Here is a 56,338-nt window from a genome sequence, read left to right on the forward strand (position 1 = left end):
GTACTTCAGCGTCAGGGGCCCAATGCTGCCGGCACCGTACAGCTCGGTGGTGTTGGCGCCCTTGGCACCCGGGTAGATGTAGGTCAGCGCGCCCACGTCCCAGTTCACGCCGCCGGCGGCGAACTTGTAGCCGCCGTACAGGTCGCTCTCGATGCTGTTGCCCGACAGCCAGTTGACGCTGGAGTTCCAGTTGCCCACGTACCAGCCGCTCTCGCCGAAGGCGTAGTCGAAGCCGCCCTGGATCGCCGGCTTGAAGGCACGCGTGCGGCCCGTGTCCTGGTCCTGCCCGCGGAACTTGTAGTTGCTCGTGAGTGCCACATTGGCCGTCAGCTGTGCGCTGGCGAACATCGGCAGGGTGGCAAGGGCGAGACACAGGGTGCTGCGAAGGGTGCGTTTTTGCATGGGGATTCCGTTGGGGCCATCGGCCGTTGTCGTTCATGTCTGCCGAATCGGCAGCCGGACGACACTGTCGAGCAACGGGCATCAAGAGGGTGCAAAGCTTTGGCCGCCTCGCGCAAAGACGGCATAAAAAGCGGTCCTCTTTGACGGTGAACGCGCGAGTGGCGCATCGGACGGTGACAAGTGGTTGGGCCGCTCGGGCGATGCAGCAGAAGGACACGTCAAGAAGGGGCAACCGGTCGCACGCATTGGCCTCGTGTCGCGTTGTAGCCGTTGCGCAGTTCCAAACAGCGTTCATAGGGGTAAGCGCCGCCGCGTTTGATGGCGACAAGACGCTCTGCTATGTCTTCTGCGGACCGCGTCCCGTAGTAGTAGTCGAAGATCTCGCCGTCCACGACGATCGCCGTCTGCGCCGAGCCGCGATTAAGGCCGCTCGCGGCGTCCAGCTTGGATTTGTACGGTTTCACGTGGTCGGGCAGAAAGGTCTCGGCCGGCACCGTGGACATCACGGTTTTATAGACGTGGGTGAAGTCGACGTTGCGAAAGGCTTCCATGTTCTTCAGCTTGGGCAGCTCGACTCCGCGCCAGGCGACGCAGGGCGGACAGTCGTTCCCTCCAAAATAGATCATTTCCACTCGGGTGGGCGCAACGCGCGCCGACGATCCGGCAGGCGCCGAGACCGCCGAAGTCATCTGATTTTTCGGCTCCGTCTGCGCGGGATTGTTCGGGGGTACCGCCATTCCGGTCGCCGCAAGCGGCGCAGCGCCCGTCTTTGCCGGGCTCAAGGAATCAGGGGTCTTTCTGGTCAATTCGAAAGGTCGCTTGTTCAACATTCCGATGAGGCCATCGACGCCGTTTCGACGCAGATGCATGACCGTGTCAGGGCAGCCTGCAAGTGCCTTGGATCGTTGAATCTCGAAGGACAGGCTGTCGGGGCCGTCGTCTCGCAAAGCGATCGGAGCGGCCATCCCGACGCAAGGGTTGGTGCGCGACTCTGCGTCCATCTTCCATTCGCCAGTCTGACCCCGCACGACGACCGTCCCGGTGCGCGGCGCGCCATTGACGCCGAAGAACGTGCCGTCCCAGGTGCCCTCGTACCGCCCTGTCTGGGCCCAGACAGGAAGTGAAACGGCAGTGACCACAAGAACCAAGCATCCGCGACGGTACAGATGGTGTCGGTGGTGCGCGGTAGCGGGACGTTCAACACGGACTGTTTCGGACCCCTCTGGGATGTGCATCGCGGCATCTCCTTGCAGAACCGAATGGCGACTGTCCGGGCCTCTGCCCGCAGCAGTGGTTGATGTGAAGAATGTGCAAACTCAGCCTACCCCCGTACGGCGCGATGTCAATCTGCCGAACGGCTTGGCAGCCACTTGGGGTGTTTGTGTCGTCGCCGGCCCCACCAAGCGCTCCTGCGGGACAATCCCCCCATGAAAATCGAAAAAGACACCGTCGTCACCCTCCGCTACAAGGTCACCGACCTGCAGGGCAAGCTCATCGAGGAAGCCAAGGAGCCCATGGGCTACCTGCATGGCGGCTATGACAACACGCTGCCCAAGATCGAAGAGGCGCTGGACGGCCAGGAAGCCGGCTACGGCGTCACGCTGCAGCTCAAGCCCGAAGACGCCTTCGGCGTGCGCGACCCGGCACTGGAGCGCACCATCGACAAGAGCGACTTCCCGCCGGGCGTGAAGGTCGGCGGCCAGCTCGAAGGCCGCAACGACAACGGCGAGCCGCAGATCTACTACGTGAAGAAGATCAAGGGCAGCCAGGTGCTGCTCGACGGCAACCACCCGCTGGCCGGCCAGGAGTTGCGCTTCGTGTTGAAGGTGCTCGAGGTGCGTGCTGCCGCGCCGGAAGAGCTGGAACACCGCCATGTGCACGGCGCAGGCGGCCACCATCATTGATCCACGAACCGACGGCCCACCCATGAACTCCCCCTTGAGCGCCCGCGAACAAGACCAGAAGAAGATGGCGCTGTGCGAGCCGTGCAGCGGCATCCAGCGCAACTGGCGCCGAGCCCCCGGCCACGCCGAGCTGGTGCAGGGCAACAACCGCAAGGAAGAGCGCGAGGACGGTCGTTCGGTGACCGTCACCAGCTACCGCTGCGACCGCTGCGGCACCCGCTGGGAATACGAGAACGACAAGGCCAACCTGCATGCGGGATGGTCGGTGACGGGGCGGTAACCTTTTGGACGACGCGCTTCGCATCCGCAGCTACCAGCCGGGCGACGGACCCGCGCTGCGCCGCGTCTTCGAGTCCTCCGTCCACACCCTCGCGGCGCGCGACTATCGCCCCGAGCAGCTCGCCGCCTGGGCGCCGCGCGAGCACGACGCCGCACGGTGGGCCGAGCGCATGCAGCGCATCCGGCCCTTCGTCGCCGAATCGGGCGGCGCGGTCGCCGGCTTTGCCGACGTGCAGCCGTCCGGCCACATCGACATGTTCTTCGTCTCGGGCGATCACGCGGGCCGCGGCGTCGCCACGGCCCTGATGGCGCATCTGCATGCGGCGGCGCAGGCGCAGGGCATCGCCGCGCTGCATGCCAACGTGAGCCTGCGCGCAGAGCGCTTCTTCGTCGCCTCGGGCTTCGCGATCGAGTTGCGGCAGGAGGTCGAGCGCGCCGGCGTCATCCTGCGCAATGCACGCATGCGCAAGGTGCTGACGGCCGCCGCCTGAGCCCACCGGCACCGCTGCGCCCACCGCAGCGAACTGAGGGGAAAAGCCCCCTCTGTTCCCCCCATGGGAGACGGCCCCCTCGGCCTAGCATCCGACTTCCTTCATCCCGCCACGCGGTACGCCGACCTTTGGGCGCATCCGTCTGTACATGCCATGTCCGGAACTGTCGTTTTCAAGGGCGTGACGTTCTCTCCCGACGTTGCGCCGCTCGTCCCGCGCATGGCGCTGGTGAATGACCATCGCGAGTCGCTGCAGCGGCTGGAAGACACCTGGGACCAGCTCGGCCTGCTGGCGCAGATGACCGGCAGCGGCACGTCCATCGCCGCCACGGGCGCCAAGTTCCACGCTCTGACCGGCGTGCTGCTCGACGCCCTGGCCCAACGCCTGCGCCAGGACGCCCTTCGCTCGGCGCGCGCCAAGGCACAGACCCTGGTCGACCTGCTGGTGCGCAACCTGTTCGAGCGCACTGCCGACGTGGGCTTTCTCGCACTGGACAGTGCCCTCGTCAGCGCCGCCGCGGCGACCGAGATCGACGCGGCGCAGGCCGGCGCCCTGCAGAACCATCTGAATTCGTACCAGGCGAAATACAGCGTGTACGACGACATCCTGCTGCTCGCGACCGACGGCAGCGCCCGCGTGCGCCTGCGGCAGGACACCGCCACGCAGGCAGACGCCGGGCTGGCGCAGACTGCGCTGCGCAGCGACGCACCCTACCTCGAGCGCTTCGGCCCGTCGCCGCTGCTCGGCGGACAGGACGGCCTGTTCTTCTGCGCCCCGGTGCGCACCCCCGGCGGTCACGCCGCGGCGGTGCTGTGCCTGAGCTTCGCGCTGCAGAACGAAATGGCGTCGATCTTCGCGGCGCTGACCGCGGGCGACGAGGCCTCGGTGCTGCTGCTGCTCGACGCGCAGCGCACCGTGGTCGCCAGTTCCGACGTGCACCAGGTCGAGCTCGGCGTGGTGCTTCCGACGGCACGCCCGGGCGGCGCCACCCTGCGCTTCGCCGGGCGCGAGTACCTCACGGTGCAGGCGACCTCGAACGGCTACCAGGGCTACGTCGGCCTGGGCTGGGTCGGCTGCGTGCTGGTGCCGCTCGATGTCGCGTTCGACGGCAGCACAGCACCGACGTCGACGCCGAAGAAGGACATCGGCGCCCGGCTTTCCGCCGGCAACAACCTGTTCGGCGAAGCGCTGCGCACGATCCCGATCCAGGCCAAGGGCATCCAGCAGGGCCTCGAACGGCTGGTGTGGAACGGCCAGCTGCGCCTGCGCAAGGCGGACGGCGGCGATGTGTCCGGTACCGGTTTCGCGAACGTGCTGCTCGAGCGCGTCACCGCCACGGGGCGCCGCATCAGCCAGGTCTTCGAAGAGGCGATCGCGCAGCTGCAGCAGTCGGCCGAAGCCTCGGTGGTCGACCAGGTGCGGGCCGCCGCGGCGCTGGGCAGCGACATCCTGGACCGCAGCTTCTACGAGCGCGCGAACGACTGCCGCTGGTGGGCCCTCGACGAGACCCTGCGTGCCGCCGCGCGCGACCGCACGCCCGCCGCGTGCGCCCAGGCCTCGAAGGTGCTCGCGCACATCAACGGCCTGTACACGGTGTACGCACAGCTCCTGCTGCTCGACGAGCACGGCAAGGTGCTCGCCAGCTCGTGCACGCCGCAAGAGGGCACCGTGGCAACGCCCTGGATGTCGGCGGCCGCCCTGCTGCGCGACGAAAGCGCCTACGTGCGCGCGGCCTTCGGCCCGTCGCCCTTCTACGACGGCCGCGGCACCAGCATCTTCGCGGCGCATGCCCACACCGGCACGGGCCGGGGCGGCACCGTGGCAACCGTCTTCGACAGTGCGGTGCAGATGCAAGCCATGCTCCACGACGTGTTGCCGCGCGACGCGGCGGGCGCCCCGCTGCCCGGCGCCCTGGCGCTCTTTCTCACCCGCAACGGCACGGTGGTGGCCAGCACCGACGCGCGCTGGCAGGCCGGCGACGAAGCGCCGCTGCGCCAGCGCTGCGAATCGCTGGCCCGGGGCGCGTCGAACGGCGCACTCGTCGAGCTCGGCGGCGTGCTCCATGCGGCCGGCATCGCCATGACGGGTGGCTACCGCGAGTACGACAGCACCGGCAGCTGCGGCCCCGACGACATGGCCTGCCTGGTGCTGTCGGCCCTGGGCGAGGTGACCGCTGGCGACACCGACGCCTTGCCCGCGCGCTTCGCGCCGGCGCTGGACGCGCACGCGCCCCCGAAGGACGAACGCACCGGCTTTGCGAGCGTGCGGCTCGGGCCCCAGTGGCTCGGCCTCGCGACGGCCCAGGTGGTCGAAGCCATCGAGGCGCCCGCCTCGGCCTCTGGCGAAGGGCGCGGCGGCATCGTCATCCACGACGACCGGGCGCTGGCGGTGATCGACCTGCATCGCCTCGGCCGCGACGCCGGTGGCGCGTCCGACCGCCGGAACGCCCTGCTCGTCGTCTGCGAAGACGCGAACCAGCGCCGGGTCGCACTGCGTGTGGACGAACTCGGCCCGGTCTTCGACGTGCCGCGCTCGGCCCTGCGGCCGCTGCCGCCGGGCCTGGAGGCGCGTGACCCGCTGGCGACCGCGCTGGTGGACGGCGGCGACGGGCCGATGCTGACGGTCATCGACATCGATGCGCTGCACGCCATCGGACGAGCCGCGGCGCGGACGTAGCGGCGCAGGCACGCGGCTTGCACAATCGCCCGCATGACCCGCCCCACCGCCATCCCCACCGTCCAGATCGACAACGACCGCGTCACCGTCACCGAATGGCGCTTTCCGCCCGGCGCCGAAACCGGCTACCACCGCCACGGCATGGACTACATCGTGGTGCCGATGACCACCGGCACGCTGCTGCTGGAAACGCCGAACGGCGAGGTGCGCAGCCCCCTGACCGCCGGTGTCTCGTACACGCGGCTCACGGGCGTCGAGCACAACGTGATCAACGCCAACGACCACGAGTTCGTCTTCGTCGAAATAGAGCTCAAGTAAGGCCTCAGGCCACCTTCACTTCGACCCGTCGCGGCTGCGCGTGCTGCGCCTTCGGGATGCGCAGGCGCAGCACGCCCTGCGCGAACTCGGCCGAGACCTGCTCGGTGTCGAGCTCCTTGCTCAGCGTGAAGACGCGGCGAAAGCGCGCCAGCCCGACCTCGGTGTGGCTCGACTGCAGACCCTCGGGCGACGGCAGCGCCGACTCGGCCTCGATGGTCAGCGTGTCGGCCTCGACGTTCAGCTGCAGCTTGTCGCGCGATACGCCCGGCAGGTCGGCGTAGAGCGTGATGCCGCCGCTGTCTTCGATCACGTCGACCGGTGGCGTCAGCGCGGCGTCGCTGTAGCGCGAACGCGGTTGCGCTTGCTGTGCGGCCGGCGTGTTCGACGCGCCGCGGGTGGTGGCAGGTGTCTGATGGATGTTCACGATGCGCTCCTTTCTTGCGGTGTCGACGATGGAAATCACTGGACGGCGATGCGCCGCGGCTGGGCCGATGCGCGCCGCTGGATGCTGATGTGCAGCACGCCGTCGCGGTACCTGGCGTCGACCGCGTCCGGGTCGGCGTCGTCGGGCAGCGTGAGCACGCGGCGGAAGCTGCCTTCGAAGCGCTCGTTGATGTGCACGGCGGCCTTGTCTTCGGGCTTGGGCAGGTCGGCTTGGCGCTCGCCGGCGATGGTGAGCAGGCCGCGTTCGAGGTTCACCTCCAGCTTGCCCGGATCGACGCCGGGCGCGAAGGCGAAGACCTCGATGGACTGCGGCGTGCCGCCGACGTTGATGGCCGGGAAGCCGTTGCGGCCGATGCCGCGGATGGTGGGCGACAGATCGAAGGCCTGCTGCATGTCGCGCTGCAGGCGATCGAGTTCGGCGAACATGTCGCGCGGAAAAAACGATCGAACCATGGCGATAACCTCCATTCATGCGTTGAAACGAAGGAGGCGCCGGAGGCGTGTCCAGCGCGTCCGAGGGCGTACATAGGGCACGCCCGGACGACTTCAAGAGCGGAGATTTCGCTTTTTTTCGGGCGACCGGCGACCGGTATCGACATCACCCCATTGCTTGACCCGTCCCCTGGGGACGCCCCTATAAAGAGGGAATTCATTCCGTAACGAGGTCGACCGATGGACTCAAGTACGCGACATCTGCATCCTTCCGCAGCCGCACGGCAACTCGGCGTGTCGGTCAAGGCGCTGCGCGTGTACGAGCAGAAGGGCCTGGTCGTGCCGGCCAGGTCGCCTGCCGGATGGCGGATGTACGGCACCGAGGACCTGCAGCGCGCGGCGCAGGTCGTGGCACTCCGCGCGCTCGGCCTCACCCTCGCACAGGTCGCGCGTGCGCTGAAGGGCCATGCGCCGAGCCGCGAACCGGTGCTGGCCCAGCACCAGGCCGCGCTCGAGGCACGCATGCGCGAGATCGCCGGACTGGTGGGTCAGGTGCAGACCCTGCGGAATTCCTGCTCGAACGCCGAAGGTCTCGCGCAGAGCCGTCCGCGCTCTGCGCATGGCGTCGCGTTCGAACTCCCATGGCCCTGGAAGGGCGAAGTCTTTGAATTGCAAGACATCCGGGCCATCAACTACATCGTCGGCCCGCTGTTCAGCGGCAAGACCCGGTTGGCGCAGCGCCTGGCCGAGCGCCTGCCGAACGCCGTCTTCATCGGACTGGACCGCGCGGCAGCCGGCGCGGCCGCAGCCAAGGCACGGCTGCAAGCCGATGCAGCGTTGAGCATCCGGGTCGCCACGCGCCTGGCCTCGCTCGTCGAACGTGGCGCGAACGCCTCGGACGCCTTGCTGGCCCTCGTCGTCGAACTGGACACGGAGGGCCCCGATGCGCTCGTGGTCGACATGATCGAGCAGGGGCTCGACCAGGCCACGCAGGAAGCCCTCGCTGTGCACCTGCGACGACAAGGCTCTGCCACACGGCCGTTGTTTTGCCTCACTCGCTCCTCTTCCCTGCTGGATCTGCGAGCGGTCGGACCCGACGAGACGGTGATCTTCTGTCCCCCGAACCACAGCCCGCCCTTTCTCGTCGCGCCGCATGCGGGCGCGCCGGGCTATGAAGCGGTGGCGATGTGCCTGGGCACGCCGTCGGCGCGCGCGCGAACCGAAGGCGTGGTGGTCTGCTGGCCCCAGGCGGCTTGAACCCGCACGCGTGGGCGACGCGGTTCAGGCGCCGAAGGCAACCGGCATCGGCGGCGTTCCACGCGCCTCGATCGCTTCGCCGGCGGCCAGCAACAGGTCTTCACGGAAGCGCCCCGCCACCAGCTGCACGCCGACCGGGCTGGTGCCGACCATGCCGGTGGAGACGACCAGCGACGGCAGCCCGGTGAGCGGCAGGCCGATCATCGGGGCCTGCGCGGCCCACACGCGTGCGTAGGCATCGGCACCCTGCAGGTCGAGGTCAGAGGCGAAGGGCAGCTCGGCGCTCGCCGGCATCAGCAGCACCGGGTAGCGCGTGGTGAATTCCTGCCACGCACGCGCCAGGGTGGCGCGGCGGATCAGCGCCTTCGACAGGTCCACCGCGCCCGCCGCACCGACGAGGCCGACCTGGCCCGCGAGCGCCGCGATGGCACCGGCATCGCCCTCCTGCTGCGCTGCGGCCACCATCGCGTCGTAGCCGTCGCCCATCCACAGCACGATCTGCGTGGTGCAGGCGTCCTGCAGCGGCGGCACGTCGTCGAGTTCTTCCACCTGCCAGCCGGCGTCGCGCAGGCGCTCGGCCGCATCGACCAGCGCGGCGGCCACCGCCGGCGACGTGTCGAGCCCGTCGGGCCGCACGCACAGGCCGACGACGCGCGGCACATCGGGGCCTTCGAGCGGTGCCGGCACCCACCACGGGTCGCGGTCGTCGGCGCCGGCCATGGCGGCCAGGCCCAGGCGGATGTCGCCGATGGTGCGCGCGATCGGCCCCGACACGGCGGTGATCTGCCCGCCGATGTTGCGTTCCGGCCCCGACGCATTGAAGGCGGCCACGCGGCCCAGCGACGGGCGCAGGCCGTGCACCCCGCAGGCGTAGGCCGGGTAGCGGATCGAGCCGGCGATGTCGGTGCCGTGCGCCAGGTGGCCGATGCCGGCCGCGATGGCGGAGGCCGCGCCACCGGACGAGCCACCCGGCGTGAGCGACGCATCGCGCGGATTGACCGTGCGGCCGTGCAGCCGGTTGTCGGTGAACCAGCGGTAGCTGAAGGCCGGCGTGTTGGTGCGGCCGACGATCACCGCGCCCGCCTTCAGGAAGTTGTCGACCACCGGGCTGTTGGTGGCGGCGATCCGGTCCTTCTGCAGCGTCACGCCGTTGGTGGTCGCGAAGCCAGCCTGGTCGATGTTCACCTTGACGGTGATCGGCACGCCGGCGAGCGGGCCGCAGTCTTCGCCGCGGGCCAGTGCGGCGTCGATGGCGTCGGCGCGCTGCAACACCTCGTCGGGGCGCCAGTCGACCACCGCGTTGAGCCGCGGGTTGACGGCGTCGAGCCGCGCCAAAGCGGCCTGCGCGGCTTCGACGGCAGAGAACTGGCGTTGCGCGATGTGCTGCGCAACGTCGGATGCAGAGAGGCGCCAGATGTCGGTCATGGTCGGGGTGTTTACAGCGTGGCTAGGACGCTGTCCAGTTGGCGCTTGCGCGAGGGGTTAGGTGGCACGCCCGCGGCGCTGTGCTGGAAGCATCAGCGCACGTATAGACCACCTGCTGCATGACGTACTGGAACTCGCGCCTGAAGAGCGCTCAGCCGTCGCCGCTGCTCTTGTGGACAGCCTCGAAGGAACGCACGCCAACGCTGTTTGCGGAGCTTGAAGACGCGTACCGCTCTGGCGAGGTGGGTGCCAGTTCACGGGCTGACTCTCGCGCTCGCATGAGCGCCCTGTGAGCAGATTCACAGTAGCAATTCTTCCTGATGCCGAACGTTTGACATGAGAGGCGGCGCAGGGCGTAGCCCTTGTGACGTCCTCTCGATGAAAGGGTTAGAGATCACACTCCCAAGGCATGGTCTCATCGGTACCGCTTGCTCCGCAGTAGGGCCAAGGTTGAACTCCTCGATCCCCATTGAAAGCGGAGCCTAGTCTTTGATTGAAGACGTCCCAACTAGTCTGTTCTTTCGGTTTGGCAAAGAGTCTTCCAAATAATCCCGGCGATGCTTCCTGTGGCACTTGTTCGTTGAACATTCTTAGAATTTTCTCAAGCAAAGACTTCCACTCTTCTCCACTTCCAACCATGCTGCCGATATCGCTGGTGTCAAGTTGGACATAGTCAAAGTCGGCTCCTTCCAAAACAGCTTTGAACTGCGAGACCCAAAGAGATTTGAGATTCTTAAAGTTTGACAGCAGCCATGGCTCTCGGGATGTGAGCATGACAACTGCCTCGTCTCTTGCTTTTACGAGATAGGGATTGACGTCCTCTCCACCATCAACAGGGATAGCCACGATGTCTTTTGGATCAAAAAGTGCCAGCCAAAGCAGAGGCACGTGATATTTCGATAGGAGGTATGGCGAGTCGTCGCTCAGTTCTCCACGCTTCGGAGGTGCCTTTTTATCTGCGAAATAGAGCTCAGAATAGTTGCCCATTTTTATCCCTGATGTTCGAGCAAACTGGCCCGCGGAGGCAAGCGCGGTAAGCCTTTGGGCCGATTCATGCCTACTCCGCTTTCATTAAAAACCGATCGTTGTATGGAAACTGATCGGCGTCGTCTTTAGTGGTGACGACAAAGCAGCGATTTACGACCAACTCGATTCTCTCCTCAGGGCTTAGCCCCTCTTCATTTCTCACTTCACCTCGGACCTTGGAGAGATCGGTCTTGCCATCCACATTGAAGTGAAACGTGTCGCCCAAGTGGTAGTCACGCCGAAAGAATGTTCGCCATGAAGAGTTGCTTCCCCAGCCGTGGGCGAGATCTTGGTGCGGTCGAGTCTTTCTGCGATAGGCCCAATAGAGAGTGGATACGTCCGCAACCCCGGGAGCCAAGACGTTGGAGCCTGCGGACACGGTTACACCCGCTCGCACAAAGAGAAGAGGGCCGAGCATTAGGCAAGGCCAGTGGTAACTTGACAGTTGAACCGATTGATGGGCATCGGTAGAGCGAGACAACCCGACAATCTCGTGATGAAAAGGCGAATACTCGCCGGGGTTTAGTACATCTAGGCCTACGCATTGTGAGAAGTGTATGAACTCGTCTTCCGAGATCACCGGGCCGGGCCAATCGCTTCCGTCGGCACGGCCGATCTGGAATCGAAGCGTAAGAAGCTCCAACGCTCGACCTGCGGCATAGAGCTGCCAGAGCTCTTCTTCAGACGCTGTAGGAATAGGCTTCCCGGTTCGTTCTCGAATGGACCTAAGCCATTCAACTTCGGCAAGATGCTTCTCCAGCCAGGGGCTCAACACGTCGGTGAAAGTTGCTTGACCGCTGTATTCGAGCAGTTCGTCATGAAGAGATCGAAACGACATTTTGGTGCACTCTCGCCTAAACGGCCTAACGTAATGTATCCGGCAAAATCCGAGAAATAACTTGGGCTGTGCGGGAGACTCTGGACACTGATTCTCTTGGAGAAGTAGCTCGCAATCTGGGTTTTCGACCGCATCACGGTGAGAATACCTACGTATAAAAATCCATGAGTCCCCTGCATGCTTACGGGTGTAAAACTATAGTCGTTACGCCGTCGAAACAGCACCCCCAAAGGTCAGGCTTTTGCCCCAAGGTACCCAAGGCCGAGGGCGGTGGGTGACTCGTGTAGCGAAGTAGAGGAGGAGCCGCAGGCGGGGGACATGAGCGGAAGGAGTCACCCGCCGCCCTCGGTCCGCCCACAGACCTACAGAGCACTCCGGCCACTCAGACCAAAGACAGCACTGCGTCCAGCGTATCGACCAGCAGGTCGGCGTTGGCTTCGGAGAAGACCAGCGGCGGGCGAATCTTCAGGATGTTGCCCTGCTCGCCCGTCGCGCTGAAGAGCACGCCGCGCTCGCGCATCGCATTGACGATGCGCGCCGTCTCGGCGTTGGCGGGGGTGCGCGCCTGGCGGTCGGTCACCATCTCGACGCCGACGAAGAAGCCGGCACCGCGCACGTCGCCGATCAGCGCATGGCGGTCCGCGAGCTGCGTGAGCCGCTCGCGCAGGTACGCGCCGACGCGCTGCGCATTCGCGACCAGGCCTTCGCGCTCGACCACGTCGAGCACTGCCATGCCGGCGGCCATCGACACCGGGTTGCCGCCGAAGGTGTTGAAGTAGCGGCACTCGCGGCCGAAGGCGGCCAGCACCTCGGGCCGGATCGCGATGCCGGCGAGCGGGTGGCCGGCCCCGAGCGGCTTGCCCATGGTGACGATGTCGGGCACCACGCCGTGGCGCTGGAAGCCCCACATCGCATCGCCCGTGCGGCCGAGCCCGGCCTGCACCTCGTCGGCGATGAAGACGCCGCCGGCCTCGCGCACCGCCTCGACCGCTTCCTGCAGGAAGCCGGGCGGGTCGGTGAAGATGCCGTCGCTGGAGAAGGAGGTATCGACCAGCAGCGCGGCGGGGCGCATGCCGTGCGCCTCCAGGTCGGCGATGGCTTCGCGCACGCCGGCGGCGAAGGCGCGCCCCATGTCCGACGGCGCGATGCGGTAGCTGTCGGGTGCGGGCACCGTGCGCACGGTCTTGCCGAGCTGCACGAACTTGCCGAGCGACGGCGAGGCTTCCGCGATCGATGCGGTCACGCCGTGGTACGCGAAGCGCGTGACGATCAGGCCTTCGGCCTTGGTGTGGGCGCGGGCGATGCGCATCGCCAGGTCGTTCGCCTCGCTGCCGGTGCAGGTGAACATCGCATGCGCGAGTTCGTCGGGCATCGTGGCGAGCAACCGCTCGGCGTAGTCGAGCACGCCTTCGTGCAGGTAGCGCGTGTGCGTGTTGAGAATGCCCGCCTGCCGCGCGATGGCCTCGACCACGTGCGGGTGGCAGTGGCCGATCGACGCCACGTTGTTGTACGCGTCGAGGTAGCGCTTGCCGTCGGCGTCGTGCAGCCACACGCCGTCGCCACGCACCGGGTGCAGCGGCGTCTCGTAGAACAGGCGGTAGGCCGGGCCGAGCACGCGCGCGCGGCGTTCCATCAAGGCCTGTGTGTCGGCGGGGATCGAGGACATGGGATGCTTTCGTTCAGAGTCCGCAGGCGCGGCGGAAGGCTGCGGTGGCCGCGGCGTGGCCGACGCGCTCGCAGGCCTGCAGCCGCGCCCACGACAGCGGGTTGTTGCGCAGCAGGTAGGCCGCGTTCTCCGGGTAGCGCGCGGCACGCCAGCCGCTGATGGCGACCACCATCACCAACCGTGCCGTGATCAGCGCGAACAGCAGGTCGAGCTCGGTCGCCGACAGCGGCCGCACCGCGTGGTACGCGGCGACGAAGGGCACGATGTTCGCGAGCGGATCGTCGTCGGTGCCGATCTGGTAGGCCGCGGCCACGGCCAGGTCGTCGATGCAGGGCGCGCGCACCATGTCGCCGAAGTCGAGGATGGCGGCGATGCGGTCGGTGTCGTGCGGGTCGACCAGCACGTTGTAGATGTTGAAGTCGTTGTGGATGGGCTGCGCGGGCAGCGTACGCAGCACCGGCTGGGCCGTGTGCTCGAAGCGGTCGAGCGCCGCGGTGGCGAGCGCGCGGCGATCGACATCGGCGATGTGCGCGAGCAAGCCGCGCACGCTCTGGGCGCGCTGCAGGTCCCACGGCAATGGCAGGTCGCCGGCCGGGTGGTCGAAGCCGGCCAGCGCCACGTCGAGCCGCGCCAGCATGCGCGCCAGGTTCTGCTGCTGCAGCGGCGTGCGCGGGGCCTCGGGCAGCGGCAGGCCGGGCAGGTAGGTGAAGACGCGGGCCACGCGCAGCAACCCGTCACCCGGGTCGACCACGATGGACGGCACGCCATCGATCGTCGGCACGATGCGCTGCACCGGCAGCGCGGCGTCGGCCTTCGCGAGATGCAGCAGGGCTTGCGTCTGGAAGTCGGCGACCAGCGCGGTCTCGGCCGGGTGCGAGATCTTCAGCACGAAGCACGCACCGTCGGATGCGCGCTCCAGCCGGTAGTTGCGGTCGCGCTCGCCAGTCAGCGGCTTCATCTCACCAGCGATGCCCCAGCGCTCCTGCGCGAGTTCGCGCACCCAGGCGTCATCGAGCTCGGGTGAGCCTTCGCTCAGCACCTGCGCATCGTCGAAATCCGTCATGTCGGTCATGCAGCGCTCGCGAAGCCGCGCAGCGCACTCGCAATGTTCGGACCCAGGTCGTCCGACAGGTAACCGCCCTCCTGCACCAGCACGGTCGGCAGGCCCAGGCGTGCGATCTCGGCCAGCAGCACGGTAAAGCCGGGCGTGGTGATCTTCATGCCCTTGTACGGGTCCTTCTCGTGCGCATCGAGCCCGAGGGCCACCACCACCGCGCCGGGCGCGAAGGCGCGGATGCTGTCGCAGGCGTCGCGCAGCGCGGGCAGGTAGCCGTCGATGTCGGTGCCCAGCGCCAGCGGCTTGTTGATGTTGTAGCCCAGGCCTTCGCCTTCGCCGCGCTCGTGCGCATGGCCGGTGAAGAAGGGCGTGAAGTTGCGCGGGTCGCCGTGCAGCGAAATCGTCAGCACGTCGCTGCGCCGGTAGAAGATGCCCTGCGTGCCGTTGCCGTGGTGCACGTCGATGTCGAGGATCGCCACGCGGTCGTGGACACGGCGCATGTACTGCGCGGCGATCGCCACGTTGTTGAGGTAGCAGAAGCCATTGGCGCGGTCGACGTAGGCATGGTGGCCCGGCGGTCGGCACAGCGCGTAGGCGGCACGCTCGCCGTCGAGCACCAGCTGCGCCGCATGCGTCGCCATGTGGGCCGACGCAATGGCCGCGGCCCACGTGTGCGCGCCGATCGAACACGCGTTGTCGCCCATGTGGAAGCCGGCCTGGCCGACCACGCTCTCGGGGTAGGTGCAGGGCTGGCCGGGGAAGGGATGGATGTTGGGCATGACCTCGTCCGACGGGTCGTCCAGCAGTTGCCAGCGTGCATGGGCCGTCTCGAGGAAGCGCAGGTACTCGGGCGTGTGGATGGCGGCACGCGGCGCGGCGCCGAAGTCGGCGCCCGCCACGATCTCGTGGCCCTCGTTCTTCACCGCTTCGAGCAGGCGGAACGCGCGCTCGGGCTGCTCGTTACTGCGCTTCAACTTGCCGCGCACCATGAAGAGTTGCGGATCGTGGTCCTTGTGGGTGTCGGTGTAGACGACTTTCATGCCGATGTCCTTGAGCGGTTCAAGCGGGGGAAGGCGCGGCGCCGTGCTGCTTCACGAACAGCGCGCGCACGTTCTGCCATGCGTCCTCCAGGTGCACCCGCATGGCGGCCTTGGCGGCTTCGGCGTCGCGCTTCATCAGCGCGTCGACGATGGGGTAATGCAGGGAGGCCACGGTGGCCGGGTCGTGGTAGACCGCGTCGATGAGCGCGATGATCATGCGCAGCTCGGTCTGCGTGTTCTGGTAGATGCGGCGCAGATGCGCGTTGCCCGAGAGCTCGCAGATCAGCGTGTGCAGTTCCAGATCGCTCGTGATGCGTTCGTCCTGCGCCTGCGTGGCGGCCTCGCGCACCATGGTGTCGACCAGCGCCTTGACGCGCGCCAGACCGGCGTCGTCGGCCTTGCGGCAGGCGAGTTCGATCGATGTGAGCTCGATGCTCAGGCGCACCTCGTACAGGTCGTCGATCTCCTGCACGCTGATGGTTCGCACCGCGAAGCCGTGGCGCGGCCGCGAGACCAGCACGCCCTGCCGCTCCAGCCGGCGCGCCGCCTCGCGCACCGGTGCGCGGCTGATGCCCATGCGGCGCGCGATGTCGGCCTCGACGATACGGCTGCCCGGTGGCAGGTGGCCTTCGACGATGGCGCGCGTGAGCTCGGCTTCGACCAGCCCGACCAGGTCGGTCGATTCGACGGACTCGAAAAAGGTGGCGTCGGAAGGCGTTGAAATTGCCATGGGTGTTGTGTCTCGTTGGAGCCGATGGCTCCGTTCTTATTCGATGGCGACCCGCGACGGCGTCGATCGCGCACGCGCGATGTACATGCCGGCGCACATGATGAGCGCGATGCCGGCGATCGCCAACGTGTCGGGCGGCCGGTGGAAGAAGAAGGAGCTGATCAGCACCGCCAGCAGCAGCTGGAAGTAGTTGAGCGGCGCCAGCGTCGAGGCCTCGACGCGCGAGAACGCGGCCAGCAGCAGCCATTGCGCCGCGCCGCTGCAGGCGCCACCGGCCAACAGCAGCAACGCGTCGCCGACGGGCACGTGCTGCGTGGGCCAGAAGAAGGGGGCGGGAATGGCCGTGACGACCAGGCAGACGATGGCCGTGTACGCGTACTGCACCGGGCTCGCCACCTGGCCCGCGAGGCGCCGCGTGAGCAGCTGAAAGATCGCGTAGCAGACGGCCGATACCGCCATCAGCACCGTGCCCAGCAGCGGTAGATTGCCGCCCGGCCGCACGATGAGCAGCATGCCGCCGAAGCCGACGAGCACCGCAATCCAGCGGCTGCGCCGCACCGTCTCGCCCAGCAGCCAGGGCGACAGCGCGACCATCAGCAGCGGCGCGGTGAAGTAGATGGCGGTGGCCTCGGCCAGCGGCATCCACAGCAGGGCCGTCATGAAGCAGGTGGCCACCGTCGCCAGCATCACGCCGCGCAGCAACAGCAGCGGCTTCTGCGGCGCGCGCCAGATGCGCAGGTCGCCGTGGTGCAGCAGCATCGCGAAGGCGATGCCGATGACCGCGAAGTAGCGCATCACGTTGACGAAGGGCGCCGAGTAGAACTGCAGCATGTACTTGCAGAAGGCGTCGTACGACGCGAAGGCCACCAGCGCGCAGAAGAAGATCGCGACGCCGGCGCTTCGGGAGCCGGGCGGGCGCAGCGAGGCAACGGCAGCGCTCATTTCGAGGCGTTCATCGGGTGGACAGGAAGCCCTGCACGAACTGATCGAGCGCAGGCCCGATGGCCTCGACCATGTAGCCGCCTTCCTGCACTACCACGGTCGGCAACTGCAGCGCGCCGATGCGCTCGCCGAGCGCGCGGTAGGCGTCGAGGTCGAGCTTCAGCACGCTGATGGGGTCGTCCTTGTAGGTGTCGAAGCCCAGCGGCAGCACCAGCGCGCCCGGTGCAAAGTCGCGCACCGCCGCCACGCCGCGGTCGACCGCGTCGAGGAACGCGTCGTTGCCCGTGCCGTGCGCCAGCGGCAGGTTGAGGTTGAAGCCCTCGCCCGCGCCGACACCGCGTTCGTGGTCATAGCCCGTGTAGAAGGGGTAGTAGCCGCTCGGGTCGGCGTGCGTCGACACGGTGAGCACGTCGCCGCGCGCGTAGAAGATGTTCTGCGTGCCGTCGCCGTGGTGCGCGTCGACGTCGAGCACCGCCACCTTGCCGTGCTGCGCGCGCAGGCGCTGCGCTGCGATGGCGCTGTTGTTGATGTAGCAGAAGCCGCCCGCGCGGTCACGGTGCGCATGGTGGCCCGAAGGGCGGCACAGCGCATAGGCCACCTCGTCGCCGGCCAGCACCGCATCGGCGGCAGCCACGGCGGTGTGTGCCGAGCGCAGGATCGAGCGCCAGGTGTGCGGCCCGAGCGGGCACGACAGGTCGCTGATGTAGTAGCCGGTGCGGGCGATGAGTGAGGGCGACGGGCATGGGGCGCGGTCCACGCCCGGCACGCCGTTGTAGTACGGCGAGAGGTTGGGCAGCACCTCGATGCCCGGCTCCAGGCCGAAGACCTTCAGCTCGCGCCACTGCGCATAGGCGGTCTCGAGGTAGTCGAGGTAGTCGGTGCTGTGCACGGCCTCGAGCGGCGCGCGGCCGACATCCGGCGGCGATGCCAGCGCGATGCCGCGGCCGGCCAGCGCGTCGCGCAGCGCATGCGCGCGGCTGGGCAGGTCGGTGGGCTTGCAGATGCGGCCGACGCGCATGTACTGCTGCGGGTCGTGCAGCAGCTGGTCGTCCGTGAAGAAGGCCTTCATGCGAAGGTCTCTTCGAAGATCGCCATGGCGCGGTCGAAGCGCGCGAACAGTTCGTCCATCTCGGCGGCGGTGGTGATGAGCGCCGGGCAGAAGGCGATCGAATCGCCCATGGCACGCACGATCAGGCCCTGCGCCAGCGCCAGCTCGGCCAGCCGTGCGCCGGCCTTCTTCGCGGGGTCGAAGGACACGCGCTGGGCCGGGTCGGCGTACAGCTCGATGGCGGCGATCAGGCCCACGCCGCGCACCTCGCCGACGTACTTGCGGCCTTCGTAGCTGTGCAGCGCCTTCTGGAACTGCGGCACCAGCGACTTGACGTGGGCGAGGATGTTCTCGTCCTCGTAGACCTTCAGCGTCTCGAGCGCGATGGCGCAGGCGACCGGATGGCCCGAGTAGGTGAAGCCGTGGCCGAAGGTGCCGATCTTGCCGCTGTTGGCGGCCACGGCGGCATGCACCTTCTCGTTGACCATCACGGCCGAGATCGGCACATAGCCCGACGACAGCGCCTTGGCGCTCGTGAGGATGTCGGGCTTGAGGCCGAAGGTGGTGGAGCCGAACATCTCGCCGGTGCGGCCGAAGCCGCAGATGACTTCGTCGGCGATCAGCAGCACGTCGTACTTTGCGAGCACCGCCTGCACCTTCTCGAAGTAGGTGGCCGGCGGCACCAGCACGCCGCCCGCGCCCATCACCGGTTCGGCGATGAAAGCGCCCACGGTGTCGGGCCCTTCTTCGAGGATGCGCTTCTCGAGGTTGTCGGCCAGGCGGGTCGCGAAGGCCTCCTCGGTTTCACCGGGCTCGGCATAGCGGAAGTGGTGCGGGCAGTCGACGTGCAGGACGCGGTCGATCGGCAGGTCGAAGTCGCGGTGGTTGTTGATCAGCCCGCTCAGGCTGGCGGCCACGACCGTGACGCCGTGGTACGCGTTCTTGCGCGCGATGATCTTCTTCTTGGCCGGTTGGCCGATGGCGTTGTGGTAGTACCAGACCAGCTTCACGGCCGAGTCGTTGGCCTCGGAGCCACTGTTGGCGAAGAACACCTTCGACATCGGCACAGGCGCGAGCGCAATGAGCTTGTCGGCCAGCGCGATGGCCGCCGGGTTCGAGCGGCCGTTGAAGGTGTGGTAGTACGGCAGGCCGTGCAATGCGTCGCTGCCGGCCTTGGCCAGGCGCGCGTTGCTGAAGCCCAGCGACGCGCACCACAGGCCCGACATCGCCTCGAGGTAGCGGCGGCCCTGGTCGTCTTCCACGAAGATGCCGTCGCCGCGCGTGATGACCAGCGGGCCGACCTGCGGGTGCGTCGCGAGGTTGGTGAAGGGGTGCAGATGCGCGGCGACGTCGTGCGCGGCGTTCTCGGCGTGGGTGGCTGCTTGTGCGGTGGCGTTCATGGAAGTCTCCGGATGCGATCGGCCGGGCGGCGGCTCAGTAGCCGCGTTCGAGGTCGATCTGGTTGAGCGGGCGTTCGCCCTGGCGAATAGCGGCCAGGTTGGCGAGCGTCTGCTGGGCGATGACGAGGCGGTCGGTGCGCGTCGCGATGTGCGGCGTGACGAGGATGTTCGGGTGGCCCCAGAACGGGTGGTCCTTGGGCAGCGGCTCGACCGAGAAGGCGTCGAGCGTGGCGGCCGACAGCTGCCCGCTCGCGAGCGCCGGCAGCAGGTCGGCTTCGACCAGGTGGTCGCCGCGCCCGACGTTGATCAGGTGCGCACCCCGTGGCAGCTTGGCGAACAGCGCGGCATTGAGGAAGCCCTGCGTCTGCGGCGTCAGCGGCAGCAGGCACACCAGCGTGTCGCAGCCCGACAGAAAGTCGTCGAGCTGGTCGGCGCCGTGGAAGCCGGTCACGCCATCGGGCAGATCGCTCTTCGCGCTGCGGCTCCAGCCGCGCACCTGGTAGCCGATGGTCGACAGTGCATCCGCGCAGGCCAGGCCCAGCGTGCCGAGGCCGGCGATGCCCACGCGGTGGCGGCGCGGCGAGACCACCGGCTGCTCTTCCCATTTCGCGGCGTCGGAGCTGGCGACGTACGCCTTCATGCCGCGGTGGTGCTGCACCACGGCCCAGCTCACATAGGCCTTCATGCCGGCAGCCATCGTGTCGTCGACGATGCGGCACAGCGGCAGCTGGCGCGGCAGGTCGGGGTCAGCCAGGATGTGGTCGACGCCGGCCGCCAGCGACTGCACCAGCTGCAGGTTCGGAAACTGCGCGAGCCGGCCGTGCTTGGGGAACCAGCAGACGGCGACGTCGATGTCGTCGAGCGGGCCGAGGTCGTCGCCCATGCGCACGTCGATGCCCGGCTGCGCTTGCTCGAACGCATCGGCCAGGTACTGCATGTGTATCGCCGAACTCAGCAGCGCGACGACGGGAGGCTTGTTCATCTTCATGGCTTCGGGGGTCAGGCCGCGAGGGCCGGGGCTTCGTCGGGCGACGACAGCCGTGGCACGGCGTCGATCAGCTTGCGCGTGTACTCGTGCTGCGGGTCGCCCAGCACCTTGGCCGTCTCGCCGTATTCGACCACCACGCCGCGCTGCATGACGGCAATGTGGTCGCACATCTGGCCGGCCACGCGCAGGTCGTGCGTAATGAAGACCATGGCGAGCTGGAACTCTTCGCGCACCTGCGCGAAGAGTTCGAGCACCTGCGCCTGCACCGACACGTCGAGCGCAGACACCGGCTCGTCGGCCACCAGCAGCGACGGCTGCATCGCCAGCGCGCGGGCGATGCCGATGCGCTGACGCTGCCCGCCCGAGAACTCGTGCGGGTAGCGGTCGGCCGCGTCGGCGCCGAGGCCGACGAGCTTGAGCAGCGCCATGGTGCGCGCCATCGCCTCGGACTTGCTCACGCCCTGCGCGATCGGCCCGCCCGCGATGGCCGCGCCGACGCGGTGGCGCGGGTTGAGCGAGGCGTACGGGTCCTGGAAGACCATCTGGATCTTGCCTTCGGCCGCGGCGCGAAAATTGCCGCCCTGCGCCAGGTTGCGCCCGTTGAAGAGGATGCGGCCGCTGTCGAAGGGCGCGAGCCCGACCAGGCAGCGGCCCACGCTCGATTTGCCCGAGCCCGATTCGCCCACCACGCCCAGCGTCTCGCCGCGTCGCAGGTTGAAGCTGATGTCCTTGGCGGCCTGCACTGCGCGTCCGCGCTTGAAGAGGCCATTGCCGGAGCGGTAGGTCTTGCACAGGTCCTGCACCTGCAGCACGTAGGTCGCGTCGCTGGTCGACGGCGGCCGGGTCGCGGTGCCGGTGGGAATCGCATCGATCAGCTTGCGCGTGTACGGATGCTGCGGCGCCTGCAGCACGTCGCGCGCCGGACCGGCCTCGACCACCTGGCCGGTCTGCATCACCACCACGTGATCGGCGATCTCGGAGACCACGCCGAAGTCGTGCGTGATGAAGAGCACGGCAGTGCCGCGGCGCTGCTGCAGCTCGCGCACCAGCTTCAGGATCTGCGCCTGCGTGGTCACGTCGAGCGCGGTGGTGGGCTCGTCGCAGATCAGCAGCACCGGCTCGAGGATGAGCGCGCAGGCGATCATCACGCGCTGGCGCTGGCCGCCCGACAGGCGGAAGGGGTAGGCGTCGATCAGCAGCTCGGGCTCGGGCAGGCCGACGTCGGCCAGCGCGGCCAGGATGCGCTTTCGCTTCTCGGCGGCCGACACGCTGACGTGCGCGTCGAACACCTCGCCGATCTGCTCGCCGATGCGCATCACCGGGTTCAGTGCCGTCATCGGCTCCTGGAACACCATGCCGATGCGGCGGCCGCGCAGTTCGCGCATCTGCGGCTCGGTCAGCGTGAGCAGGTCGATGCCTTCGAAGAGGATCTTGCCGCCGACCGGCCGCACATGCGGTTGCGGCAGCAGGCCCATCACCGAATTGGCGATCATCGACTTGCCCGATCCGGATTCGCCGACAACGCACAGCGTCTGGCCGGGCAGCACCGACAGCGACGCGCCTTCGACGGCGAGCGAACGGTCGGCGCCGGCGGGCAGGCAGATGCTCAGGTCGACGACCTCGAGCACCGGCTGCACCGGCTTGATAGCGCTGACGCTCATTTGGTTCTCCCATCGAGGCGCTGGTTGAGCCCGTCGTTGAGGCCTTCGCCCACGAGATTGAGCGCCAGCACCGTCAGCACGATGGCCAGGCCCGGGAACAGCGCCATCCACCAGGCCTGGCGCAGCACGGTGCGCGCCGAGCCGACCATGTAGCCCCAGCTCATCTGGTTCGGGTCGCCCAGGCCGAGGAAGCTCAGGCTCGACTCCAGCAGGATCGCGGTGGCGATCATCAGCGAGGCCATCACGATGATGGGCGACATGGCGTTGGGCAGGATCTGCGTGAGGATGATGCGCGGCGTCGACTGGCCGGCCAGCAGCGCGGCCTGCACGAAGTCGCGCTGGCGCAGCGTGAGGAACTCGCTGCGCACCAGGCGCGCCACCGGCGGCCACGACACGATCGCGATGGCCGCGACGATGGAGCCCACCGACGGCTGGAAGATGGCCACCAGCACGATGGCCAGCGCGAAGCTCGGCACCGCCTGGAAGATCTCGGTGAAACGCATCAGCGCCGCGTCGATCCAGCCGCCGAAGTAGCCGGCAATGGCGCCGAGCGTGACGCCGATGAGCAGCGCGACCACGGTCGACACCAGCCCGATCAGCAGCGAGATGCGCGCGCCGTAGATGACGCCCGAGAGGATGTCGCGGCCGAGCGTGTCGGTGCCCAGCGCGAAGCCGGGCTCGGTCCACGGCCGCAGGAAGGGCTGCTGCACCATGCCCCACGGATCGTTGGTGGCGATCCACGGGCCGAAGACAGCGACCACGGCGACGAGCAGCAGCACGACCATGCCTGCGACGGCGCCCTTGTTGCGCATGTAGCGCCGCACGAAAGGACTCTTGAGTGTCATAGCTCGATCCGCGGGTCGACCAGCGTGTAGACGAGGTCGGTGATGAGGTTGAACAGAACGGCCATGGCGGCGGTCACCAGGAAGGTGCCCAGCAGCAGGCTGTAGTCGCGCTGCAGCAGCGCGTCGAACATCAGCCGGCCCAGGCCCGGCCAGGCGAACACGGTCTCGGTCAGCACCGCGCCGCCGATCAGGCCACCGGCCTGGATGCCCGCCAGCGTGACGACCGGCAGCAGCGCGTTGCGCAGCACGTGGGCGCGCAGGATGCGGCCCGGCTTCACGCCCTTGGCGCGCGCCGTTTTTACGAAGTCCATCTGCGCGACCTCCAGCATGGCTGCGCGGGTCATGCGCGCATACACCGCCATGTAGAACAGCGCCAGCGTCAGCACCGGCAGCACCAGATGCTGCGCGATGTCCCAGGCCAGGGCGAGCCCGGTCGCGCCCGAGCCGACGGTGCTGAAGCCGAAGCCCGGCAGCCAGTCGAGCTGCACCGTGAAGACCAGCACGGCCATGAGTGCCAGCCAGTAGAGCGGCGTGGCGTAGAAGACGAGCGCCACCAGGCTGATGGCGCTGTCGACCCAGGTGCCCGCCTTTCGTGCCGACAGCGCCCCCAGCGTGATGCCGAAGATCAGCGACAGTACGAAGGCGCTGCCGGTGAGCAGCAGCGTCGCGGGCAGCCGGTCCAGGATGAGCTTGAGCACCGGCTGCTGCTGCCGGTACGAATAGCCCAGGTCCAGCTGCACCACCTTGCCCAGGTACGTGGCCAGCTGCGTGGTGATCGGCTTGTCCAGGCCGAACTGCGCACGCAGCTGCGCCACGAACTGCGCGTCGGACGCCCCCGCCTCGCCGGCCATCACCGACACCGGGTCGCCCGGCGCGGCGCGCACCAGCATGAAGTTGACCGTGGCGATGAGCAGGATGGCGATCAGACCCTGCAGCACGCGGGTCAACATGAACTGCGTGCGCTTCATGTCAGGCGATGCTCGCGCCGCCGAGGCTGTCGTTCAGGCCGATGCCCGAGGTCACGAGGTTCGTGAGCTTGGTGCGGTACAGCGTCGGGAAATTGATCTCGTAGAGCCAGGCGACCGGCACTTCGTCCAGCAGGATCTTCTGCGCCTGCAGGTAGATGGCCTTGCGCTTTTCCGGATCGGCTTCCTTGGCGCCGGCCTCGAACAGCTCGTCGACCTTCGGGTTGGAATAGCCCTCGACGTTGTTGAAGGGCGAGCCCTTGGCGATGTTGGCGGTCGTGTAGTTGCGCGCCACGCCCAGGGCCGGGTCGCCGTACTGGTAGACGTAGGTGAAGGCCAGGTCGTAGTCCCACTCGTTGAGCTTCTGGTTCCAGCCCGCGACGTCGGTGGCGACCATCTCGATCTTCACGCCGGCCTGCAGCAGGTTCTGGCGCAGGATCTCGGCCGAGCGCGTCCAGGTCTCGCCGTAGGGCAGCGGCAGCAGGCGCAGCGTCTCGCCCTTGTAGCCGGCCTCGGCCAGCAGCTTCTTGGCGGTCTCGACGTTGCGCGGGTACTTGGCGACGTCGGTGCTGTAGAACTTGATGTTGCTGTTGAACGGGCCGGTGGCCGGCTTGGCGAAGCCCTGCCAGGCCACCTTGCAGATCGCCTCGCGGTCGATCGCATGCATCATGGCCTGACGGAACTTGACGTTGTCCATCGGCGCCTTGCGGTTGTTGATCCACAGCCAGGCGTGCGGTGCGAAGAACTCCCAGCCCTTGGTGGTGACGGCCACGCCGGGCAACTTGGCCAGGCGCTGCACGTCGAAGAATTCGACCGCACCGCCGGGCACCACGTCGACCTTGCCCGACTCGAAGGCGGCCGCGCGCGATGCGGCGTCGGGGATGACGTGGAAGTACACGCTGTCGACCAGCGGCATGTCCTTGACGTGGTACTTGTCGTTGGCCACCAGCTGGATGTAGCTGCCCTTGACCCACTCCTTGAACTTGAACGGGCCGGTGCCGATGGGCGTCGCGTTGGCCGGGTTGGTGGCGAAGTCAGTGCCTTCGTAGATGTGCTTGGGGATCATCGGCATGCTGCCGACCTCGAAGATGCCCATGAACGGACCGAAGGGGTACTTGAGCTTGAACTCGACCGTCAGCGGGTCGAGCGCCTTGATGCTTTCCACCGCGGCCAGGTTGTTGCGCAGCCGCGCATGGGTCTTGCGCAGGAAGACGTCGGCCGAGAACACCACGTCGGCGGACGTGAAGGGCTTGCCGTCGTGCCAGGTCACACCGGGCTTGAGCTTGAAGGTGAAGAGCGTGCCTTCCTTGTTCGAGGTCCACGAGGTCGCCAGGCCGGGCAGCGGGTTGATCTTCTCGTCGTAGCGCAGCAGGCCTTCGTAGATGTTGCCGGCCACCAGCTGGGTGGGCGCGTTCTGCGTGATGCCGACCATCAGGCTGGGCGGCTCGGGCTGCACGACGGCGTTGATCACGCCGCCCTTCTTGCCGGCGGCCAGGACGTGCAGCGGCACGCCCGCGAGCATGAAACCGGCAGTGGTAGCGGCACCCGCCTGAATGAGATTGCGTCTTTTCATGGGAAGGACTCCTGAAGGCTCGAGAAGGGTTGGGGAAGAATCAACGGAAAGGAAAAAAGGCGCTCAGTCGCGGAAGGACGTGACCGGCGACGGCGCGATGCGTTCGAGCATCGCGCGCCATTCGCGGGCGTTCGGGTCGGGGTCGCCGGCTTCGCGCGTGCTGTCGCCGCTTTCGTACTGCTGCGCGGTGCGCTCGCAGACCTCGGCCGGCACGGGATGGATCGGCTCGCCGGTGGACGCGATGGCCACCTGCACGCGGCAGGCGCGTTCGAGGTTCAGCATCAGGATGAAGGCTTCGGAGACGGTGCGCCCCAGCGTCATCAGGCCGTGGTTGCGCAGGATCATGGCGCGCGACGTGGGGCCCAGGTCGGCGATGAGGCGCTCGCGCTCCTCGTGGTCGAGCGCGATGCCTTCGAAGTCGTGATAGACCACGCGGTCGTAGAACTGCAGCGCCCACTGGTTGCACGGCTGCAGGCCACCGGCCAGCGAGGACACGGCCACACCGGCGATCGTGTGCGTGTGCAGCACGCAGGCGGCGTCGTGGCGGGCCGAATGCACCGCGCTGTGGATGGTGAAACCGGCCGGGTTCACGTCGTGGGGCGAGTCGTCGAGGATGCGGCCTTCGAGGTCGATCTTCACCAGCGACGAGGCCGTGATGTCTCGGAACAGCATGCCGAAGGGGTTGATGAGGAACTGGCCCTCGGTGCCCGGCACCCGCGCGGAGATGTGCGTGTAGATGCTGTCGTCCATGCCGTAGTGCGCGACCAGCCGGTAGGCGGCGGCCAGGTCTTCGCGCACCTGGCGCTCGGCGGCGGAAATCTCGGTCTTTCGGGGGCTCACGGATTGAAGGTGCATAGGGGTCCTTGGCTCGCCGGCTGCCTCGAAACCGCGACCGAAAAGGTGCGGGCGGTCAATATGTAACCTGTCGACAGTCAACGTTTGACATTTATCATGCAAATTGCGGGCCAGCAGTGCTAGGGCGAACCCGCCCGCAAACGGTGCAGAAAAAGGTGGAGGATTTCGCGGACGGCCCCCCGCACTGGGCATTGCGCTTGCATGTGGACACACATCTCGGTAAATGTGAAGTTCTGTAAAGCAGGGCGTGTTCCCACGCCTGCCGTGAACCAGTTGCGCCTGCTCGTTTCACACTTCCGCTCTTGACCCCACAACCACCGGTTCCCATGTCGCACCCTGCCCCGTTCGCGCCGCCTTCCCCTGCCTCTCGCGGCATTCGTCTTGGATTTGCGTGGGGGCTGGCAGCCGCGCTGGCGGTGGCGGGCTGCTCCCGCACCGAAACGGCCGCCAAGGGCGCAGCACAGCCGCAGGTCAAGGAGATCGGCGTGGTCACGCTCAAGCCCGAGCGCATGGCGTTCAGCACCGAGCTGTCGGGCCGCACCGTGGCGCCGGTGATCGCCGAGATCCGTCCGCAGGTGGGCGGCATCATCCAGAAGCGCCTGTTCAGCGAGGGCTCCCAGGTCAAGGAAGGCCAGGCGCTCTACCAGCTCGACCCGGCACCGTTCCAGGCGGCCTATGCCAGCGCTCAGGCCAACGTGCGCAAGGCCGAATCCACCCTCGCAAACGCACGCACGGTGGCCAAGCGCAATGCCGAGCTCGTGAAGATCGACGCGATCAGCCAGCAGGTGAACGAGCAGACCCAGGCCTCGGCGATGCAGGCCGAAGCCGACGTGGCGGTGGCGCGCGCGGCGGAACAGACGGCGCGCATCAACCTGGGCTACACGCGCATCAACTCCCCGATCACCGGCTGGGTCGAACTCTCGAGCGTCACGGCCGGCGCGCTGGTCACGGCCAACCAGGCCACGGCGCTCACCACGGTGCAGCAGCTTGACCCGGTGTACGTGCACGTCACGCAGTCCAGCGCGGACCTGCTGCGCCTGAAGCGCGATCTGGCCGAAGGCCGCCTGCAGCGCGGCAACGCCAACGAGGCGCCCATCAAGCTGCTGCTGGAGGACGGCTCGGTCTACCCGCACCCCGGCAAGCTGACCTTCGCCGGCGTGACGGTCGATGCCGGCACCGGCAGCGTGACGCTGCGTGCGGTGATGCCCAACCCCGACCGCCTGCTGATGCCCGGCATGTACGTGCGCGCGGTGCTGCAGGAAGGCGTGAACGAGGCGGCGCTGCTCATCCCGCAGCAGGCCGTGACGCGCACGCCCGACGGCGCCGCGTCGACGCTGGTGGTCGGCGCCGACAACAAACTGGTCAGGCGCGCCATCGTCGTCGGCCGTGCCGTGACAAACCGCTGGCAGGTGCTCAGCGGCCTCCAGGCGGGCGAGCGCGTGCTGGTCGAGGGTTCGCAGCGCGCCCGCGTGGGCGACACGGTGCGCGCCTCGGAAGTCATGCCGCCGGCCGCGACGCCCGATGGCGCCGGCCCGAAGGCGCCCAACGGCGCGGCAGGTACGCCGGGCCCGGTCGCGAGCGCCGGCCCCGCGGCCGCCGTGCGCTGAGGAGCGACGATGGCCCAGTTCTTCATCGACCGCCCCATCTTCGCGTGGGTGCTGTCCATCATCGTCATGCTCGCGGGGCTGATGGCGATCCGCACCCTGCCGCTGGAGCAGTACCCGGACATCGCGCCGCCGCGCGTGTCCATCGTCTCGACCTACACCGGCGCCTCGGCCAAGACGGTGGAGGACTCGGTCACGCAGGTGATCGAGCAGCAGCTCACCGGCATCGACAACCTGCTCTACATGCAGGGCACCAGCAACTCGTCGGGCGTCTCGCGCATCCAGCTGACCTTCGCGCCCGGCACCAACGTCGACGTGGCGCAGATGCAGGTGCAGAACAAGCTGCAGCCCGCCATGGCCCGGCTGCCGCAGCAGGTGCAGACCCGCGGCGTGTTCGTCATCAAGGGCGGCAACGACTTCCTGATGATCGTCTCGATGTTCTCGGGCGACGGCAGCGCCGACGCGGTGGACGTGGGCGACTACATCACCAGCAACCTGGTCGACGTGGTCAGCCGCATCGACGGCGTGGGCGAGGTGCAGACCCTGGGCACCGGCTACGCCATGCGCATCTGGCTCGACCCCGACAAGCTGCGCAAGTACTCGCTGATGCCGTCGGACGTGAACACCGCCCTGCAGGCGCAGAACGCCCAGGTGTCGGCCGGTCAGCTGGGCGCGCTGCCCGCCGCGTCGCAGCAGCAGCTCAACGCCACCATCACCGCCCGCAGCAAGCTGCGCACCGTCGAGCAGTTCGGCAACGTGGTGCTGCGCGCGACCGCCGACGGCGCGGTGGTGCGGCTGCGCGACGTCGCCCGCATCGAACTCGGCGCCGAGAACCTGACCGTGCGCTCGGTGCTCGGCGGCAAGCCCGGCGCCGGCCTGGGCATCGTGCTGGCCGACGGCGCCAACGCGGTGCAGGTGGCGGAGAACGTGAACGCCAAGATCGCCGAGCTGCAGCCTTTCTTCCCGAACCGGCTCGAGACCTTCGTGAGTTTCGACACCACGCCCTTCGTCAGCGCGTCGATCGACGAGGTGGTCAAGGCGCTGGCCGAGGCGATGCTGCTGGTCGTGCTGGTGATGTACATCTTCCTGCAGAACTTCCGCGCCACGCTGATCCCGGCGGTCGCGGTGCCGGTGGTGCTGCTCGGCACCTTCGGCGTGCTCTCGGCCTTCGGCTATTCGATCAACACGCTGACCATGTTCGGCATGGTGCTGGCCATCGGCCTGCTGGTGGACGATGCCATCGTGGTGGTCGAAAACGTCGAGCGCGTGATGAGCGAGGAAGGCCTGTCACCCAAGGAGGCCACGAAGAAGTCGATGGCCGAGATCACGCCGGCGCTGGTCGGCATCGCGCTGGTGCTGTCGGCGGTGTTCATCCCGATGGCCTTCTTCGGCGGCTCGACCGGCGTGATCTACCGCCAGTTCTCCATCACCATCGTCTCGGCCATGGTGCTGTCGGTGCTGGTGGCGCTGACGCTCACGCCGGCGCTGTGCGCCACGCTGCTCAAGCCGGTGCCCAAGGGCGCGCATTCGCCGCACGGCGCGCCGCGCAAGGGCCTGTTCGGCTACGTCGACCGCTTCTTCGCGGGCTTCAACACGCGCTTCGACCGCAGCGCCGACCGCTACACGGGCATCGTCGGCGGCATCGTGCGGCGCGGCAAGCGCAGCCTGCTGGTCTACCTCGGCATCTGTGCCGTGATGGCCATCATGTTCATGCGCCTACCCACCTCCTTCCTGCCCGACGAGGACCAGGGCTTCGTGCAGGTGCAGGTCACGCTGCCGCCGGGTTCGTCGAACGCGCGGCTGCAGCCGGTGCTCCAGCAGGTGCAGGACTACTTCCTCAAGCAGCCCGAGGTCGTGACGATCAATGTGATCACCGGACAAAACGGCGACCAGAGTTCGGCGCGCGCCTTCGTCAAGCTCAAGGACTGGGCCGACCGGCCGGGCAAGGAACACTCCGCCGCCGCCGTGGCCCGCCGCGGCAGCAAGGACCTCGCCGCCGTGCGCGACGCACGCATCTACGTCGTGCTGCCGCCGGCGGTGCGCGGGCTGGGTGCCAATGCGGGCTTCAACTTTTTCCTGAAGGACCAGAACGCGCTGGGCCACGATGCGCTGCTGAAGGCGCGCGACCAGGCGCTGCAGCTGATGGGCCAGCGGCCCGAGCTGGCGAACGTGCGCAGCAACAACCTCGAGGACACGCCCGAGTTCGCCGTCGACATCGACGACGCCAAGGCCGGCGCGCTGAGCCTCGCCACCAGCGCCATCGACAGCACGCTGTCGACCGCGATGGGCGGCACCTACGTGAACGACTTCCTGAACAACGGCCGCGTCAAGCGCGTCTACATGCAGGGCGACACGCCCTTTCGCATGCTGCCCGCCGACATCGGCCGCTGGAGCGTGCGCAACACGCTCGGCCAGATGGTGCCCTTCAACGCCTTCTCGAGCACGCGCTGGACCTACGGCTCGCCGCAGCTCATCCGCTACAACGGCGCGCCGGCCTATGAATTCGTCGGCGACGCCGCACCGGGCGTGAGCTCCGGCGCGGCCATGCTGGCGGTCGAGGACGTGATGAAGCAGATGCCCGCGGGCATCGGCTACGAGTTCTCGGGCGCGTCGTACCAGGAGCGGCTGTCGGGTGCCCAGGCGCCGATGCTCTACGCCATCTCGATCCTCTTCGTGTTCCTCTGCCTCGCGGCGCTGTATGAGAGCTGGTCGGTGCCCTTCTCGGTCATCCTGGTGGTGCCACTCGGTGTGGTGGGCGCGCTGCTCTTCACCTCGACCCGCGGCCTGAGCAACGACGTGTACTTCCAGGTCGGCCTGCTGACCACCGTGGGCCTGTCGTCGAAGAACGCGATCCTGATCGTCGAGTTCGCCAAGCAACTGCAGGAGCAGGGCAAGAGCGTGATCGAGGCGACGCTGGAGGCGGTGCGCCTGCGGCTGCGGCCCATCCTGATGACCTCGCTGGCCTTCGGCTTCGGCGTGCTGCCGCTGGCCATCGGCACCGGCGCGGGCGCCGGCGGCCGCCAGTCGATCGGCACCGCGGTGCTGGGCGGCATGGTGGTGGGCACGGCGCTCGGCATCTTCTTCGTCCCGCTGTTCTTCGTGCTGATCCGGGGTTTCATGGAACGTCGCCGCAGCAAGCGCGCACCACCGGCGATGCCGGTGCAGGCCATCGAGCAAGGGAGCCACTGATGCGCACGCACCGCGGCTTTCGCCGATCCTTTCTTTCGCTGGCCGTGCCGGCCGCGCTGCTCTCGGGCTGCGTCAACCTGGCGCCCCGCTACGCCCAGCCGGCGGCGCCGGTGCCCGCGGCCTGGGCCTCCGCCCCCGTGGGCCTGGCGTCTGCGGTGCCCGCCGCGCGCGACCTGGGCTGGCGCGAGTTCTTCATCGATGCGCGGCTGCGCGGCGCGGTCGAGCTCACGCTGGCCAACAACCGCGACCTGCGCGTGGCGGCGCTGAACATCGAACGCGCCCGGGCGCAGTACGGCGTCACGCGCGCTGGCGCCTTCCCGTCGATCGGCCTGGGGGCCGGCGGCAGCCGCGCGCGCACGCCGGGCAGCGTGTCGGCCAGCGGGCAGGCACGCATCGCCACGCAGTACAACGTGAACCTCGCGCTCACGAGCTACGAGCTGGACCTGTTCGGCCGGGTGAGCAACCTGAGTGACGCGGCGCTGGAGAGCTTTTTCGCGACCGAGGACGCGCGTCGCGGGACCCAGCTGAGCCTGGTGGCCGAAGTCGCCACCGCCTGGCTCGTGCTGGCCACCGACCAGCAGCGCCTGCAGCTGGCGCGCGACACGCTCGCGACGCGGCAGAAGTCCTACGACCTGATCAAGCGCAGCTACGACCTGGGCGCGCAGTCGGGCCTGGCGCTGGCGCAGGCGCAGACCACCGTCGACACCGCGCGCGCCGACGCGGCCGCCTTCGACAGCCAGGTCGAGCAGAGCCGCAACGCGCTGAACCTGCTGGCCGGCACCACCGTGCCCGCCGAGCTGCTGCCCCCGCCCATGGCCGCGATGGCGCGTGCACCGGCCGCGCAACTGCTCGCGCCGCCGGCCGAGCTGCCGTCGTCGGTGCTGCAGCAGCGGCCCGACGTGCTGGCCGCCGAGCATGCGCTGCGCGCCAGCAACGCCAACATCGGCGCCGCGCGTGCGGCCTTCTACCCGCGCATCACGCTCACCGGCTCGGCCGGCACCGCGAGCAACAGCCTGTCGGGCCTGTTCGCGGACGGCAGCGCGGCCTGGAACTTCGCGCCGTCGATCAGCCTGCCGATCTTCGACGGCGGCATCAACCGCGCCAACCTGGGCGTGGCCCAGGCGCAGCAGCAGATCCAGCTGTCGAGCTACGAGAAGACCCTGCAGGTCGCCTTCCGCGAGGTGGCCGACGCCCTGGCCGCGCGGCGCACGTTGGGCGAGCGGCTGGCGGCGCAGCAGTCGCTGGTGGCCGCGACGACGCGCGCCTTCGAGCTGTCCGACGCGCTCTTTCGCAGCGGCGGCGCGGCCTACCTCGACGTGCTCGATGCGCAGCGCGCGCTGTACACGGCGCAGCAGTCGCTCATCAGCCTGCAGCTCACCGAGCAGACCAACCGGCTCACGCTCTACAAGGTGCTGGGGGGTGGGTGGCGGGAGACGACGGAGCAGGCGGCTGACGGCAGTGTTCTGCCCAGGCCAGCCGGCGGCTAACTCGCGCGCGAAGCCGTCTTGAACGGCTTGCTCAGGAAGCGCGAGCCCTTCTCCCCGAAGCGCCACGGCACCTCGGCCGCTTTCGTGATGCCGATGCGCGGGCCGACCTCGACCTGCACGGCGGGCTGGTCGCCGTCAAGCGGGATCAGCACGAAGGGCGGCGCGTCGAGCGCCTTGCCGTTGAAGCTCCCGTCGATACCGAGCGCCTGCCCCACACGACCCGGGCCGGCGCACAGCAAGCGCAGGTCGTCGAGCCCGCGCCGTGCCTGCATGCGTGCAAGGCCCAGGGTGGGTTCGATCGCGCGGATCAGCACCCCGGCGCCGTGGCCCGCTTCGCGGCAGACGACGTTCAGGCACCAGTGGATGCCGTAGGAGCGGTAGACGTAGGCGCGGCCCGACGGCCCGAACATGGCCGCGTTGCGCAGCGTCGGCCCGCCGAAGGTGTGCGAGGCCGGGTCGTCGCGGTCGTAGGCTTCCGTCTCGACGATGCGGCCGCCGACGCCGTCGACCAGCAAAGTCACGCCGATGAGCGCGCGCGCCACGACCTCGGACGGCGCATCGAAATCGAGCTCGAGGGGACGGTGCGAAGCGCGCGGCATGGGACGTGCAGTTTCCCAGAGAAAATGGCGGGCTCGAACCCATCCGACCCCATGAACGATTCCACCGCCCGCCCCGACCTGCCCGACCACCTCTCGATCGACCCGCGCAGCCCGCACCATGTCGCCGCCGTCTTCGAGCACGACATCGGCATCCGCTTCAACGGCAAGGACCGCGCCGACGTGGAGGAATACTGCGTCAGCGAAGGCTGGATCAAGGTGCCGGCCGGCAAGACGCTCGACCGCAAGGGCAAGCCGCTGATGCTCAAGCTCAAGGGGAAGGTCGAAGCCTTCTACCGCTGAGAACGCCCGGCGGAGTCACCGCCACTGCAGCAGGAGCGACCAGGGCTGCCGGCTCAGGTGCCGGTCGATGCAGCCGGGCGTGCCCACCGTGCAACCCTCGGCCAGGTAACTCGCGTCGAGCACCGAGGTGCCCGGTGCGAAGTCGAGCCGGCGCCGCGTGACCGACTGCAGCACGTTGCCGCCCACGGCGTCGAAGCCGCTCGCATCGACCGCCACCACCGCATCGCAATGCATCGGCAAGGCCACGCCGCCGGTCGGGCGCTCGGCCAGCACCTCGCCGATGCGCGCGAAGGTGTCGAGCCCGGCGCGGGCACCGCGCGCCTGGCAGACCAGGTCACCCACGCGTGGCGGCGTCTGCGTGATGTCGCAGGCGCGCATCGCGTAGCGCGTCGATGCGCCCGTCGCCTCCACCGCGCCGGCCTGCCACGCGGCGCCCGCGTAGTCGGCATGCGCCTCGGAAAACACGAACTCGCCGTCGACCAGGCCGGCCTGACGCGCCAGCCAGCTGACGAAAGCCGCCGACCAGGGCGTGTCGATCACCGCGACGCGGTTGACCGCCGTCTGCAAGGCACGCACCTCCGAAGCCTCCAGCCCCTGGTCCGGCCCGACGCCCAGCCCCTGCAGCCGCGACGCGGACGCCTGGCCGATGGCCTGCACCAGCAGGCGCCGGTCGGCTGGCAGCCACGCGCCGAAGCGCACCTGCGACGGCAGCAGGCCGTCCTGCGGCTCGACGGCTTCCCAGTAGCCGAGCACGCGCCGCCAGGGCGGGCGGTCACCGAGGCCGCTGCGCGTGTCTTCGGCCTCGGAGTTGCCGGCGACGACGAGCCGGCCCTCGGCGTCGAGCGTCTGGCCACCGAAGGCCTGGTGCTCCTGCAGCGCAGCGGCCGCGAAGGCGAGCGCACGGAGCGGGGCGAGCGAGCGCGTGGCGGTCTGCAGGCAGGCCGACGCGGTGTCGGTGGATGCGGCGGCCGCCCCGCTCGCCAGGACGAGCGCGGCGGCGAGTGCGCGGAGAGAAGAAGCAGAAGCACCGAAGGACATGCGCTGCCAGCATAGCCGGCCGATCCCGATGGGTCCGGGAACGTCAGAGGCCGAACTCGGCGCGGATCGGTGCGCTGTGTTCGCCGACGCGCGGCGCGCCGCGCGCGCTGCGTGCGCGGGCGCCGTCGATCCTCACCGGCCCGCGCGTGGTGTGCACCGGCGTGCCGTCGCCGCGCTGCACGGTCTGCAGCATGTCGAGCAGGCCGAAGGCCCGGCTCTGCAGCAGGCCCGGCCAGTCGAGGACTTCGGCACACCACACGTCAGCCGGCCGCAGCCGGGCGAGCCAGTGCGCGGTGGGGTGCTGCGACAGCGTGGCCGCGATCAGCCGCTTGATCTCGTCGCGTTTCGTGAAGGCCTCCTGCGCGTCGTAGCCGGCGAGCGCGGGCAGCGGCAGGGCCTGCACCAGTTGCGCGAGGGGCATCATCGCGAGCGCCAGGTAGCCGTCGCCCGTGGGGTAGATGCCGTAGGGCGCAGCGAGGTAGGCGTTGGCGTTGCGAAAGCCCGCGCGCGTGGGCAGCCGCTTGCCGTCGTTGAGGTGCGTGGTGAGCAGTTCGAACTGCAGGTCGACCAGCGCCTCGAGCAGGCTGGTCTGCACGTGCGCGCCTTCGCCGGTGATGCCGCGCCGCACCAGCGCCGCGAGGATGCCTTCGGTGAGCGCGTGGCCGGCCAGCATGTCGGCGATCGACAGGCCCAGCGGCACCGGGCCGTCGCCCTCGTGGCCGTTGAGCCAGGTCACGCCCGAGAGCGACTGCGCGAGCAGGTCCTGCCCCGGCATGTCGACCCACGGGCCACTCTCGCCGTAGCCTGAGATGCCGGCGTAGACCAGGCGCGGGTTGATTGCCTTCGCGTCCTCGTAGCCGAGGCCCAGGCGGTCGATCACGCCGGGGCGGAAGTTCTGGATCAGCACGTCGGCGCGCGCGACGAGCCGCTTGAGCGACGCCAGGTCCTCGGCATTCTTCAGGTCGATCGCCAGGCTTTCCTTGTTGCGGTTGATCGCGTGGAACAGCGTGGAGTCGCCGCCCACGTCGGTGTCGGTCAGGTACAGCGTGCGGCAGATGTCGCCGCTGCCGGGGCGTTCGACCTTGATCACGCGGGCGCCGAGGTCGCCCAGCCGCAGCGCCGCCGACGGGCCGGACAGGAACTGCGCGAGGTCGAGGACCAGCAGGCCGTCGAGCGGCGCCGTCATGCCGCGAGGCTTTCCTTGAACAGCAGGTTCAGCGCCTGCACGATCTCGCGCGAGCGCTGGCCGACCTGCAGGCCGGCGTTCAGGCGCAGCGACGCCGCATGCTGGAAGGCCATGTAGCCGTCGTGCCGCGGCCGCACCCAGGCACCTTCGAGCGTGGCACGGGTCGCGCGGTAGAAGTCGCACGCCGCTGCATTGACGGTGCTGTCTTCCCACGCCGCCGCATGGCCAGGCTGGCCGCCGGCCGCCGCGAAGGGGCCGCGCTGCGCCTCCGCATCGGCCAGCCACACGGCGAAGTCGAAGGCTTCCCTGGCATGCGCGGTGCGCGCCGACACGGCGATGCCGGTGCCGCCCAGCGCCGAACCCACCGGGCCGTGGTTGCCCTGGCGCGGCATGTCCGCAAAGCCCAGGCGCACCGGTCGGAAGCCGGGCCACGCGTAGTTGACGTAGCCGTAGATCAGCGGCACGCAGTCGATGCGCGACGCGGGCCGCGCCATCGCCTCGAACGTGGCGATGGGGTCGCGCTCCAGGCACTCCGGATCGATCAGCTTCATGAGTGCGCGCAGCTGCTCGCAGGCCTCGGCACCGACGTCGAGATCGAACAGCTCCGGCCCGTCGACACGCCCCGGGGCGCCGTTCTGCGCGCACAGGGTGTAGAGGCACATCAGTGAGTGCGGTGCGCGCAGCGGCAGCGCGACACGTCCGGCATGCGCCAGCTCGCGCACCTCTTTCCAGTCGCCCGGCGCGGCGGCAAGGCGGTCGGGCCGCCAGGCCTGCACCTGCGTGGCGGCGTCGATGGGCAGCGCCCACTGCTGGCCCTCCCAGTGGTAGCTTAGGTACGAGCGGCCGACCGTGCCCTTGGCGATAGCGCCGAGCCGCGACGCGTCGAAAGGCAGCAGGCAGCCTTCGCGCGTGACCTGCCCGACGTGCGGATGGTCGATGACGATCAGGTCGTACTGGCGCGCGAGTTCGTCGACGGGGAAGGACTCGAAGTCCTGCAGCGAGCGGCGCTCCCAGCGGATCTCGACGCCAGCGCGCGCCTTCCACACGGCCGAGCAGGCGGCCAGGGGTTCGTAGCCGCGCGGGTGGTCCCACGTCATGCCTTTGAGGGTGATGCTTGCCATGGGTGTCGTCCGGCTATTGAACGGGGCCCGTGCCATAGAGCACGTTCGGCAGCCACAGCGAGAGCTGCGGGAAGATCGAGAGGATGACCAGCAGCACCATCATCACGGCGAGGTAGGGAACCACCTCGCGCGAGTAATCCATCATCTTCACCTTGAGGGTCTGCGACGAGATGTACATGAGCCCGCCCACCGGCGGCGTGATGCCCGCGATGGTGAGGTTGGTGATGAGCACGATGCCGAAGTGCACCTTGTCGATGTGCGCGCCGTCGATCAGCGGCAGCAGCATCGGCGTCAGGATGATGAGTGCGGCCGAGCCTTCGATGGCCGTTCCCAGCACGATCAGCACCAGGTTGATCAGCAGCAGCAGCAGGATCGGGTCTTTGGTGGTGCCGGCGAGCCAGCCCGACATCGCCTGCGGCACCTGCTCCCACGACAGGTAGAAGCCGAAGGCCGAGGCGGCGCAGATCATCATCATCACGCTGGCCGAGTCGCGCACCGATTCGGCGAGCACTTCGGGCAGTTGCCGCAGCTTCATCTCGCGGTAGCCGAAGATCGCGACCGCCAGCACGTACAGCACCACGATGGCGCCTGACTCGGTGGTCGTGAAGATGCCGTAGCGCGTGCCCAGGATGATGACCACCGGAATCGACAGCGCCCACAGGCCGTCGACGAGCGCCTGGCCCAGCTCCCTGGCGTTGGCGCGCGTGGCGCGCTGCGGCTTGTACTTGCGCTTGATCGCCAGCACGTGCGTGGTGAACATCAACGCCACGGCCAGCAGCAGCCCCGGCACGATGCCCGCGGCGAACAGCCGCCCGATCGATGCCTCGGCCAGGAAGCCGTAGATGATCAGCCCGATCGACGGCGGGATGAGCGCCGTGATGATCGCCGCCGACGAGGTGATGACCGCCGCGAAGGGCGCGCTGTAGCCACGCGCCACCATCTGGCTGCCGATGGTCTTGGCCAGCATCGCGGCGTCGGCGTTGGCCGATGCGGTGAGGCCGCCCAGCAGCGTGGCCAGCACGGTGCACATCTGCGCCAGCGCGCCGGTCATGTGGCCGACCAGGACCTCCGCCAGATTGAGCAACCGCCGCGTGATGCCCGACGCGTTCATGATGCAGCCGGCCAGCACGAACAGCGGCAGCGCCAGCAGCGACACCGACTCGGTGCCCTCGGCCATCTGCTGCGCGAAGTTGGCCAGCGGCATCTCGCCCAGGTTGAGCACGAAGAAGCCGAGCGCCGCGATGGCCATGGCCCAGGTGATGGGCGTCTGCAGCGCCAGCAGCACCAGCATCAGGATGGCGGGCAACCAGAGGTGGAACGAACTCACAGGGACATCTCCGAGGACGACTGCCATGTCCAGCCGGTGGCCCAGGGCTTGAGCAGCAGGTGCTGGACCAGCATGAGCAGCGATGCGAAGGCCATCGGCCCGTAGACCACCGAGCGCGGGATGTCGATGACGACCACGCGGATCGAATGCGCGATGACGGCCTGCCAGACGAACATCGCCGTCAGCGTGGCGAAGAGCGCGGCCAGCAGCCACCAGTTGAAGATGAAGATCGCGCGGCGCACCGGCGGCGGGAACATGGCCACCAGCGCATCGACGTCGGCGTGCATGCGCCAGCGGATGCACGCCGCGGCACCGAAGAACACCAGCCAGCCGAAGGCGATGACCGCGACCTCGAAGGTCCACGACGCCGGCTGCGGAAAGAGGTAGCGCGTGACCACCCCCCAGGTGATGGACAGCACGATGGCGATGGCGCAGGCCACGCCGATGGCCTCGTCCGCACGGCGCAGGCTCAGCAGCGGACCGGGCGACCCGGATGTCGATTCGCTCATGGCCTCAGCGCGTCATCGCGGCGCGGACCTTGTCGACCATGCCGGGCGTGAGGCCCGGCACTTTGGCGTAAGCGACCCTGGCCTTCTCCGCGAAGGCCTTGTTGTCCACGTCGGTCACGAACTGCACGCCGTTCTTCTTCATCTCGTCCGCGTAGGCCGCGTCGGAGGCCAGCGTGAGCTGCGTCAGTTCGGCGCCGGCCTTCTTGCCTTCTTCCAGCAGCACGGTCTGCAGGTCGGGCGGCAGGCTCTTGAAGAAATCGGTGCTGGTGACCATCGCGACGTACATGGTCTGGTGCGCCGTGGTCGACAGCACCTTGCGCACTTCGTACAGCTTCGAGCCGACCAGCGATCCGTAGTTGGCCTCGGCCGCATCCACCACGTTGGTCTGCAGCGCGTTGTAGACCTCGCCCCACGGCAGCGCGGTGGGCCGGGCGCCGAGCGCGGTGAAGGTCTCCAGCATGATGGGCGACGGCGGCACGCGCAGCGTCATGCCGGCCATGTCGGCGGGCGTGCGCACCGGCTTGCTGGCCAGCAGATGACGCACGCCGAACAGGCCGTCGGCCACGATCAGTTTCATGCCCTGCTGCTCCAGGCGACCCGACATCTCCTTGAACACGTCCGAGGCGAAGAGCTTCTTCGCCTCGTCCTGGCTGCCGTAGAGGTACGGACCGGCCAGGATGCCGAGGTCGGGCACGAACTGGCTCAGCTGGCCGTAGTCGGTGACGCTCAGCACGCGCGCGCCGCCCTTGATCATCTCGTTGACCTTCTTCTGCGGGCCCAGCTGGTCGCCGGTGAAGATGTTCAAGGTGATGCGCCCGCCCGAGCGTTCCTTCACGCGGTCGGCGAAGGCATGCATGACCTTCACCACCGGTTCGTTCGGGTTCACCTGCGACGTCGAAAAGCGCAGGTTGTAGTTCTGCGCCGTGGCCGGCGCGACGGCACCGAGGGCGAGCGCCACCCCGGCGGCCAGGGTGATCAGGGTCGAAACAGCGGTGCGTCGGGAAGCCATGGTTTGTCTCCGGCAGAGCGCTCGGGGCGCCTTGGTGTTATTCCTATATGAACTATCAGTTCATATATGAAATGATCACGACACCGTCAGGCGATGTCGATTGGGGTTTTCCGCAACGACACGCACCCATTTCGACTGATATGAATGCCTTGTTTACTGATGTTTGATCCATCGACTACTGACACTGCGCCCCTGCCGCTCGCGGATCTGCGCGTGCTCGACTTCAGCCAGTTTCTGGCCGGCCCCTCCTGCGCGTTGCGGCTGGCCGACCTCGGTGCCGACGTCATCAAGGTCGAGCGGCCCGATGGCGGCGACCTGTGCCGCGGCCTGGTGTTGGCCGACCAGACCTTCGAGGGCGACAGCGCCCTCTTCCACACCATCAACCGCCGCAAGCGCAGCTTCGCGGCCGACCTGAAGGCGCCGGCCGACCTGGCGCGCGTGAAGAGGCTGATCGAACGCGCCGACGTGATGATTCACAACTTCCGTCCCGGCGTGATGGAGCGCATCGGCCTCGACGCGGCGAGCGTGCTGGCACTGAACCCGCGCATCGTCTATGCCGCGGTCAGCGGCTACGGCGACGAAGGCCCGTGGCGCGACAAGCCGGGGCAGGACCTGCTGGTGCAGTCGCTCTCGGGCCTGGCATGGCTCACCGGCGACGCGCACGCCGACGGCAGCGGCCCGCCGGTGCCGGCCGGCGTGTCGATGATCGACGTGATCACCGGCGCGCACCTGGTGCAGGGCATCCTCGCGGCGCTGCTGCGACGCGGCGTGACCGGACGCGGCGGCCGCGTCGACGTGAGCCTGCTCGAATCGGCGCTCGACCTGCAGTTCGAGCCCTTCACCGCCTTCCTCAACGGCGACGGCACGCAGCCCGCACGGACCGCCGACAACCATGCCAGCGTGCACGGCGCGGCACCCTACGGCATCTACCGCACGCGCGACGGTTTCATGGCGGTGGCGATGACGCCGATGGACACGCTGGCGCAGCACATCGGCAGCGATGCGCTGGCCGCGATGGCAGCCGACCGCACCGGCTGGTTCCGGAACCGCGACGCGCTCAAGCAGCAGTTGCAGCAAGACCTGCTGGCGCACGACAGCGCGCACTGGCTCGCCATCCTGGAGCCAGCCGGCGTGTGGTGCGCCGACGTGCTGCGCTGGCCGCAGCTCGCCGCGCACCCGGCCTTCACCGCGCTGCGCATGACCCAGACCATCCGCAGCGCGAGCGGCGCGACCATGCAGACGACGCGCTGCCCGATCCGCATCGACGGGCAGCGGCTGTACAGCGACCGGGGCGCGCCGCGCCTGGGCGCCGACACCGACGCCATTGCGCGCGAGCTCGGCCTGAACAACCCCACCGCCACGCCAGCCCCATGACCCACGAACAATTCTTCGAAGACTACGTGGCCGGCGCCACGCGCACGACCACCGGCCGCACCATCACCGAGGCCGACATCGTCCTGCACGCCGGCCAGACCGGCGACTTCTTTCCGCACCACATGGACGCCGCCTGGTGCGCCACGCAGGACTTCGGCCAGCGCATCGCGCACGGCACGCTGGTCTTCAGCGTCGGCATCGGCCTGACGGCCACGGTGATCAACCCGCGCGCCATGTCCTATGGTTACGACCGCCTGCGCTTCGTGAAGCCGGTGTTCATCGGCGACACGATCTACGCGAAGGTCGAGATCACCGACAAGCGCGACCACCCCAAGCGCGCCGGCCACGGCATCGTGGTCGAGACCGTGACCGTCACCAACCAGCGCCAGGAGACGGTGCTGGTGTGCGACCACCTGCACCTCGTCGAGCGGCGCGGCACCCAGGGCTAAACTGGCCGCCCCATGAAGCCCACCGCCGCCGAGCCCGACGACACCGAGACCGACCGCCGCCCCAAGTACGCGGTGCCGGCGGTCGAAAAGGCGCTGGACGTGCTGGAGCTGCTGTCGGCACAGGCCGTGCCCATGACGCAGGCGCAACTGGCGCGCGCGCTGGGCCGCGAGCCGAGCGAGTTGTTCCGCATGCTGAGCGCGCTGGAAGCGCGCGGCTACCTGCGGCGTGAAGACAACGGCGGCTACGTGCTCACGCTGAAGCTCTTCGAGCTGAGCCGCACCCATTCGCCGCACGAGCAATTGCTGCGCGCGGCCACCGCGCCGATGCGCGAGCTGGTCGACAACATCCGCGAGTCCTGCCACCTGAGCGTGCTGCACCGCGACCAGCTGCTGGTGCTCACGCAGGTCGATGCGCCCACGTCCATCCGGCTGTCGGTGGAGGCCGGCTCGTTGCACTCGGCGGTCGACACGCTGTCCGGCCAGGTGCTGCTCGCCAATTCGCCTGAGGCCGAACGCGACGACCTGCTGTCGCGCCGCGCCGAGTTCCTGCGCAAGAGCGCCGACGAGCGCGCCGCCTACCTGGCGATGCTGGCGACAATGGCCGCCGACGGCTGGGGCTACGCCGAGAACGCGCGCTTCGTCGGCGGGCGCGACCTGAGCGTGCCGGTGGGGCATGCGCGCGGGCGCACCCGCGCCGTGCTCACCATCGCATCGCTGCGCGGCACGCACACCGCGCACGACGACCTGTTCGAGCTGCTGCCGCGGCTGCAGAAATGCGCCGAGGACATCGGGCGCATCGCGGGCATCGCCTAGCGTTCCGTCTGCAGAACAGGCTGTCTCCCGTACCGGCCTTTTGGACGCCCCGTCCGGCCCCATATTCTCGGGATCGCCGCCACCATCGCAGCCGGCGCTCACTCGAAAGACACCGCCATGACCGACCCCATTGTCCAGATCAAGCCCCTCGGCTTTCCGTGGGAGACCATCGACCCGTTCCTGTTCTGCGCGTACCACGACGACGCCTACCCCGCCGGCAACGGCGCGATGGGCCCGGCGGTATCGCTCGAAGGCCGCGCCATCGGCCAGGACTTCAGCCGCAAGGACGGCTGGAGCATGTACCACGGCGAAGACATTCCGGGCTTTCCCGGCCACCCGCACCGCGGCTTCGAGACGGTGACGATCGTGCGCAAGGGCCTGATCGACCATGCCGATTCGCTGGGCGCGGCGGCGCGCTTCGGCGGCGGTGACGTGCAGTGGGTGACCGCGGGTGCGGGCATCGTGCATTCGGAGATGTTCCCGCTGTTGAACGCCGAGGCGCCCAACCCGCTGGAGCTGTTCCAGATCTGGCTCAACCTGCCGGCGCGCCACAAGATGGTGGCGCCGCACTTCACCATGTTCTGGGCGGAAGACGTGCCGCGCTTCACCGCGACCGACGACGCAGGCCGCACGACCGACGTGGCCTGCGTGGCCGGCCGCGTCGGGCCGATCAACGCCGCGCCCGGCGCGGCCGGCGGCCCGCTCGCGCCGCCGCCCGATTCGTGGGCCGCGCAGGATGACGCCGACGTCGCCATCTGGACCCTCCGCATGGCACCCGGCGCGCGCTGGACGCTGCCCGCCGCGCAGGGCCAGGGCACCCGCCGCAGCCTCTACTTCTTCAAGGGCACGTCGGTGACCGTCGGCGGTCGCGCCGTCGCGAGCCACGCCGCCATCGAGCTGCGCGCCGACCAGGCGGTCGAGCTGGTCAACGGCGATGCGGACGTGAGCGAGTTCCTGGTGCTGCAGGGCAAGCCGATCGCCGAGCCCGTGGCCCAGTACGGCCCGTTCGTGATGAACACGCAGGCCGAGATCGCGCAGGCCATGGCCGACTATCGCCGCACCCAGTTCGGCGGCTGGCCGTGGCCGGACGAGGCGCCGGTGCATGGCACCGACCCGGCCCGTTTCGCGAAGCACCCGGACGGGCGCGAGGAAAAGCCCGCGACGCTTTCGGGCGACTGAACGGCGTCCGGCTCACCCCGGGCGGGCCGACACCGGGAAGTGTTCGTCCAGGAAGGCCAGGAATGCGCGCACGCGCGGTGCGAGCACCCGGCCCCGCGGATACAACACGTACAGCATGTCGTCGGTCGTCTCGCGGTAGTTCGCAAGCAGCGGCACCAGCGCGCCGCTCGCCAGGTCGGCGGTGATGTTGAACTCGGCCAACCGCACCACGCCCAGGCCGACGATGGCCAGCGTCCGCAGCAGCTCGCCCTGGTTGGCGCCGATGTGCTTGGGGATGTCGATGGTCTTGAGCGCGCCATCGCTCTCGCGGAAGGTCCACGCATTCCACTGCGTGCGGATGGTGAAGTTCAGGCAGCGATGGCGCAGCAGGTCGTCCGGTGTCTGCGGCGTGCCGTGCTGCTGCAGATAGGAAGGCGCCGCTGCGATGACCCAGGGCCGCGGCATCAGCGGCTTGCCGATCAGCGAGAGCTCGGTGGGCCGGCCACTGTGGATGGCCACGTCGATGCCCTGCTTGACGAAGTCGCCGCGCTCGGTGCCGATGATGAATTCAAGCCGCAGCGCCGGGTGCTTGTCCATCAACGCGGGCAGCAGCGGCGCGATCAGGTACTTGGCGGTGGTCAGCGGGGCGTGGATGTGCAGCGTGCCCGAGACGTCCGACTCCGCCGCGTTCGCGATGTTCTCCGCCTCGTCCATGGCGTCGACCACGCGCTGACTCGCACGCTGGAACTTCGCGCCCTCTTCCGTCAGCCGGATCGACCCGGCGATGCGCTCGAACAATCGCACGTTGAGCCGTGCCTCGAGCCGTGCGATCAGCTTGCTGACGGCCGACGGCGACAGCAGCAGGCGCCGGCCGGCGCCTGAAAAGCTGCCCTCTTCCACCACGCGGAGGAAGACCGTCATCTCGCCGAATTTGTCCATGCGGGTTTCTTTGTACTGTGCCGCGGCGTCACAGGCGGTGTGCTGTGGCGTGCGTTGTCTCGCTGGTGGGCACTGTACAGAATGGTCCGCTCACACAGGAGACAAACACATGAGCAAGACCCTCCGGATCGGTTCCGGCGCGGCGTGGTGGGGCGACCGCGTCGAGCCCGCCGCCCTGAACGCCGAGCGCGGCGAACTCGACTACCTCTGCTTCGAGACCATGGCCGAGGCCACCGTGTCGGCCGCGCAGGTGCGGGCACGGCGCGACCCGAGCTTTCCCGGCTACGACACCTACCTCGACGACCGCATGCGCGCGGTGTTGCCGGCCTGCATGCGCAACGGCACGCGCATCGTGTCGAACCAGGGCTGGATCAACCCGACCGCCGCAGCCAAGCGCATCGTCGAACTGCTGCAGGAGATCGGCGTGACCGGCGTGAAGGTCGCGGCCGTCGGCGGCAGCCTGATCACCGACCGCGTGCTCGAGCTCACCGACACGATCCTGGAGAACGGCCAGCCCACGCACACGCTCAAGCCCACGCTCATCTCGGCCGAGGCCTACCTGGGCGCCGAACCGATCGTCGAGGCACTGACGGCCGGCGCGCAGATCGTGGTGACCGGCCGCGTGGCCGACCCGTCGATCTTCATGGCGCCGATGATGTACGAGTTCGGCTGGGACCCGCTCGACCATGCGCGCGTCGGCGCCGGCAACGGCATCGGCCACCTGCTGGAATGCGGTGCGCAGGTGACGGGCGGCTACTTCTCCGACCCCGGCTTCAAGGACGTGCCCGAGCCGTGGAACTTCGCCTTCCCGATCGCCGAGGTGGAGGCCAACGGCGACGTCGTGATCACCAAGGTCAGCGGCAGCGGCGGCGCCGTGACGCTGCAGACCGTGAAGGAGCAGATGCTCTACGAGGTGCACGACCCGGCCAACTACATCACACCCGACGTGGTGGTCGACTTCACCACCGCGAAGCTCGAGCAGGTCGGCCCCGACCGCGTGCGGGTCACCGGCCTGTCGGGCAAGCCGCGCACGCCCACGCTCAAGGTGTCGATCGGCTGCACCGAAGGCTTCATCGGCGAGGACATGTTCTTCTATGCCGGCCCCGGCGCGCTGCGGCGCGCACAGCTCGCGAAGAAGGTGCTGGAAGAGCGCTTCAAGATCGTGAAGCTCGACGCGGAGGACATGCGCGTCGACTTCCTGGGCATCAACGCGATCCACGGCGACGCGACGCCGGCCGATGCGCCCGAACCTTACGAAATCGCCGTGCGCGTGGCGGCCCGCACCAGAACGCGCGAAGAGGCCGCGAAGGTCGGCCGCGAGGTCGACGGCATGGCCGTCTCCGGCATCGCCCACACCGGCAAGCGCGTGCCGCACCAGGAGCGCACGCGCGAGGTGATCGGCGTGTGGTCGTCGCTGGTGCCGCGCGAGCAGGTGCCGGCGTCCATCCAGTATTTCGAAAGCTGAGGCCATCGCATGAAAGTACTTCTGCAACACGTCGCCCACGCGCGCTCGGGCGACAAGGGCAACACCTCGAACATCTCGGTGTTCGCCTACGAGCCCGAGTTCTACGACCTGCTGCGCGACCAGCTCACGGCCGAGCGCTTCAAGGCCTTCTACCGCGGTGCGATCACCGGCGAGGTGCTGCGCTATGAGGCCCGCAACATCGACGCGATGAACTTCGTCTGCCATGGCGCGCTGGGCGGCGGCGTCTCGCGCAGCCTGTGCCTGGACAACTACGGCAAGGCGTTGTCGGCCGCGGTGCTGGGCTTCGAGATCGAGGTGCCCGATGCGCTGGCGGACAAGCTGCACGGGCGCCATCTGCTCTGAACGTTTTTCCCTCAACACAAGAAGATGGAGACAAGAACCATGAAGACGACGTTTCGCTGGTTTGCGGCGACGGTGCTTTCGCTCGCGACCGTCGGTGCCGCGCAGGCCCAGGGCTATCCCAACAAGCCGGTCCGGCTCATCGTGCCCTATCCGGCCGGTGGCACGACGGACATCATCGCGCGCGTGGCAGCGCAACAGCTGAGCGAGCGGCTCAAGCAGCCCTTCGTGGTGGAGAACAAGGCCGGCGCCAACGGCGCCATCGGCTCGGTCGAGGTGGCGCGCGCGCCGGCCGACGGCTACACGCTGCTGATGGGCACGGCCAGCACGCACGGCATCAACTCGGCGGTCTACAAGAGCCTGCCCTACGACGCGGTGAAGGACTTCGCGCCGGTGACCATCGTCGCGAGCACGCCCAACATCATCGCGGTGCACCCGAGCGTGCCGGCGAAGAACCTCCAGGAACTGCTGGCACTCGCCAAGGCGCAGCCGGGCAAGCTCAACTACGGTTCGACCAGCCTGGGCGGCTCGCCGCACATGAGCGCCGAGCTGCTCAAGATGATGGCCGGCGTCGACATGGTCCACGTGCCCTACAAGGGCGCCGCACCGATGCTCACCGACCTGATGGGCGGGCAGGTGCAGGTGGGCTTCGACAACCTGCCCTCGACCATCAACTTCGTGCGCAGCGGCAAGGTGCGCGCCATCGCGGTGACTACGCCGCAGCGCTGGCCCGGCGCCCCCGAGATTCCGACCGTCACCGAGAGCGGGCTGCCCGGCTACGAGGTGTCGGGCTGGTTCGGCCTGCTGGCGCCGGCCGGCACGCCGCCGGCCGTGCTCGCCACGATCCAGCAGGCGCTTGCCGACGCTGTGAAGCAACCCGAGGTGAACAAGCAGATGCTCGAACTCGGCGCGCAGCCGGTGGCCAACACGCCCGGCGCCTTTGCGAAGCTGGTGCAGGCCGACGTCGCCAAGTGGCGCGACGTGGTGAAGACCACGGGCGTGAAGCTCGACTGAGCGTGCGGGCCACGCGCCGCGCGCGACAGCGGCGTGCGGCGCGAGCGGTTAGGCTTTCGGTCGCCACCGGCGCCGGGCCGGTCATCGCGCCACAAGAATGACAACGAGCCTTCCGAGACATGCCCCGCCCCGATCCTCCTGGTTGATGCTGCTGGCGCTGACCGGCGCCTTCGCCCTCAGCCAGGCCTTCCGCACCGTCGCCGCCATCCTGGCCGCGCCGCTGCAGGCCGAGTTCGGCCTGTCGGCCCAGGCCCTGGGCCTGTTCGCCGGCGCCTTTCACTTCGCCTTCGGTGCGCTGCAGCTGCTGATGGGCATCGGCATCGACCTGCAGGGCGTGCGTCGCACCGTGCTGGCCGCGTTCCCGCTGGCCATCGTCGGCGCGGCCGTCTCGGCGCTGGCGCCGAACTTCCCGGTGCTTGTCGCCGGCCAGGTGCTGATCGGCGTCGGCTGCGCGCCGGCCTTCCTGGTGTGCACGGTGTTCATCGCGCGGCAATTTCCGGCCGAGCGCTTCGCGGCGGTGTCGGGCCTGACCCTGGGCATCGGCTCGCTGGGCATGCTGCTGACCGGCACGCCGCTCGCTTGGCTGGTGCAGGCGACCTCGTGGCGCACCGGCTTCTGGGCGCTCGGCGCGGTGTCGGTGCTCGCGTGGTGGTTGATCCTGTGGCTGGTGCAGGAGCCGCCGGCGCCGGTCGCCGCGGCCGAGCGGCCGTCGGTGCTGGGCGCGCTGCGCAGCTATGGCGCGCTGTTCGCCCTGCCCCACACGCTGGGCATCGTCGCGCTGGCGTGGGTGACCTACGCGTCCTTCATCTCGCTGCGCGGGCTGTGGCTCGGGCCGCTGCTGATCGAGCGGCATGGTTTCTCGCTGGTGCAGAGCGGCAACGTGGCGATCGCGGTGTCGGTGGTCGGCATGTTCGGGCCGGTGCTGTTCGGCCGCTTCGACCCTGGCGCGTCGCGGCGGCGCTGGATCGTCGGCTTCACGCTCACGGTGGCGGCGGTGTTCGGCGTGATGGCCTTCGACCCCGGCGCAGCGCTCGATGTGGCCGGCCTGATCGCCGTCGGCCTGCTCTCGGGCTACATCGTGCTGCAGTACGCGGACGTGAAGGCGGCCTACCCGGCCGCGATGACGGGCCGCGCGATGGCGATCTTCACGATGGCGATGTTCCTCGGCGTGGCGGTGATGCAGTGGTTCACCGGCGCGGTCGCCTCGGTGGCGTCGGCCCATGGCGCCGACCCGTTCGCGAGCGTGTTGCTGACGATCGCCGCGCTGCTGGTGACGGGCGCGGGCGCCTTCGTGTTCCTGCCGAAGCCCGCCAGCCTGCGCGCGCCCGGCGACGCCTGAATCAGGCGGAAAGTCCGTGCTCGACCATGTCGAGCAGGCGCTGGCCGACCTGCTGCATCTGCGGGCCGACCACCGGGCCGAGCGGCCCGTCGAGCACCAGCATGGCGAGGCCGTGCACCGCCGACCAGGCCAGGAACTCGGCACCGGGGCGGCGCGCCGCCGACATCAGCCCGGCCGCCACCATCTGATCGAGGGCCTCGCCCAGCAACTGGTACGGGTTCTTGCCGCTCGGCCCGGCACGCGCCGGATCGCTCGGGCCCTTGAGGTCGTCGGACGCCGCATACGCCGTGAGGAACAAGCCGTGCTCGGCCTGCGCGAAACGCAGGTAGCCGGCGCCGATGGCGCGCAGGCTCGCGCGGGCCGCCTCGGCCGGCGCGAGGCCCGTCGGGACCGTGGCCAGCTCGGCCTCCATGGCCGCCGCGGATGCCGACAGCGCGGCCGCGCGCACCGCCTTCAACAGCTCCTGGCGGCTGCCGAAGTGCCGGTACGCCGCGTTCGGCACCACCCCCGCCTGGCGCGTGACCTCGCGCAGCACCACCGCCTCGGGCCCGCCGCTGCGGGCCAGCGCGATGCCCGCTTCGAGCAACGCACGCCGCAGGTCGCCATGTCGATAGGTGCTGCGCACCGGCAGCGGGACGGGAACGGGACTCATGGCACGGGGAATTTCATGTGGACAGCGTCCATTCTCTCCGCTAAGGTCTTGTGGACGGCGTCCACAAGCCGTTCCATTTCACCCCATTTCCCGAGGAAAACCAATGGCGACCCAGATGCCAGCGGGGAACAAAGTCGTGGACCGTGGAATAAAGTTGTGGACCGTGGAATAAAGTAGCGGACTGGGGAATAAACCGGTGGATTGGAGAGGTTCTTCAAAGTGCTGCCGCCCTGCGCCAGTTCAAAAGTTGCTGTTCGAGTGTCGATTCCATCCAGCGCAAAACCCCAGTTGCTCTTAAGTCAACGGCTTGCCTCGGGCCTGCCCGACCTCGCCGGGCGCTAGAAGCGAGTGGCAGCGAACGGCTAGATACGTGCAAATTTTTTCTAGTCGTAGCTCGCCAAGACGACCGGGCCGCCCACCTCACCTTGTACGCGCGCATCGTTGAATCGCCCACCGTCAGCTTGAGTTCCGGCTACGTGCCGGGGCGCCTCGCTGGTCTTCACCAAAGGGAGCGGACGGACTTCTTTCGCTCGAAGGCACCATCGCCGAAGACAATCTGGAAGAAGCCATCGACACCTTTGGCGACCAGCGACTGCTTCGCGAGCACGATGGGCTTTTCGTCCGGCAGGCCAGGCAAAGCCCACGTGCACGCAACCCCTTAAGCGCTGCGACAACGCCGGCATAAACGGCCGAAGGTTGTCGTCGATGCCGAGGTAGTGATACGAATACCAGTCGAACGCGTCGGTGCGCCGGCGTGACGAAGCACCGCGTGGATCATCGGCTAGGAGCCCTTGCCGGCCATAGGGCTCACCACCCGCCCGTTTACGCCCGCAGGCCCTGCTCGCCGAGCATTGCGTTGAGTGACGCGACGAAATCACCGATCGTGTCGACCATCATGCCGCCAAATGTGGCGATCGCGGCATCGTAGAGTTTTTGGTCCAAGCTAATAGAGTTCAAAACAAGCAAATAGAGTTCGAAAAACTGCCTAGCACTTTACCGGGCATAGAGAAATAGAGTTCAAAACACTTCGGAGGCCTAGATGTAAGTGATGCGATCCGAGGGAATCACAAGTGCTTTCCTCGCGGACAGCCGAAGAAAGGGGAGCGCAGCGCTCTCGAATTGCTAGATGTCCGCGTGGTGCTGCCACGCCTCGGATGCGAGTACAGAACTGCGCCAATCCGGCCGACAATGCGCCAAGGAGCAACTAGCGCATGACCTCAGCAGCCCGAAAAACTCGGACGCCGGCGAAGCCGAAGAGCGGCGTGTTTGTGAAGCGCGATGCTTCCACTGGACAGCTTGTGGTCGTGGGCGGACAGTCTGGCGCAGTTGCGAAGCCAAGTTTCAGCGGTTCTGCTCCGCTCAAGCCGATGACGGCGAAAGTCGCGGCTAAGGTCGCCCGCAGAGCAGGAATCCTCACCGCTAAGGGGGAGCTGGCAGGAGCCTATAAGCGATGAGAGGCCCCCGCCGTTCGGCTCGTCGTTGCGCACGATGCTGGGTTCGGGCGACAACTCCACCTGGCTCGCGGGCTACCGACCATGAGCGAGGTGCACCGTCATAGAGGAGGTGCGCCTCGCAGTTGCGGCAGCTCTTCAGTGAAACCTTCTCACATCTCTCTGAAACTGGGTGGCACTGGGCACTTCAAAGGTCTTTACATGGGTCTCATTTCAAAGTTGATAAGCCTGCTTGGCGGCTCCGCCACGGCAGCGTCGAAATCGGGTGTTCCAGCTCATACGAGTGCGACTCGGCGTGGTAGCAACGCGACGCTGCGTGAAGACTGGCTCACTTTGAGGCATCCGGATTTCTTCGGACACGCGCATCGCTCACGAGCCCTTCGCCATCCCGGCGAGCAGCACCTTGGAATGGATGACCAGAGGGATCGATCCAACTGCGACTTCTGCGTACGCATCGGGCCAATGGGCATCTACGATTTGCTTGGACGTCATGCTGGGAAGATACGACGTGCTAGTTCTTCAACGGCTCGCACGCAGTCATCGCCGTCCCATTCCATTCGGCAAGGTTGCAATTTGCAAAGACACTAGTAGGCACCGTCAGGCCTTTGCTTTCGAGGTGCTCTTTCATCTTTGCGTAGAAGCCGTCCCAGAACTGGCGCCCCTTGTAGAACACGTCGGGGCCCATTCCCGTCCTGACGACAGCCTTGTTCAGCCATGAGTTCGACCTCCGGTCGGCCGCCTTTGAGTAGAAAGTCCAGGTTCCGTCGCTGTTGTCCTTCAATCCGAAACCTCGCAGGCCGGACACCGGGTGCTTGTCCGTGTCGGTTTCGACGGTGGCGAAGATGAAATCCGTAGGGGAAGTACAGATCGATTGCACGTCGCCATACTGCTGGACCAGTGTATTCTGCTCCGGGCCGCTAAATGGAGTCTTCGAGATGGACACGCCGAGAAGCAGGAACGTCATCAGCGCCCCAGTGTGATCGACTTGAGCCCACTTCTTTCCGTTTTCAATCCGATCGGGATCCTTGGGGTCGAGCACCTTGAATCCATATGGCCGGAAGACGTTTTGTCCAGTCGCGCCAGCAAATATTGGAAACGCCTGCCTCATCTCGACGAAGAACTCCGAAACCGTTTTGCCAGGGGGAGCACTGAAAGTGATGGCGAAATAGTCAAGGTTGAACTTGTCGCCGATGCCGTCCCGAATTTTGAGGATTTGCTTGACGTGCCTCGCCAGTACGACGCCAGACCCTTCATCGACGTTTCGGTTGACCAGATCGTCCCAATTTGCTCTGTCCTTGGAGGCAGGATTCTGCAGGTACGAGAAGCACAACTGGCTCGCCGCGAACTGCATTTTCTGCAAGCGGTCATTGTCCCCGTCCGAAGGCGGCGATGCGCACCCCGAAAGGGCTGCGCCCAGCGCAAGAATCGTCCACCCAAATGCCCGCTTATTCAACGTTGAGGGGAATGGACGCAACGCCATAACCAAATCTCCTCTTCGTCAGGCTCCATGCTCTTGGCCCGTAAGGCACGGCTGCTTCAAAGTAGTAGGACCGCCGCACCTGGTAGCGCTTCAGCTCTACCGCCGTGTCCGCGCGAGCACGCAGGTTCTCGCTCACGCCATCGCGGAACTCGATTGCATCAAGCTCAAATGAAGAATAGGGATCGAATGAAGGTCCGACGGTGACCCTTATCTCCCCTGCTCGGACAACCCAGGCCATCGGATCGCCGTGAATCACTGCGGCATATGCCCAGTCCGCAGCCTCCGAAAGCTCCCGCCCAAGGCATGCGTTCGGTTGGTGCCTGTACAGCGCCAGGCCGCACCATCCGAAGAAGTCGGAGCCAAGGACGACATCGCAGTACCAATGCCGTGTATCCGGGTCCCACGCCACGGCATAGCTCGCAAGGGATCGCCGCTTGCCAGCAAAGTTGTCCAAACCGAGCTGCACGTTGTCTTGGTGCATGACGACGCGCCGGTCTTCAGCGGTGGGATAAAGGCGTGGATCCAGTTGGACGTCAGTCGAGGGCGAAACGAAGTCCGAAGCCCGCGGGATGCGCCTCGAAGCGACCAGTCGGGGCCGCTCCACCGGGTCTTCGCCCCATTGGGTGAAGGTCTTGTCCAGGGCCTCGCGAACCACATTCGGCTCGGGGCCTGTCAGGCATCCGATGGCTAGTCTCTCGCCGGGGCCTGACTGGAACCATGGTCGTTCGAGAAAGATGCGAAATGCGTATTCGGTGTCGATCGACCTGCGGCCGGACGCGATGTTCTCCTTGGCCCTTCCCAACGGAAGAATGTGACTGACACGTGGCGCCTTCATTCGGGCAGTGCCCGGAACGTCGACCACGACCGATGATGATTCGACGTCGATCGCCCGCGGGCCATAAGCGCTCTCGAAACGGCTGCGGGCCAGGACGCTGACTGTCGCGATCTTCCGGCGGAGATCCTTGAAGTTCAGGGCGTGCCACTTTTCGTGGCTTGCCTTGGGTTCGCTCCTCTCGGCTCCCGCCAGGAATACCTTGTTCTCCGCGCACTGTCTTTGCCAGTCGCCTGATTGCGCGGTTGAAGCCTTATTGTCGACAAAGGCCCTCAACCCCCGGGGCAGCGGAGTGCGTGCTTCATCGAAGATGATGCTGTGCGGTTTGGTGACCGCCTGCCCGCTGTTCAACGCATAGGTCTCCTGCTCGGGTGCGTCGTTGATGTCTGTCCAAGTTGCCTGCAATCGCATCTGGCCTGTAGATGCCGCGTGCACTTCAACGTGCCCAGGCACTTCGGCCGTCTCGGAATCTACGGCACGAAGTCCGAGCGGTCCTCGGTTCGTGGGCCCGACAGCCACGAGTTCGGGGTCGCGAAGTGGCCGCGGAACCGCATGAACGACCCTGATGAGCTGTTCCGTCATCGATGGCGTCGGATTCCATCCCGCGCTGAATAACGGCATCTTGAGGGAGGCGTTCCACTGCGCGCTCGACGAGGCGAAGCTGGCGGTGCGCTTCAGGTCTGCGACATCGACGTCCGGAATGATCGAAAGCTCGATTTCGACCGCAGGAGGCACTGATACCTCCACATGATGGCAATCGAAAAGTAGCCCACGTTTCTGGACGGACGGATCCTCCGATTCGGTCGTCCGGAAACTGATGACTATCGGCCTGAACTTTTTCCAGTCGCCCTTGTCGCCGTATTTTTGACTGACCGACTTGAGCGGCTGGTGGGGAATAACCTCGCAATATCGTCCCTCATGCGTCATCTGCGGTCCGCCGAACGTGCGGGGTCGGCCGTTCAGCACCCTTGCGCGAATGATCACACCCGAGACTTCGGGATCGTAGAAATAGTTCATGTCCGCGCCCCCATGCGTGAACATCGTGGCTGCGTCCTTGACGAAGCGCCGGCCCGCGAGTTCGCTTGCTTCATCGGCGACGCCCAGCACCAGCCCGTAGTAGCGGCATGCATCGATATCGATCGGCGTCGGAGCCAGTGTGATCTTTGCAGTCGGGGAATGGTCCGTCAGTTGGATGCTAAGACGGCTCTTCTCCTTGCCAGGGGCATCCCCGCTTGAGGCCGACACCACCTCGCCCGCCTTGTATCCGCGCGCGCGAAAGAAGGGGACTGTCTGGACGCAGCGCGACTCGAGGGATGCCGGCATCGGTCCCGCGGGCAAGCTCACGCATCCAAGAAAGACGGCCCGCAGCCTGTATCTGTATGCCTGGCCAAACTTGAGTCGCGTGGCGCCGGAATAACCCACCGTCGATATCTTGAACGGAGCCGCGTCTGCCACCGCAGGCGCATCTTCAAGACCCAGGAAAACTCGCATGTCGCGGGCCTGCGCGGTGGACATTCCGCTGTAGGTCGCGAATTCCGTGCTGGTGATCTCGCGATCCTCGTCTGCGGCTTGTTCGCGATCGAAGAAGTCCTCGTTGTCGCCCTCCACGTGTCCCCGGGAGAATTCGGCGCGCTGCCGCTGGACATGGACGCTACCGAATGACCCGGACTCAGTGGCGAGGTCGAGCCGGAAACCTATCCATAGGTCCTCGAGAAAATTGCAGGTGAGCCCTGCTCCTGTTCGCTCGCCTTGCGTGTCAGGACGCAGCACTGCATGCGTAACCAGATCCTCCACGGGTGCCGAGAACACGATGCCGGAAGTTTCAGGCTCCGATGTGCCAAGCTGTTCGTCCCTGAGCAATTGGGGGCGGCGTGTATCGATTGCAGCCACGAATGCCCCGAAGTCGTCTTTGGCGTCTGCGACGTCCGAAAGCGAGTTGTTGGCCTGGACGATGAAATCCTTGACTAATTGCGTCTCTGTATTTATGCAACTCGCCCTGTATCGCGGCCTTCCCGCCGGATCGTTGAGAGCGACAAAGCCGCAATTGCCTGTCTGCCCCGCGGTGAGATCCGCGTAGGCGAGAGGATGCGTGAGTTCCCTGCGCCGAAACGCAGTGGGTTTGGTTACTAGGTCAACCAGCGCGGCGTCCATGGGGATGGAGCTGGGATCGATTTCGATCACCCAGTCGCCCGAAATGGGGCCGCTCGCGCTCCACTTGGTGACGAAACCGCAGGCGCTCGCCACCAATCCGTTTCGCAGGGCCGCATGGACTGAAATGTTAGGGTCTGCAACGCTGAGCGTTCTTGCACCGGCAGCGCTCGCGCTCACCAATTGCCCCGGCGCAACCTCGCCCGCCTTGCGTACGGTCTTCTTCACCGTCAGGCGCCTTTCGATCTTACGCAGGGCCGACGAGACAAGCTGTGCCTGGACGGCTGCGCCCTGCGCCGAAACAAGCGCGTCTAGCTGCATGATCTTGCGCTGGTCTCGGAGCGAATCGAGGATGGCTGCATGCGCGGCCGAGTCGAGCCTGCGGAAGGTGCCCAGATCGAACTGTTCGACCTCATCGGTGCCTTGTATGGAGAAGGCTCCATTCAGGAGATGGAGAATGCGCTTGATTTCGACAGTGATGTCGTATGCCTGCGCGATATCGACAAACTTGTGCGCACCCAGTTGGTCGAATCTCTGGTCGTGCACGATGCCGTCGGAGCGGATCGGGTCCGGTACCCCCATGTATCGCAAGAGCGCCGCTGCGAGTGCCTGGAGCGGGCCGTGCTCATCTTGCTTGTGGGTCAACGTGACTTGGACGACGTCCGGCGTGGTCATCGACGGATTTGACTGCCACGCCGCGAACGGCTTGGCGCGGGCCGATATCGATCTTCCGCCCTTCAATATGGGGTGTTGCGCGAGGATGGCGTCTAGTTGCTGAGGTTGGTACTCGCCTTGCGCAAAACGAGGCTCGCAGACGAGTGCGACTTCGAATTCATTCGGGCTATCACCGCTTCCCCGCGTATCCAGCGGGACACAAATGACCATGTACTGCGCCTTCATCTTCCCTCCGCTGCTGCATACCCACCAAGGATCCGGCGGAACGCGGCTGTGCGCGCCTCGTCCATGGCGCCGTAAAGAATCTCTCCCTTGTCGTCGGTGTACGTTGGCCCCGCGCCCGAAGCGAGGGCAACGCGCCGGCCGTTCAGGCGCTGGCCGCCAGATTGTTTTTCTTCCCTCGTCGCTGTGAACGAGTAGGAAACGCGGACGAAGCCGATCTTGATCGATACGCTGATCGTCGACTCGCCCTTGACGCTCTTGCCCCCCGCGCCTTCATTCGATTCCAGGGCGATGAACACGAGGCCGCAAAAGTCGATGAACCCCGCGACCTTGAGA

At 67.6% G+C, this 56,338-nt stretch carries 50 protein-coding genes (1 of these 50 cut by a window edge); 18 read left to right on the top strand and 32 right to left on the bottom strand.

All coding sequences use genetic code 11. The features are described from left to right. Together ACSFA2_RS17270 and ACSFA2_RS17275 are read right to left on the bottom strand one after the other, a co-directional pair. On the bottom strand, positions 1-402 hold a 402-nt coding region (locus ACSFA2_RS17270; RefSeq protein ID WP_435456546.1), incomplete at its 3' end, for a TorF family putative porin. A gap of 218 nt (positions 403-620) precedes the next feature. Continuing rightward, a complete protein-coding gene (locus tag ACSFA2_RS17275) occupies positions 621-1,541 on the bottom strand; it encodes a hypothetical protein (RefSeq protein WP_435456547.1) in 921 nt (306 codons plus the stop codon). A 288-nt stretch (positions 1,542-1,829) separates the two neighbouring features. Here ACSFA2_RS17275 and ACSFA2_RS17280 point away from each other — a divergent pair, with 288 nt between their 5' ends. From ACSFA2_RS17280 to ACSFA2_RS17300, 5 genes are all read left to right on the top strand, one after another. Continuing rightward, positions 1,830-2,306 carry an FKBP-type peptidyl-prolyl cis-trans isomerase gene (locus tag ACSFA2_RS17280; protein WP_435456548.1) on the top strand — a complete coding sequence of 159 codons (477 nt, stop codon included), beginning with the start codon at positions 1,830-1,832 and terminating at the stop codon, positions 2,304-2,306. 22 nt (positions 2,307-2,328) lie between these two features. Next, entirely contained in the window at positions 2,329-2,586 is a 258-nt protein-coding gene (locus ACSFA2_RS17285; RefSeq protein ID WP_435456549.1) for a hypothetical protein, read from the top strand. A 4-nt stretch (positions 2,587-2,590) separates the two neighbouring features. Continuing rightward, positions 2,591-3,076, top strand: a complete 486-nt coding sequence (locus tag ACSFA2_RS17290) for a GNAT family N-acetyltransferase (protein ID WP_435456550.1) — start codon at positions 2,591-2,593, stop codon at positions 3,074-3,076. Between the two features lie 153 nt (positions 3,077-3,229). Then, positions 3,230-5,752 carry a chemotaxis protein CheW gene (locus ACSFA2_RS17295; RefSeq protein ID WP_435456551.1) on the top strand — a complete coding sequence of 841 codons (2,523 nt, stop codon included), beginning with the start codon at positions 3,230-3,232 and terminating at the stop codon, positions 5,750-5,752. 33 nt (positions 5,753-5,785) lie between these two features. Beyond that, positions 5,786-6,070, top strand: coding sequence for a cupin domain-containing protein (locus ACSFA2_RS17300; RefSeq protein ID WP_286647481.1), 285 nt, complete (start codon positions 5,786-5,788; stop codon positions 6,068-6,070). A 4-nt stretch (positions 6,071-6,074) separates the two neighbouring features. Here the strand turns inward: ACSFA2_RS17300 and ACSFA2_RS17305 are convergent, their stop codons facing one another. Both ACSFA2_RS17305 and ACSFA2_RS17310 read right to left on the bottom strand, forming a co-directional pair. Continuing rightward, positions 6,075-6,398: an Hsp20/alpha crystallin family protein gene (locus ACSFA2_RS17305; protein ID WP_435456766.1), complete on the bottom strand. Its 324-nt coding sequence runs from the start codon at positions 6,396-6,398 to the stop codon at positions 6,075-6,077. Between the two features lie 131 nt (positions 6,399-6,529). Further along, on the bottom strand, positions 6,530-6,967 hold the full coding sequence (locus ACSFA2_RS17310; protein WP_435456552.1) for an Hsp20/alpha crystallin family protein: 438 nt from the start codon (positions 6,965-6,967) through the stop codon (positions 6,530-6,532). A gap of 219 nt (positions 6,968-7,186) precedes the next feature. Here ACSFA2_RS17310 and ACSFA2_RS17315 point away from each other — a divergent pair, with 219 nt between their 5' ends. Further along, positions 7,187-8,203 (top strand): MerR family transcriptional regulator, encoded by a 1,017-nt coding sequence (locus ACSFA2_RS17315; protein WP_435456553.1) that lies wholly within the window; start codon positions 7,187-7,189, stop codon positions 8,201-8,203. 24 nt (positions 8,204-8,227) lie between these two features. Here the strand turns inward: ACSFA2_RS17315 and ACSFA2_RS17320 are convergent, their stop codons facing one another. From ACSFA2_RS17320 to ACSFA2_RS17395, 16 genes are all read right to left on the bottom strand, one after another. Further along, positions 8,228-9,628 (bottom strand): amidase family protein, encoded by a 1,401-nt coding sequence (locus ACSFA2_RS17320; protein ID WP_435456554.1) that lies wholly within the window; start codon positions 9,626-9,628, stop codon positions 8,228-8,230. Between the two features lie 387 nt (positions 9,629-10,015). Then, on the bottom strand, positions 10,016-10,615 hold the full coding sequence (locus ACSFA2_RS17325) for a hypothetical protein (RefSeq protein ID WP_435456555.1): 600 nt from the start codon (positions 10,613-10,615) through the stop codon (positions 10,016-10,018). Between the two features lie 70 nt (positions 10,616-10,685). Continuing rightward, positions 10,686-11,492, bottom strand: coding sequence for a hypothetical protein (locus ACSFA2_RS17330; RefSeq protein WP_435456556.1), 807 nt, complete (start codon positions 11,490-11,492; stop codon positions 10,686-10,688). Positions 11,493-11,874: 382 nt separating this feature from the next. After that, positions 11,875-13,158 carry an aspartate aminotransferase family protein gene (locus tag ACSFA2_RS17335; RefSeq protein WP_435456557.1) on the bottom strand — a complete coding sequence of 428 codons (1,284 nt, stop codon included), beginning with the start codon at positions 13,156-13,158 and terminating at the stop codon, positions 11,875-11,877. Positions 13,159-13,171: 13 nt separating this feature from the next. Further along, on the bottom strand, positions 13,172-14,230 hold the full coding sequence (locus ACSFA2_RS17340) for a phosphotransferase (RefSeq protein WP_435456558.1): 1,059 nt from the start codon (positions 14,228-14,230) through the stop codon (positions 13,172-13,174). Beyond that, positions 14,227-15,255, bottom strand: a complete 1,029-nt coding sequence (locus tag ACSFA2_RS17345) for a histone deacetylase family protein (RefSeq protein ID WP_435456559.1) — start codon at positions 15,253-15,255, stop codon at positions 14,227-14,229. Before ACSFA2_RS17345 ends, ACSFA2_RS17340 begins: the two co-directional genes overlap by 4 nt. Positions 15,256-15,274: 19 nt before the next feature. After that, positions 15,275-15,985: a GntR family transcriptional regulator gene (locus ACSFA2_RS17350; RefSeq protein ID WP_435456560.1), complete on the bottom strand. Its 711-nt coding sequence runs from the start codon at positions 15,983-15,985 to the stop codon at positions 15,275-15,277. 36 nt (positions 15,986-16,021) lie between these two features. Continuing rightward, a complete protein-coding gene (locus tag ACSFA2_RS17355; protein WP_435456561.1) occupies positions 16,022-16,927 on the bottom strand; it encodes a DMT family transporter in 906 nt (301 codons plus the stop codon). A 10-nt stretch (positions 16,928-16,937) separates the two neighbouring features. After that, complete coding sequence (locus ACSFA2_RS17360; RefSeq protein ID WP_435456562.1) at positions 16,938-17,996, bottom strand: histone deacetylase family protein; 1,059 nt, start codon at positions 17,994-17,996, stop codon at positions 16,938-16,940. Then, positions 17,993-19,375, bottom strand: coding sequence for an aminotransferase (locus tag ACSFA2_RS17365; protein ID WP_435456563.1), 1,383 nt, complete (start codon positions 19,373-19,375; stop codon positions 17,993-17,995). The genes ACSFA2_RS17360 and ACSFA2_RS17365 overlap by 4 nt, the downstream gene beginning before the upstream one ends. 34 nt (positions 19,376-19,409) lie before the next feature. Beyond that, positions 19,410-20,357, bottom strand: coding sequence for a 2-hydroxyacid dehydrogenase (locus ACSFA2_RS17370; protein WP_435456564.1), 948 nt, complete (start codon positions 20,355-20,357; stop codon positions 19,410-19,412). A 17-nt stretch (positions 20,358-20,374) separates the two neighbouring features. After that, positions 20,375-22,024 (bottom strand): ABC transporter ATP-binding protein, encoded by a 1,650-nt coding sequence (locus ACSFA2_RS17375; RefSeq protein WP_435456565.1) that lies wholly within the window; start codon positions 22,022-22,024, stop codon positions 20,375-20,377. Beyond that, the gene (locus tag ACSFA2_RS17380) at positions 22,021-22,869 is read right to left on the bottom strand and encodes an ABC transporter permease (protein WP_435456566.1); all 849 of its coding nucleotides are present in this window, start codon (positions 22,867-22,869) and stop codon (positions 22,021-22,023) included. The genes ACSFA2_RS17375 and ACSFA2_RS17380 overlap by 4 nt, the downstream gene beginning before the upstream one ends. Then, positions 22,866-23,837: an ABC transporter permease gene (locus ACSFA2_RS17385; protein ID WP_435456567.1), complete on the bottom strand. Its 972-nt coding sequence runs from the start codon at positions 23,835-23,837 to the stop codon at positions 22,866-22,868. Before ACSFA2_RS17385 ends, ACSFA2_RS17380 begins: the two co-directional genes overlap by 4 nt. A 1-nt stretch (position 23,838) precedes the next feature. Then, entirely contained in the window at positions 23,839-25,407 is a 1,569-nt protein-coding gene (locus ACSFA2_RS17390) for an ABC transporter substrate-binding protein (protein ID WP_435456568.1), read from the bottom strand. 63 nt (positions 25,408-25,470) lie between these two features. Further along, positions 25,471-26,262: a class II aldolase/adducin family protein gene (locus tag ACSFA2_RS17395; RefSeq protein WP_435456569.1), complete on the bottom strand. Its 792-nt coding sequence runs from the start codon at positions 26,260-26,262 to the stop codon at positions 25,471-25,473. Positions 26,263-26,588: 326 nt separating this feature from the next. Between ACSFA2_RS17395 and ACSFA2_RS17400 the strand changes: the two genes are divergently transcribed. Genes ACSFA2_RS17400 through ACSFA2_RS17410 form a run of 3 tightly spaced genes read left to right on the top strand, consistent with a single transcriptional unit; the run spans position 26,589 to position 32,542 of the window. Next, entirely contained in the window at positions 26,589-27,869 is a 1,281-nt protein-coding gene (locus ACSFA2_RS17400; protein WP_435456570.1) for an efflux RND transporter periplasmic adaptor subunit, read from the top strand. 9 nt (positions 27,870-27,878) lie between these two features. Continuing rightward, complete coding sequence (locus ACSFA2_RS17405; RefSeq protein ID WP_435456571.1) at positions 27,879-31,055, top strand: efflux RND transporter permease subunit; 3,177 nt, start codon at positions 27,879-27,881, stop codon at positions 31,053-31,055. After that, positions 31,055-32,542, top strand: a complete 1,488-nt coding sequence (locus ACSFA2_RS17410) for an efflux transporter outer membrane subunit (protein WP_435456572.1) — start codon at positions 31,055-31,057, stop codon at positions 32,540-32,542. Before ACSFA2_RS17405 ends, ACSFA2_RS17410 begins: the two co-directional genes overlap by 1 nt. Here the strand turns inward: ACSFA2_RS17410 and ACSFA2_RS17415 are convergent. Beyond that, a complete protein-coding gene (locus ACSFA2_RS17415; RefSeq protein ID WP_435456573.1) occupies positions 32,539-33,141 on the bottom strand; it encodes a DNA-3-methyladenine glycosylase in 603 nt (200 codons plus the stop codon). The genes ACSFA2_RS17410 and ACSFA2_RS17415 overlap by 4 nt on opposite strands. Before the next feature lie 51 nt (positions 33,142-33,192). Between ACSFA2_RS17415 and ACSFA2_RS17420 the strand changes: the two genes are divergently transcribed. After that, complete coding sequence (locus tag ACSFA2_RS17420) at positions 33,193-33,441, top strand: DUF3297 family protein (RefSeq protein WP_435456574.1); 249 nt, start codon at positions 33,193-33,195, stop codon at positions 33,439-33,441. Between the two features lie 15 nt (positions 33,442-33,456). Here the strand turns inward: ACSFA2_RS17420 and ACSFA2_RS17425 are convergent, their stop codons facing one another. Genes ACSFA2_RS17425 through ACSFA2_RS17450 form a run of 6 tightly spaced genes read right to left on the bottom strand, consistent with a single transcriptional unit; the run spans position 33,457 to position 39,631 of the window. After that, positions 33,457-34,479 carry a DUF2272 domain-containing protein gene (locus ACSFA2_RS17425; protein WP_435456575.1) on the bottom strand — a complete coding sequence of 341 codons (1,023 nt, stop codon included), beginning with the start codon at positions 34,477-34,479 and terminating at the stop codon, positions 33,457-33,459. A gap of 43 nt (positions 34,480-34,522) precedes the next feature. Beyond that, positions 34,523-35,665: a CaiB/BaiF CoA transferase family protein gene (locus ACSFA2_RS17430; RefSeq protein ID WP_435456576.1), complete on the bottom strand. Its 1,143-nt coding sequence runs from the start codon at positions 35,663-35,665 to the stop codon at positions 34,523-34,525. Continuing rightward, positions 35,662-36,786 (bottom strand): extracellular solute-binding protein, encoded by a 1,125-nt coding sequence (locus tag ACSFA2_RS17435; RefSeq protein ID WP_435456577.1) that lies wholly within the window; start codon positions 36,784-36,786, stop codon positions 35,662-35,664. Before ACSFA2_RS17435 ends, ACSFA2_RS17430 begins: the two co-directional genes overlap by 4 nt. Before the next feature lie 13 nt (positions 36,787-36,799). Beyond that, positions 36,800-38,113, bottom strand: coding sequence for a TRAP transporter large permease (locus ACSFA2_RS17440; protein WP_435456578.1), 1,314 nt, complete (start codon positions 38,111-38,113; stop codon positions 36,800-36,802). Continuing rightward, a complete protein-coding gene (locus tag ACSFA2_RS17445; protein ID WP_435456579.1) occupies positions 38,110-38,622 on the bottom strand; it encodes a TRAP transporter small permease in 513 nt (170 codons plus the stop codon). The genes ACSFA2_RS17440 and ACSFA2_RS17445 overlap by 4 nt, the downstream gene beginning before the upstream one ends. A 4-nt stretch (positions 38,623-38,626) precedes the next feature. Then, positions 38,627-39,631 (bottom strand): C4-dicarboxylate TRAP transporter substrate-binding protein, encoded by a 1,005-nt coding sequence (locus ACSFA2_RS17450; RefSeq protein ID WP_435456580.1) that lies wholly within the window; start codon positions 39,629-39,631, stop codon positions 38,627-38,629. 159 nt (positions 39,632-39,790) lie between these two features. Here ACSFA2_RS17450 and ACSFA2_RS17455 point away from each other — a divergent pair, with 159 nt between their 5' ends. The 4 genes from ACSFA2_RS17455 to ACSFA2_RS17470 all read left to right on the top strand — a co-directional run bounded on the left by ACSFA2_RS17455 (position 39,791) and on the right by ACSFA2_RS17470 (position 43,446). After that, complete coding sequence (locus ACSFA2_RS17455; protein ID WP_435456581.1) at positions 39,791-41,005, top strand: CaiB/BaiF CoA transferase family protein; 1,215 nt, start codon at positions 39,791-39,793, stop codon at positions 41,003-41,005. Further along, positions 41,002-41,454: a MaoC family dehydratase gene (locus ACSFA2_RS17460; protein ID WP_435456582.1), complete on the top strand. Its 453-nt coding sequence runs from the start codon at positions 41,002-41,004 to the stop codon at positions 41,452-41,454. The genes ACSFA2_RS17455 and ACSFA2_RS17460 overlap by 4 nt, the downstream gene beginning before the upstream one ends. 12 nt (positions 41,455-41,466) lie before the next feature. Next, positions 41,467-42,267: an IclR family transcriptional regulator gene (locus ACSFA2_RS17465; protein WP_435456583.1), complete on the top strand. Its 801-nt coding sequence runs from the start codon at positions 41,467-41,469 to the stop codon at positions 42,265-42,267. Positions 42,268-42,384: 117 nt separating this feature from the next. After that, the gene (locus ACSFA2_RS17470) at positions 42,385-43,446 is read left to right on the top strand and encodes a pirin family protein (protein ID WP_435456584.1); all 1,062 of its coding nucleotides are present in this window, start codon (positions 42,385-42,387) and stop codon (positions 43,444-43,446) included. Positions 43,447-43,458: 12 nt separating this feature from the next. On the opposite strand, the gene ACSFA2_RS17475 is transcribed toward ACSFA2_RS17470, so the two are convergent. Next, a complete protein-coding gene (locus ACSFA2_RS17475) occupies positions 43,459-44,364 on the bottom strand; it encodes a LysR family transcriptional regulator (RefSeq protein ID WP_435456585.1) in 906 nt (301 codons plus the stop codon). A gap of 109 nt (positions 44,365-44,473) precedes the next feature. Between ACSFA2_RS17475 and ACSFA2_RS17480 the strand changes: the two genes are divergently transcribed. From ACSFA2_RS17480 to ACSFA2_RS17495, 4 genes are all read left to right on the top strand, one after another. Further along, the gene (locus ACSFA2_RS17480; RefSeq protein WP_435456586.1) at positions 44,474-45,829 is read left to right on the top strand and encodes an acyclic terpene utilization AtuA family protein; all 1,356 of its coding nucleotides are present in this window, start codon (positions 44,474-44,476) and stop codon (positions 45,827-45,829) included. Between the two features lie 9 nt (positions 45,830-45,838). Next, positions 45,839-46,192, top strand: a complete 354-nt coding sequence (locus ACSFA2_RS17485; RefSeq protein WP_435448537.1) for an AtuA-related protein — start codon at positions 45,839-45,841, stop codon at positions 46,190-46,192. 39 nt (positions 46,193-46,231) lie between these two features. Beyond that, on the top strand, positions 46,232-47,203 hold the full coding sequence (locus ACSFA2_RS17490) for a Bug family tripartite tricarboxylate transporter substrate binding protein (RefSeq protein ID WP_435456587.1): 972 nt from the start codon (positions 46,232-46,234) through the stop codon (positions 47,201-47,203). A 145-nt stretch (positions 47,204-47,348) separates the two neighbouring features. After that, complete coding sequence (locus ACSFA2_RS17495; protein ID WP_435456588.1) at positions 47,349-48,542, top strand: MFS transporter; 1,194 nt, start codon at positions 47,349-47,351, stop codon at positions 48,540-48,542. Between the two features lies 1 nt (position 48,543). On the opposite strand, the gene ACSFA2_RS17500 is transcribed toward ACSFA2_RS17495, so the two are convergent. The 4 genes from ACSFA2_RS17500 to ACSFA2_RS17515 all read right to left on the bottom strand — a co-directional run. Then, positions 48,544-49,194, bottom strand: coding sequence for a TetR/AcrR family transcriptional regulator (locus tag ACSFA2_RS17500; RefSeq protein ID WP_435456589.1), 651 nt, complete (start codon positions 49,192-49,194; stop codon positions 48,544-48,546). 1,962 nt (positions 49,195-51,156) lie between these two features. Further along, positions 51,157-52,005, bottom strand: a complete 849-nt coding sequence (locus ACSFA2_RS17505; RefSeq protein WP_435456590.1) for a hypothetical protein — start codon at positions 52,003-52,005, stop codon at positions 51,157-51,159. An 85-nt stretch (positions 52,006-52,090) separates the two neighbouring features. Then, positions 52,091-56,005 (bottom strand): hypothetical protein, encoded by a 3,915-nt coding sequence (locus ACSFA2_RS17510; protein ID WP_435456591.1) that lies wholly within the window; start codon positions 56,003-56,005, stop codon positions 52,091-52,093. Then, positions 56,002-56,338, bottom strand: partial view of a hypothetical protein gene (locus ACSFA2_RS17515; RefSeq protein WP_435456592.1) — the end only. It continues 3,302 nt past the right edge of the window; the window shows 337 of its 3,639 coding nt (coding positions 3,303-3,639); its start codon lies off the right edge, out of view — the gene reads right to left on this strand; its stop codon occupies positions 56,002-56,004. Before ACSFA2_RS17515 ends, ACSFA2_RS17510 begins: the two co-directional genes overlap by 4 nt.

Origin of the sequence: Variovorax cryoconiti (assembly GCF_051216395.1) — a bacterium.
Taxonomy (GTDB): Bacteria; Pseudomonadota; Gammaproteobacteria; order Burkholderiales; family Burkholderiaceae_C; genus Variovorax.

Bases quoted from the DNA above. Each gene is read 5' to 3' on its own strand.
- ACSFA2_RS17355 (WP_435456561.1), bottom strand. From the start codon at position 16,927: ATGAGCGCTGCCGTTGCCTCGCTGCGCCCGCCCGGCTCCCGAAGCGCC.
- ACSFA2_RS17410 (WP_435456572.1), top strand. From the start codon at position 31,055: ATGCGCACGCACCGCGGCTTTCGCCGATCCTTTCTTTCGCTGGCCGTG.
- ACSFA2_RS17510 (WP_435456591.1), bottom strand. From the start codon at position 56,005: ATGAAGGCGCAGTACATGGTCATTTGTGTCCCGCTGGATACGCGGGGA.
- ACSFA2_RS17340 (WP_435456558.1), bottom strand. From the start codon at position 14,230: ATGACCGACATGACGGATTTCGACGATGCGCAGGTGCTGAGCGAAGGC.
- ACSFA2_RS17335 (WP_435456557.1), bottom strand. From the start codon at position 13,158: ATGTCCTCGATCCCCGCCGACACACAGGCCTTGATGGAACGCCGCGCG.
- ACSFA2_RS17300 (WP_286647481.1), top strand. From the start codon at position 5,786: ATGACCCGCCCCACCGCCATCCCCACCGTCCAGATCGACAACGACCGC.
- ACSFA2_RS17295 (WP_435456551.1), top strand. From the start codon at position 3,230: ATGTCCGGAACTGTCGTTTTCAAGGGCGTGACGTTCTCTCCCGACGTT.
- ACSFA2_RS17475 (WP_435456585.1), bottom strand. From the start codon at position 44,364: ATGGACAAATTCGGCGAGATGACGGTCTTCCTCCGCGTGGTGGAAGAG.
- ACSFA2_RS17425 (WP_435456575.1), bottom strand. From the start codon at position 34,479: ATGTCCTTCGGTGCTTCTGCTTCTTCTCTCCGCGCACTCGCCGCCGCG.
- ACSFA2_RS17490 (WP_435456587.1), top strand. From the start codon at position 46,232: ATGAAGACGACGTTTCGCTGGTTTGCGGCGACGGTGCTTTCGCTCGCG.
- ACSFA2_RS17430 (WP_435456576.1), bottom strand. From the start codon at position 35,665: ATGACGGCGCCGCTCGACGGCCTGCTGGTCCTCGACCTCGCGCAGTTC.
- ACSFA2_RS17280 (WP_435456548.1), top strand. From the start codon at position 1,830: ATGAAAATCGAAAAAGACACCGTCGTCACCCTCCGCTACAAGGTCACC.
- ACSFA2_RS17285 (WP_435456549.1), top strand. From the start codon at position 2,329: ATGAACTCCCCCTTGAGCGCCCGCGAACAAGACCAGAAGAAGATGGCG.
- ACSFA2_RS17330 (WP_435456556.1), bottom strand. From the start codon at position 11,492: ATGTCGTTTCGATCTCTTCATGACGAACTGCTCGAATACAGCGGTCAA.
- ACSFA2_RS17380 (WP_435456566.1), bottom strand. From the start codon at position 22,869: ATGACACTCAAGAGTCCTTTCGTGCGGCGCTACATGCGCAACAAGGGC.
- ACSFA2_RS17435 (WP_435456577.1), bottom strand. From the start codon at position 36,786: ATGGCAAGCATCACCCTCAAAGGCATGACGTGGGACCACCCGCGCGGC.
- ACSFA2_RS17405 (WP_435456571.1), top strand. From the start codon at position 27,879: ATGGCCCAGTTCTTCATCGACCGCCCCATCTTCGCGTGGGTGCTGTCC.
- ACSFA2_RS17455 (WP_435456581.1), top strand. From the start codon at position 39,791: ATGTTTGATCCATCGACTACTGACACTGCGCCCCTGCCGCTCGCGGAT.
- ACSFA2_RS17460 (WP_435456582.1), top strand. From the start codon at position 41,002: ATGACCCACGAACAATTCTTCGAAGACTACGTGGCCGGCGCCACGCGC.
- ACSFA2_RS17320 (WP_435456554.1), bottom strand. From the start codon at position 9,628: ATGACCGACATCTGGCGCCTCTCTGCATCCGACGTTGCGCAGCACATC.
- ACSFA2_RS17395 (WP_435456569.1), bottom strand. From the start codon at position 26,262: ATGCACCTTCAATCCGTGAGCCCCCGAAAGACCGAGATTTCCGCCGCC.
- ACSFA2_RS17420 (WP_435456574.1), top strand. From the start codon at position 33,193: ATGAACGATTCCACCGCCCGCCCCGACCTGCCCGACCACCTCTCGATC.
- ACSFA2_RS17465 (WP_435456583.1), top strand. From the start codon at position 41,467: ATGAAGCCCACCGCCGCCGAGCCCGACGACACCGAGACCGACCGCCGC.
- ACSFA2_RS17345 (WP_435456559.1), bottom strand. From the start codon at position 15,255: ATGAAAGTCGTCTACACCGACACCCACAAGGACCACGATCCGCAACTC.
- ACSFA2_RS17360 (WP_435456562.1), bottom strand. From the start codon at position 17,996: ATGAAGGCCTTCTTCACGGACGACCAGCTGCTGCACGACCCGCAGCAG.
- ACSFA2_RS17315 (WP_435456553.1), top strand. From the start codon at position 7,187: ATGGACTCAAGTACGCGACATCTGCATCCTTCCGCAGCCGCACGGCAA.
- ACSFA2_RS17310 (WP_435456552.1), bottom strand. From the start codon at position 6,967: ATGGTTCGATCGTTTTTTCCGCGCGACATGTTCGCCGAACTCGATCGC.
- ACSFA2_RS17485 (WP_435448537.1), top strand. From the start codon at position 45,839: ATGAAAGTACTTCTGCAACACGTCGCCCACGCGCGCTCGGGCGACAAG.
- ACSFA2_RS17385 (WP_435456567.1), bottom strand. From the start codon at position 23,837: ATGAAGCGCACGCAGTTCATGTTGACCCGCGTGCTGCAGGGTCTGATC.
- ACSFA2_RS17375 (WP_435456565.1), bottom strand. From the start codon at position 22,024: ATGAGCGTCAGCGCTATCAAGCCGGTGCAGCCGGTGCTCGAGGTCGTC.
- ACSFA2_RS17500 (WP_435456589.1), bottom strand. From the start codon at position 49,194: ATGAGTCCCGTTCCCGTCCCGCTGCCGGTGCGCAGCACCTATCGACAT.
- ACSFA2_RS17390 (WP_435456568.1), bottom strand. From the start codon at position 25,407: ATGAAAAGACGCAATCTCATTCAGGCGGGTGCCGCTACCACTGCCGGT.
- ACSFA2_RS17325 (WP_435456555.1), bottom strand. From the start codon at position 10,615: ATGGGCAACTATTCTGAGCTCTATTTCGCAGATAAAAAGGCACCTCCG.
- ACSFA2_RS17365 (WP_435456563.1), bottom strand. From the start codon at position 19,375: ATGAACGCCACCGCACAAGCAGCCACCCACGCCGAGAACGCCGCGCAC.
- ACSFA2_RS17350 (WP_435456560.1), bottom strand. From the start codon at position 15,985: ATGGCAATTTCAACGCCTTCCGACGCCACCTTTTTCGAGTCCGTCGAA.
- ACSFA2_RS17370 (WP_435456564.1), bottom strand. From the start codon at position 20,357: ATGAACAAGCCTCCCGTCGTCGCGCTGCTGAGTTCGGCGATACACATG.
- ACSFA2_RS17445 (WP_435456579.1), bottom strand. From the start codon at position 38,622: ATGAGCGAATCGACATCCGGGTCGCCCGGTCCGCTGCTGAGCCTGCGC.
- ACSFA2_RS17480 (WP_435456586.1), top strand. From the start codon at position 44,474: ATGAGCAAGACCCTCCGGATCGGTTCCGGCGCGGCGTGGTGGGGCGAC.
- ACSFA2_RS17470 (WP_435456584.1), top strand. From the start codon at position 42,385: ATGACCGACCCCATTGTCCAGATCAAGCCCCTCGGCTTTCCGTGGGAG.
- ACSFA2_RS17400 (WP_435456570.1), top strand. From the start codon at position 26,589: ATGTCGCACCCTGCCCCGTTCGCGCCGCCTTCCCCTGCCTCTCGCGGC.
- ACSFA2_RS17495 (WP_435456588.1), top strand. From the start codon at position 47,349: ATGCTGCTGGCGCTGACCGGCGCCTTCGCCCTCAGCCAGGCCTTCCGC.
- ACSFA2_RS17415 (WP_435456573.1), bottom strand. From the start codon at position 33,141: ATGCCGCGCGCTTCGCACCGTCCCCTCGAGCTCGATTTCGATGCGCCG.
- ACSFA2_RS17450 (WP_435456580.1), bottom strand. From the start codon at position 39,631: ATGGCTTCCCGACGCACCGCTGTTTCGACCCTGATCACCCTGGCCGCC.